Genomic DNA, 56440 nt, shown 5'->3' with positions numbered 1-56440 from the left:
GTCCACTGGGCGATGAGGCCCGTCATCAGGGTGTTGTAGAGCTGCCCGATGGAGTCCACGTCCTCCTCTGCGACGTCCTCCTCCCGGCCCCCCGAGAACAGCGGGATGATCCCTCGGGCGGCTTCGCGCTGTGCCCGTGCCAAGTGGTCGCGCACATCTGGCAATTGATCACCCATGGCGATGATCTCGACGCTGAGATGCCAGATGGAGCCGGGCTCCCGCATGGTGCGGATGATGCTCGACCAGACCTCATGGAAACGATCGAGCGAACCCGGCGCGGTACCGAAGGCGTCGGACAGTTCCCAGTCGTCGGACACCTCGCCCACCAGGGCGATATAGGCCTCCGCGAGGAGCTTGTCCTTCGAGCCGTAGTGGTAGCCGATCGACGCCAGGTTGGTCCCGGACTCCTTGACGATGTCACGCGCGGTCGTGCGCACGAACCCCTTCGCCAGCAGGCAGCGCTTGGCGCCTTCGAGCAGATCCTCACGGTGTCCCATGACGTCCACCCTACCCCGGATCCATACGGCCGTCCTATACAGCCGTACTAGACAAGCGTTTAATACGTGCGTACATTCACCGCCATGACAACGAACCCGACGAGCAGCACTTCCGGGCCGGCCCGAGCCGGCCGCCGCGAATGGATCGCCCTCGGCGTGCTGATGCTGCCGCTGCTGCTGGTCTCCATGGACGTCTCGGTCCTCTACTTCGCGATCCCGGCGATCAGCGCGGACCTGGAGCCGAGCGGCACGCAGCAGCTGTGGATCTTCGACATCTACGCCTTCGTCCTGGCCGGCCTGCTGATGACGATGGGTTCGCTGGGCGACCGCATCGGCCACCGCAGGCTGCTCCTGATCGGCGCCGCGGCCTTCGGTACGGCGTCACTGGCGGCGGCGTACGCGAACAGCGCCGAGATGCTGATCGCGGCCCGCGCGGTCCTCGGCATCGGCGGCGCGACGCTGATGCCGTCGACGATGGCGATGCTGCGCACGATGTTCACCGACCCGGCCCAGCGCGCGAAGGCGATCGGCATGTGGTCCGGCGTGATGACGGCGGGGATCGCGCTCGGCTCCGTGATGAGCGGGCTGCTGGTCGAGTACTTCTGGTGGGGCTCGGTCTTCCTGGTCAACCTGCCGGCGATGGCACTCCTGCTGGCCCTGGGCCCGGTCATGCTCCCCGAGTCGAAGAACCCCGCGCCCGACCGCTTCGACTGGCTGAGCGTCCCATTGTCGATGGCGGCCGTGCTCCCCGTGATCTACGGCCTGAAGGAGATCCCGTCGAAGGGATGGCACAGCCTCTACATCGTCTCGATCACCGTCGGCCTGCTGTTCGCGGCCCTCTTCGTGCACCGCCAGCGCACGGCGGCGTCACCGATGATCTCCCCGGCCCTCTTCCGGGGCCGCGGCTTCGCCCCCTCGGTCGTCCTGAACCTCGTCTCCGCGTTCGGCATCATGGGCTCGGCCTACTTCACCACGCAGTACCTCCAGTCGGTGCTCGGCAAGAGCGCCCTGGAAGCGGCCCTGTGGGCGCTGCTGCCCTCGGTTCCGATCGGCGCGGCGGCCCCCGTCGCGACGCAGCTGGTGCAGAAGGGCGTCAACCGCGCCTACGTCGTCACCGCTGGCTTCCTGATCGCCGCGTGCGGGTTCGGCGTGCTGTCCCTCGCGGGCACGGACTCGATGGCCCTGGTGCTGGTCGCGGCCGCGCTGCTCGCGGTCGGCGGTGTGGTCGTCATGTCCACGATCATGGACCTGGCGATGGGCACGGCCCCGCTGGAGCGGGCGGGCTCCGCGTCCTCCCTGATGGAGACCGGCGCGGAGTTCGGCGGCGCGCTCGGCATGGCGGTCCTCGGCTCGATCGGCACCGCCATCTACCGCCACGAAATCCCGGCCTCGGCACCCGCCCCGGCCCGCGAGACCCTGGGCGGAGCACTGGCGCTCGCCGACCGGGTGCCGGGCCTGACCACGGTCGCACGGGAGGCGTTCACCAGCGGGATGCAGGGTGCGGCGATCGCGGGGGCCGCGATCCTGGTGGGGGCGGCGGTGCTGGCGGGGGTCATGCTGCGGCGGGTCGAGATGCGGGAGCAGACATGCGAAACGCCGGACGAGCCGAGCAAACTCAGCCCGTCCGGCGTTTGAGGACGAGGCCCGTTCAGGGCCGAAGCGGGGGTCTGGGGGCCGCAGGCCCCCAGGTCACCGGCGACTCAGACCAGGTTCACCGCGCGAGCGGACGTCGCGCCGATCTCCGCCGCGACCTCGGCCAGCACGCCCGCCTGCACCGCGTCATCCACGGTCAGCACGGCCAACGCCTCGCCGCCCGCCGCCGCGCGAGCGACCTGCATGCCGGCGATGTTGATCCCGGCCTCGCCGAGGATGCGGCCGACGGTGCCGACGACACCCGGACGGTCCTCGTACCGCAGCACCACCATGTGGTCGGCCAGCGCCAGGTCCACGTCGTACTCGCCGACCGCGACGATCTTCTGCAGGTGCTTGGGCCCGGCCAGCGTGCCGGAGACCGACACCTCCTCGCCGCCCGAGAGCGTGCCGCGCACGGTGACGACGTTACGGTGGTCGGTCGCCTCCGAGCTGGTCGTCAGCCGCACCTCGACCCCGCGCTCCTGGGCGAACAGCGGGGCGTTGACGTACGACACCGTCTCGTCGACGACGTCCTCGAAGACACCCTTGAGGGCGCTGAGCTCCAGCACCTTCACATCGTGCTGGGTGATCTCGCCGTACACCTCGACGTCCAGCCGTACGGCCACCTCACCGGCGAGCGCCGTGAAGATACGGCCCAGGCGCTCGGCGAGCGGCAGACCCGGCTTGACGTCCTCGGCGATGACACCGCCCTGGACGTTGACCGCGTCGGGCACGAGCTCACCGGCGAGGGCGAGGCGCACCGAGCGGGCGACGGCGATACCGGCCTTCTCCTGCGCCTCGTCGGTGGAGGCACCGAGGTGCGGGGTGGCGACGACCTGGTCGAACTCGAAGAGCGGGGAGTCCGTGCAGGGCTCCTTCGCGTACACGTCGAGACCGGCGCCCGCGACGCGCCCCTCCTTCAGCGCCGAGTACAGCGCCTCCTCGTCGACGATCCCGCCGCGCGCGGCGTTGACGATGCGCACGCTCGGCTTGACCTTGCGCAGCGCCTCGTCGCCGATGAGGCCGACGGTCTCGGGGGTCTTGGGCAGGTGGACGGTGATGAAGTCGGAGACCTCGAGCAGCTCGTCCAGCGACAGGACCTTGACGCCCATCTGCGCGGCGCGCGCGGGCTGGATGTAGGGGTCGTAGGCGACGACCTTCATGCCGAAGCCGGACATGCGCTGCGCGACCAGCGCACCGATACGGCCGAGACCGACGACACCGAGGGTCTTCTCGGCGAGCTCCACACCCGTGTACTTGCTGCGCTTCCACTCGCCGTTCTTCAGCGCGGCGTTGGCCTGCGGGATGTGACGGGCGGTGGCGACCAGCAGACCGCAGGCCAGCTCGGCGGCGGTCACGATGTTCGAGGTGGGGGCGTTGACGACCATCACGCCGGCCTTGGTGGCGGCGGAGACGTCGACATTGTCCAGGCCGACGCCGGCTCGCGCGACGACCTTGAGCTTCTTCGCGGCGGCGATGGCCTCGGCGTCGACCTTGGTGGCGGAGCGGATCAGGATCGCGTCCACGTCGGCGATGGCCGGGAGCAGCTCGCCCCGGTCGGCGCCGTTGCACTGCCGGATCTCGAAGTCCGGGCCAAGCGCGTCCACGGTCGCGGGCGACAGCTCTTCAGCGATGAGTACGACGGGTTTCGAGCTCACGTGAGTCCTCACAAGTCCCATGCATGCGGACGGCCGTCCCGACGGCCGCAGGCGGTGGAGGGGGGCGGCGCCGGGGAGGGTCGGGTGCGTTCCCGCGTCGTTCGGTGCGTGCTCTCGGTGTGCCGGGCGAAGGTCCTCGTAGCGGAGCTACTAGGGCCTTTGACCGGTGCGGCGAGAGTGCGTGCCGGACGGCGTGGGGACGTGCCTGCCCCTCCTCGGTGTCGCTGTGCTAGCCGCGTGGAAGACGCACGACGCTGTGGGCCTGACGCGTATGTAGTACGGCAGTCTAGTGCCGCGACAGAAGCCGTCCTGCGCCTCTGTGGAAGGATCACCCGTCCGTGACGGGACGGGATGGACAACGGGACCGGAGCGACATGCTCCGGTCCCGTCGGCCGAGGCTTACGCCTCTTCGTTCACCCAGCTCATGAGCTTGCGCAGCTCCTTGCCGGTGGTCTCCAGCAGGTGCTCGGAGTCCTGCTTCTTGTATTCGTTGTACTTCTTCAGACCGCCGTGGTACTCGTCCATCCAGGCCTGGGCGAAGGTGCCGTCCTGGATCTCGGCGAGGACCTGCTTCATCTCGGCCTTGGTGGCGTCGGTGATGATCCGGGGGCCGGTGACGTAGTCGCCCCACTCGGCGGTCTCGGAGATCGACCAGCGCATCTTCTCCAGGCCGCCCTCGTACATGAGGTCCACGATCAGCTTCAGCTCGTGCAGGCACTCGAAGTACGCGATCTCCGGCTGGTAGCCGGCCTCGGTCAGCGTCTCGAAACCGGCCTTGACCAGGGCGGCCGTACCACCGCAGAGAACGGCCTGCTCACCGAACAGGTCGGTCTCGGTCTCCTCGGTGAAGGTCGTCTTGATGACGCCGGCGCGGGTGCCACCGATGCCCTTGGCGTACGACAGGGCCAGCGCGAAGGCGTTGCCCGTGGCGTCCTGCTCGACGGCGGCGATACACGGAACGCCGCGGCCCTCCTCGTACTGGCGGCGGACCAGGTGGCCCGGGCCCTTCGGGGCGACCATGCAGACGTCGACGCCGGCCGGGGGCTTGATGAAGCCGTAGCGGATGTTCAGGCCGTGGCCGAAGAACAGGGCGTCGCCGTCGTTCAGGTTCGGGGCGATGTGCTCCTCGTAGACCTGGGCCTGGATCGGGTCCGGCACCAGGATCATGATGACGTCGGCCTCGGCGGCGGCCTCCGACGGCGTCACCACGCGCAGGCCCTGCTCCTCGGCCTTCGCCTTGGACTTGGAGCCCTCGTGCAGACCGACACGCACGTCGACACCCGAGTCACGGAGCGACAGCGCGTGGGCGTGGCCCTGGCTGCCGTAACCGATGACCGCGACCTTGCGGCCCTGGATGATGGACAGGTCGGCGTCGGCGTCGTAGAACAGCTCGGCCACTTTGGGTTCTCTCCTTGTGTGCAGGTGTTGCGTCCCACCGTATGACGGGGGGCGGAAGGGAAGTCTCGGGGTCTCGATATTCGGGCGGCCGGTGTCACCCGGCCGCCCGAATCCGCGCTATGCGGAGCGGTCGAGGGCCCGCAGCGAGCGGTCCGTGATCGAGCGCGCGCCGCGGCCGATCGCGATCGTGCCGGACTGGACGAGTTCCTTGATGCCGAACGGCTCCAGCATCTTCAGCATGGCCTCCAGCTTGTCGCTGGAGCCGGTGGCCTCGATGGTGACGGCCTCCGGGGAGACGTCGACGGTCTTGGCGCGGAACAGCTGGACGATCTCGATGATCTGGGAGCGGGTCTCGTTGTCGGCGCGCACCTTCACCAGAACGAGTTCGCGCTGAACGGCCGAACCGGGCTCCAGCTCGACGATCTTCAGCACGTTGACCAGCTTGTTGAGCTGCTTCGTCACCTGCTCCAGCGGCAGGTCGGCGACGCTCACCACGATGGTGATGCGGGAGATGTCGGGGTGCTCGGTGACACCGACGGCGAGCGAGTCGATGTTGAAGCCCCGGCGCGAGAAGAGGGCGGTGATCCGGGCGAGGACGCCGGGCTTGTTCTCCACCAGGACGGAGAGCGTGTGCTTGGACATGATCTTTACGTCTCTCTCGCTCAGTCGTCTTCGTTGTCGCCGAAGTCGGGGCGGACGTCCCGGGCGGCCATGATCTCGTCGTTGGAGGTGCCGGCGGCGACCATCGGCCACACCATGGCGTCCTCGTGGACGATGAAGTCGACGACGACGGGGCGGTCGTTGATGGAGTTCGCCTCTTCGATGACCTTGTCGAGGTCCTCCGGCCGCTCGCAGCGGATCGCGTAACAGCCCATGGCCTCCGACAGCTTCACGAAGTCGGGGACGCGGGTGCCCCTGGCCTCCGGATTGACGTCGTCGGGCCCGGAGTGCAGCACGGTATTGGAGTAGCGCTGGTTGTAGAAGAGGGTCTGCCACTGGCGGACCATCCCGAGGGCGCCGTTGTTGATGATGGCGACCTTGATCGGGATGTTGTTCAGGGCGCAGGTGGTGAGTTCCTGGTTCGTCATCTGGAAGCAGCCGTCACCGTCGATCGCCCAGACGGTCCGGTCCGGTGCCCCGGCCTTGGCGCCCATGGCCGCGGGGACCGCGTAGCCCATGGTTCCGGCGCCGCCGGAGTTCAGCCACGTGGCCGGCTTCTCGTACTGGATGTAGTGCGCGGCCCACATCTGGTGCTGCCCGACACCCGCCGCGAAGACCGTGTCCTGCGGGGCGAGTTGGCCGATGCGCTCGATGACCTGCTGCGGGGACAGCGAGCCGTCGTCGGGCTGGTCGTAGCCGAGCGGGTAGGTGTCCCGCCACCGGGACAGGTCCTTCCACCAAGCGGTGTAGTCGCCCTGGTGGCCCTCGGCGTGCTCCTTCTGCACGGCCTGGACCAGATCGGCGATGACCTCGCGGGCGTCACCGACGATCGGCACGTCCGCCGCGCGGTTCTTGCCGATCTCGGCCGGGTCGATGTCGGCGTGGACGATCTTGGCGTACGGGGCGAAGCTGTCCAGGTTGCCGGTGACGCGGTCGTCGAAGCGGGCGCCGAGGGCGACGATCAGGTCGGCCTTCTGCAGCGCGGTGACGGCGGTGACCGCACCGTGCATGCCCGGCATTCCCACGTGCAGCGGGTGGCTGTCGGGGAATGCGCCGAGCGCCATCAGGGTGGTGGTGACGGGCGCTCCGGTGAGTTCCGCGAGGACCTTCAGCTCGGCGGTGGCGCCGGCCTTGATGACGCCGCCGCCGACGTAGAGGACGGGTCGCTTGGCGGCGGTGATCAGCTTGGCGGCCTCGCGGATCTGCTTGGCGTGCGGCTTGGTGACGGGCCGGTAGCCGGGCAGGTCCATTGCGGGCGGCCAGGAGAAGGTGGTCTTCGCCTGGAGGATGTCCTTGGGGATGTCGACCAGGACCGGGCCCGGGCGGCCGGTGGAGGCGATGTGGAACGCCTGCGCGATCGCCCGGGGGATGTCCTCCGCCTTGGTGACCAGGAAGCTGTGCTTGGTGATCGGCATGGTGATGCCGACGATGTCCGCCTCCTGGAAGGCGTCCGTGCCGATCGACTTGGAGACGACCTGACCGGTGATCGCCACGAGCGGCACCGAGTCCATCATCGCGTCGGCGATCGGCGTCACCAGGTTGGTGGCACCGGGGCCGCTGGTCGCCATGCAGACACCGACCTTGCCGGTGGCCTGCGCGTAACCGGTGGCCGCGTGGCCGGCACCCTGCTCATGGCGGACCAGCACGTGGCGCACTCGCGTGGAGTCCATCATCGGGTCGTACGCCGGCAGGATGGTGCCGCCCGGAATGCCGAATACCGTGTCGGCGCCGACCTCCTCGAGCGAACGGATGAGGGACTGCGCACCCGTGACGTGCTCGGGGGCGGACTGTCCTCCGGATCGGGGCCGCGGCTGCGGATGATGGGCCCCGGTGGCCTGCTCGGTCATCGGCATTCTCTTCTCGATGCTGAGGGTTTTTGCGAAGTTTGAGCGGAGTTTCGATGCTGCACGACAGGTGCCTGTGCAACAAAAAACCCCTCGTGCCATAAGGCAAGCGAGGGGAGCGCGCCGGTGGTGGTCGCTGGGAGTTCCGGGTCTGTCCGGACGTCACCAGCCTCAGCCGACGCGCTTTCCAAGTACGAGAATTCGGGTGCGCATGGCACTGACCCTCCCCCCGGCGCACACCCGGTGTCAAGTGGGTGGGACGGGAGTCTCATTATGTGAGCGAAGGGCATGGCCGCCTCCGAGAACAGCGGGGACACCACCGGTGTACACCCGCTGTGTCTGTTTTGGCTCGTTCACATCCGGGGCGCCCCGGTCGGTGTCGAGACCACGACCGTGCCCAGCCCTTCGGGCCTCCGCGCGCTCGTGCCCTCGACGCCGACGCACCCCTGCGGTTCTCTCGTGCCCCCACCGGCGAACGCGGGCTCCGCGGGCCCGTGCGGCACCGGATAGTGGCCGGAACTGAGCGCCCGGCGCAGCCGGTACTCGTCCAGTGGTCCGGAGAACGCCATGCCCTGCCCGTGCGTGCACCCCATCGCCCGCAGCGCGACGACCTGCTCGGGCAGGTCCACGCCGTCGGCCACGGACTGGAGCCCGAGGTCGCCGGCGATCCGCAGCAGCCCGCTGGTGATCTTGTGCAGCCGCGCGGACTCGACGACACCCTCGACCAGACCGCGGTCGAGCCTGAGCATGTCGACGGGGAGCCTGCGCAGCGCGGTGATCGCCGCGTAACCGCTGCCGAAGCCGTCCAGGGCGACCCGGACGCCGAGTCTGCGCAGGCCGCTCAGGCGGCGCTCCAGATCGTCCAGCGAGATCCGGGGGTCGAGGTCGGACAGCTCGATGATCAGCGACCCGGACGGCAGCCCGTGCCGGGTCAGCAGCGCCTCGATCGAGCCGAGCGGCATCGACCGGTCGAGCAGCCGGCGTGCACCCATCCGGACCACGACGGGTACGGCGAGCCCGGTCGCGGTGCGCTCGGCGGCCTGCTCGACGGCCTCCTCGAGCATCCAGCGGCCCAGCTCGGCGGTCTTGTCGCTGTCCTCGGCCACCCGCAGGAACTCGGCGGGCGTGAACAGCACCCCTTGCGAGGACCGCCAGCGCGCCTGGGTGGCGACCGATGTGATCCGGCCGTTCTCCAGGCACACCACCGGCTGGTGCAGCAGCGCGAACTCGCCGTCGTGCAGCGCGGCACGCAGGCGCGTGGCCAGCTCCGCCTTGCGTACGACGTCCTGCTGCATCTGCGGCTTGTACAGCTCGACGCGGCCCTTGCCGCCCGCCTTCGCGCGGTACATGGCCAGGTCGGCGTTGCGCAGCAGCTCCCCCGCGCCGAGGCCGGGCTCGGCGAAGGCGACGCCGATGGAGGCGTTGACGCGGACATCGTTGCCGTCGATGAGGTAGGGCTGCGACAGGGTCCCTCTGAGCCGGTCGGCGAGTTCCAGTATGTGCCGCTCGCGGGCGGTGCGGTCGCGGGTGTTGTCCCCGACGATCAGGGCCGCGAACTCGTCGCCGCCCAGCCGGGACGCGGTGTCGCCGCGACGGACCGTGTCCTGGAGTCTGCGGGCGGCCTGGACGAGCAGTTCGTCCCCGGCCTGGTGTCCGATCGTGTCGTTGACGCCCTTGAAGCCGTCGAGGTCGATGAACAGGACGGCGGTGTTGCGCAGGGCGAGGCCTCGGTCGGAGGCACGGCGGCCGGACAGGGCCTGCTGGACCCGCTTGGTGAACAGGGCGCGGTTGGGCAGGTCGGTGAGCGGGTCGTGCTCGGCGTTGTGCTGGAGCTGCGCCTGGAGGCGCACTCTTTCGGTCACGTCCCGGCTGTTGAAGATGAGGCCGCCGTGGTGCCGGTTGACCGTCGACTCGACGTTGAGCCAGTTGTCCTCGCCGGACCGGAAGCGGCACTCGATGCGCGTAGTGGGTTCCTCGAGTGGGCTGGCGGCGAGGAAGCGGCGCACTTCGTGCACCACGCAGCCCAGGTCCTCCGGGTGGATGAGATTGGCCAGTTCCGTGCCCACCAGATCCTCGGCGGAACGGCCGTAGACCCCGGCGGCGGCCGGGGAGACGTACCGGAGGATGCCGTTGGGGGCGGCGATCATGATGACGTCGCTGGAGCCCTGCACCAGGGAGCGGAAGTGGTTCTCCTTCTGCGCCAGTTCCTGGGTGAGGGTGATGTTGTCGAGCAGCATGATGCCCTGGCGCACCACGAGGGCGAGCACCACGGTGCCGCCGGTGATGAGCACCACGCGGTCGACGCTGCGGCCGTTGAGGACGTTGTAGAGGATCCCCAGGGTGCAGACGGCGGCGGCGAGGTACGGCGTGAGCGCGGCCAGGGAGCCGGCGATCGGGCGGTTGGCCAGATACCGGGTGTGATCACCCCCCTGTGCCGGGGTGTGGTGATGGCTCGCGCCCCGCTGTCCGGGCAGGTGCTCGTGCACCACGCGTGTGTGCCCGGCTCTGTCGTGCCGGTCGGCGTCCTCCTGGCCTTGCCGGGGCGCGGCCCAGGGGGCGTACGCCAGCAGCAGTGAGCCGGCGAACCAGCCCGCGTCGAGCAACTGGCCGGAGCGGTAGCTGTTGTGCAGCAGCGGCGAGGTGAACAGGGCGTCGCACATCACGGTCAGGGCGAGCGCGCCGATCGCGGTGTTGACCGCGGTGCGGTTCGCCGAGGAGCGCCTGAAGTGCAGCGCGAGCACCATGCTGACCAGGGCGATGTCGAGCAGCGGGTAGGCCAGCGAGAGCGCGGTGTGCGACACGCTCGCCCCGTCGCCGGACTCGATCTTGGCCGCCTGGGCCAGGGCGAGGCTCCAGGCGAGCGTCAGCAGCGAGCCGCCGATCAGCCAGGCGTCGAGCCCGAGGCAGACCCAACCGGCCTTGGTCACCGGGCGCTTGGCGAGCACCAGGAGTCCCACGATGGCGGGCGGCGCGAAGCACAGGAAGAACCCGTCGGCGTAGGACGGGGTGGGCACGGGGCGTTCCAGGACGACCTCGTACCACCCCCAGACCAGGTTGCCGAGGGCCGCCATGGCCGAGGAGAGCGCGAACAGCAGCCATGCGGGTCGAAAGCGGATACGGCGGCTACGGGCGTAGCGGAAGCAGGACACCGCGGCCGCGCCGGCGGCGGCGGCCAACCCGAAGTCGCCCATGATCAGCGCGAGTTGCGCCGACCCCCAGCCGAGCGCGGAACCGACGGCGTATCCCGCGCACACCAGGGCCAGAGTCACTTGCGGAAACAGTCCCGAGCCGTTTCCGCCCGACGAGGGACGAGGCAGCGTCACAGCCGACGGCCGCTGTGCCCGCAGTGCTCCGTCCAGCGTGGTCGTGGGGGGCGGCGGGGAGCTCACCGGACCCTCCCGGTCCGCGCCGCTCGGGGGTCCCGGTGCGCTGTGTGCGCATGCCGCCTGCGGCTGCTGTTCCTGCGGTGGTGATGGTTGTGACGGCAGCCGTGGATGCCGTGGTGGCCGCGTCTGCGCGCGGCCGTTCGCCAGGGTCGCCGCCGGCGGCCCCGTCGCGTCGGATCGCTCGTCCATAGGCCGTGCATCGCCCGTCGCCCCCCTCACAAATCTGAAATGTCCATCCCCGGCGCCGACCGTGCACGGCGCTGCCCCTCGTCCGGACGATACACCAGTCTCGTCACTCAGGGACATAGCACCTCTACGCTCCGTGACGACCAGCGCATATGCGAGTACGGACCGCTTCCGTGAGGTTGCGGACGGTACTCGAACCGGATTATGGGCCTGTTACGCGCGACACGCGCGGCAACCGCGAGAAGCTCAACCCGTGAGCGTCACACCTGTGTCGCGCCCGTCGTAAGGATCACGTTGCGCAGGGGCTCCCGGTTCACGTAACGACTCAACTGGTCCACCAGGAGCCGCTTGGCGCGCGGCAGGAACGCGGACGTCGGACCGCCCACATGCGGGCTGATGAGCACGCCCGGCGCACGCCACAGGGGATGCTCCCGGGGCAGCGGTTCGGGGTCGGTGACGTCCAGGGCGGCGGTGATCCGCCCGGTCTCCAGCTCGGCCAGCAGCGCCTTGGTGTCCACGACGGGGCCGCGGGCCACGTTGACCAGCAGCGCGCCGTCCTTCATACGGGCCAGGAAGTCCGCGTCGGCCAGGTGCCGGGTGGCGTCCGTCAAGGGCGTGGACAGGATGACGACGTCCGCTTCCGGAAGCAGAGCGGGCAGTTCGGTGAGCGGAAGCACTTCTCCGCGCGCCGTGGTGCGCTCAGAGCGCGCGACGCGCGCCACCCGCGCGAGTTCAAAAGGCGCGAGCCGGTCCTCGATGGCGGCCCCGATCGAGCCGTATCCCACGATGAGGACGTTCTTGTCCGCCAGCGCGGGCCGGAACCCGCCGAGCCACTCCCCCCGGTCCTGCGCCCGCACGAAGTCGGGGACGCCGCGCAGCGAGGCGAGGATCAGCGTGAGGGTGAGCTCACCGGTGCTCGCCTCGTGCACCCCGCGCGCGTTGCACAGCCGTACGCCGGGCCGCAGATGCTTGAGGCCCGGCTCCACGTGGTCGGTGCCGGCGGACAGCGTCTGCACGACCTCCAGGTGGGTCATCCGCGGAAGGGGACGCTGCCCGAGCCCGGCCGGCTTCATGTACGGGACGACGTAGAAGGCGCAGTCGGCCGGGTCCGCGGGGAAGTCCTCGGCGCCGTTCCAGTAGCGGTAGGCGGGGCCCTCCGGGAGGCCCTCGATCTCGTCCGGCGGGATGGGGAGCCACACGTCAGCAGTCATGCACTGGAGGCTATGTCAGGCGAACTGGAGTGCAGAGGTTAGGTTGGGATGCCGGAAGAGGGAGGGTTACGGCCAGGTGGAGCGCAGGACGATCGGCGCGGCGGCACTCGCGGTGGGGGCCATCGGGCTCGGGTGCATGCCGATGAGCTGGGCGTACAGCTCGTCGCGGCAGCGGGGCGAGGAGTCGGTCAGGGCGGTGCACCGGGCGCTCGATCTGGGCTCGACGCTGCTGGACACGGCCGACATGTACGGCCCGTTCACCAACGAGCTGCTGGTGGGGCGGGTGTTGAAGGAGCGCCGCCAGGACGCGTTCGTGTCGACCAAGGTCGGACTGCTGGTCGGTGAGCAGCACATCGTGGCCAACGGCCGCCCCGGCTATGTGAAGCGGGCCTGCGACGCCTCGCTGCGCCGCCTCCAGACGGACGTCATCGACCTCTACCAGCTGCACCGCGCCGATCCCGAGGTCCCCGTCGAGGAGACGTGGGGCGCGATGGCGGAGCTCGTCCAGGCGGGAAAGGTACGGGCGTTGGGGCTGTGCGCGATGGGCGCGCGAGGTGGGCGGCGCCTCGGGACGCGGCTGCACGACGCGACGATCCGCCAGCTGCAGCGGGTGCAGCAGGTCTTTCCGGTGAGCGCGGTGCAGGCCGAGCTGTCGGTGTGGTCGCCCGAGGCGCTGGAGGCGCTGCTGCCGTGGTGCGAGGCGCGTGGCGTCGGCTTCCTCGCGGCGATGCCGCTGGGCAACGGTTTCCTCACCGGCACGCTGACCCCGGGCGAGGGCTTCGAACCGGACGACGTGCGCGCCCGGCATCCACGGTTCACCGCGGAGATGATGGCGTCGAACCAGCCGATCGTCGTCGGCCTGCGCCGCATAGCGGCCCGGCACGGGGATTCGGTCACCCCGGCGCAGGTGGCGCTGGCGTGGGTGCTGGCGCAGGGAAGGCACGTGGTCGCGGTGCCGGGGGCCAAGCGGGAACGCTGGGTGGCGGAGAACGCGGGGGCGGATGCCGTACGGCTCACCGCGGCGGATCTGGCCGAGGTGGCGGAGTTGCCGGGGGCGCGGGGATCCTGGGACTGAGGCCGTGAGGGTTCTGGGCCGGCGCTGATTCAAGATTCATGGATCGGGAACCTGAGAGGCGCGAGCGGTGTAAGAACAGTAGAACCCGCCGCATCGAAGGGACCGTGATCGTGCAACGTCGAGCTGTATCGGCCGTGTTGGCCGCGGCCACACTCCTGCTGACGGCCGGCTGTTCCTCCGACGACGGGGACTCGCCGGCCAAGGGCGGAGACAAGGCACCGGGCAGCACCGCGGCCTCACCCACCGGGCAGGCGGCCGAGAGCCCACCGGCCCAGGGCACCGTCAAGGTGGTGCGCACGGTCGCCGAGGGCCTGAGCAGCCCTTGGGGCCTGGCCCCGCTGCCCGACGGGGACCTGCTGGTCTCCTCCCGCGATGACGCCACGATCACCCGGGTCGACGGCGAGAGTGGCAAGAAGACCGAGCTGGGCGAGGTGCCCGGGGTGGATCCGGCGGGCGAGGGCGGTCTCATGGGCCTGGCGCTGTCGCCGGAGTACGCCTCGGACCACATGGTCTACGCCTACTTCACCTCGGCCACGGACAACCGCATCGTCCGCATGCTGTACGACGAGCAGCAGCCGGCCGGCAGGCAGCTGGGCGCCCCCGACACCCTCTTCAAGGGCATCCCCAAGGGCTTTATCCACAATGGCGGCAGGATCGCCTTCGGCCCGGACAAGATGCTGTACGCGGGCACGGGTGAGAGCGGGAACACCGGTCTGTCCCAGGACAAGAAGTCCCTGGGCGGCAAGATCCTGCGCATGACACCGGAGGGCGAACCGGCTCCGGGGAACCCCTTCCCCGACTCCCCCGTGTACTCCTACGGCCATCGCAATGTGCAGGGCCTGGCCTGGGACTCCGAACAGCGTCTGTTCGCCTCGGAGTTCGGCCAGGACACCTGGGACGAGCTGAACGCGATCAAGCCGGGCGACAACTACGGCTGGCCGGAGGCCGAGGGCAAGTCCGACGACGACCGGTACCACAACCCGCTGGCCCAGTGGGGCACCGATGACGCCTCCCCCAGCGGTGTCGCCCATGCCGAGGGCTCCCTCTGGATGGCGGGCCTGAAGGGCCAGCGACTGTGGCGCATCCCGCTGAACGGCACCGAGGCCTCGGCGGATCCGCAGGCCTTCCTGGAGGGTGAGTACGGCAGACTGCGGACGGTCGTCGCGGCGGGCGGCGACAAGCTGTGGCTGGTGACCAGCAACACGGACGGGCGGGGCGAGCCGAAGGAGGGGGACGACCGGATTCTGGAGCTTCAGGTGACGTGACCTGGGCTCTGCGGGCCCTAGTCCTCGTCGCCGTCCTCCGCCGGCGGCTCGGGGGGCCGTACGACCACTTTCCCGGACGACAGATCTATCGGCCCGCGCCCTGGGTCGCCGTCCCCGACGTCCTCACGGGTCAGTTCCAGACGGTTCTGTTCGTCGCGGGTGTGCTTGCGGCCGGGGGCGAAGAGTTCCTCGAACGCGTTGAACACTGGGCCTCCCTGGGCCGACGTCCCTTACAGCGTAAACCTCAGGTTCCCGCCCGGGGCGTGAGGGTTTCGGCCGGATACAACCCCAGCCGATGCGCCACGGCCGCCGCCTCGCCCCGTCCCGAGACGCCGAGCTTGCCCAGGATGTTCGAGACATGGACGCTGGCGGTCTTCGGGGAGATGAAGAGCTGCTCGGCGATCTGGCGGTTGGTCTGGCCTGCGGAGACCAGGCGCAGGACGTCGCGTTCGCGGGTGGTGAGGCCGAGGGCGTCGGCGGGGTCGGCCATGGCCCGGGGCGGGGCCGTCGTGAGGGTGAGGCGGGCTCGCTGGGCCAGGCGGGTCGTGGCGTCGGCGAGCGGGCGGGCGCCCAGGTGGGCGGCGGTGGCACGGGTCAGGCGGAGCAGCTCGGTGGCGCGGGCGCGCTCGTCGTCGCCGCCGAGCGCGAGAAGGGCCTCGGCGAGACGGTGGCGGACCTGGGCGAGGTCATAGGGGCGCTCCAGGGCTTCGAAGGCGGTGACCACGTCCGACCAGGTGTCGGGGGTGGTGCGGCCGTGGGCGCGGTCGAGTTCGGCTCGGGTCCACTTCTCGTACGCGAGCCACAGGGGTGCGCCGGTGGTGAGGGTGCGGACGACTTCGAAGAGCCGCTCCAGGAAGGCGGCGCGGCCCTCCTGGGCGGCGGGCAGCGCATGGGCGCGGGCGTCGGATTCGGCGACGGCGGCGGCCAGCAGGAGGGGCCAGGCGTAGCGCTGGGTGCCGGGTGGGAAGCCGTCACCCAGGGCCCGGTCGGTCTCCGCGCGGGCGTCCAGGAGTCGGCCCTCGGCGGCGGCTATGCCGAGGGCGAGGAAGGACATCGGGAGGTTGTTCTGGGGCATGGGGTCATGGGTGCCGTAGGAGGTGCGGGCGGCTTCGAGGTGGCGGGTGGCCTCGGCGACCTCGCCGCGTGCGAGCGCGAGGTGGGCGAGGCGGTTGGAGGCTCCGCCGCCCGGCTTGGCGGACTGCCCGTTGCGCTGGGCGTGCAGCGCGGCCTCGGCGGCCTCGTCCCAGCGGCCCAGGGAGATCAGCGACTCGGAGAGGTTCGTCCAGATCCATGCCTCGGAGTCGCGCAGTCCCCACTCCTGGGTCAGGCGCAGCCCCTCACGCAGGATGCCGACGGCTTCCTGCGAGCGGCCGACGCCTTCGAGCACGGACGGGAGGTTCACATGGCTGCGGCCCACGACCGCGGTGAGGCCACGGGTCAGTACCTCGTCCTTGACCTCGTACATCTGGGTCAGTCCGGCGTCGATGTCACCGGCCTCGACCATGAGGCCGCCGAGGGTGAGGCGGGCGTTGAGTTCGATGTCCTCGGCGCCCACCATGCGGGCGTACTCGACGGCCCGTTCGGCGGCCGACATGGCGTCGGGGCCGGGGGCGCGCAGCATCGACCAGTTGGCGGCGGCGGAGAGTACCTCGGCGTGCACCTCGGACGGGGGCAGGCCGCGCACGAGTTCCTGTGCGATGCCCAGTTCCTTCCAGCCGTCGCCGCGGGCCAGGGCCTGCACCAGCCGGGAGCGCTGGACCCAGAACCATGCGGCGCGCAGGGGTTCGCCGTCTTCCTCCAGCAGGTCCAGGGCCCGCTTGGTGATCTTCAGGGCGCGTTCGCGTTCCGCGCAGCGCCGGCCGGCGACGGCGGCCTCGGCCATCAGATCGAGATAGCGCAGGGGTGTGGTGGCGGGGTCGCAGCCGCAGGGAGGATAGACCTCGGTGTAGTCGACGGGGCGCAGGGTGGCGCGGATCTCCTCGGGGGCGGTGTCCCAGAGCTCCATCGCGCGTTCCAGGAGCCGCAGTTGCTCGGAGTGGGCGTGCCGGCGGCGGGCGGTGACGGAGGCGTCCAGGACGGCGGGCAGGGCCTTGGCCGGGTCGTGGGCGTGGTACCAGTAGCTGGCCAGCCGCATGACGCGCTCGGCGGCCGGGACGAGCGTCGGGTCGGCCTCCAGGGCCTCGGCGTAGCGGCGGTTGAGGCGGGAGCGCTCGCCGGGCAGCAGGTCGTCGCCGACGGCCTCGCGGACCAGGGAGTGCCGGAAGCGGTAGCCGTCGCCACCGGGCGCGGCGATCAGGATGTTGGCGCCCACGGCGGCCCGCAGCGCCTCGATGAGGTCGTCCTCGGCGAGCCGGGCGACGGCGGCGAGCAGCCGGTACTCGACGGTGGAGCCGCCCTCGGCGACGATCCGGGCCACGCGCTGGGCGCTCTCCGGCAGGCGCTCCACCCGGACCAGCAGCAGATCGCGCAGGGAGTCGGTGAGGCCGGTGCAGCTGCCCTCGTGGGCGGCGACGGCGAGTTCCTCGACGAAGAAGGCGTTGCCGTCGGAGCGTTCGAAGATGGCGTCGACCTGGGCCGGGTCGGGTTCGCAGGCGAGGATCCCGGCGATCTGGCGGCCGACCTCGGCGCGGTTGAAGCGGCCGAGTTCGAGGCGGCGGACGGTGCGCAGCCGGTCGAGTTCGGCGAGGAGCGGACGCAGCGGGTGGCGGCGGTGGATGTCGTCGGAGCGGTAGGTGGCGAGGACGGCGAGGCGGCCGGTGCGCAGGGTGCGGAAGAGATAGGCGAGGAGGTGGCGGGTGGAGGCGTCGGACCAGTGCAGGTCCTCCAGGGCGACGACGACCGTGCGGCCGGCGGCGACGCGTTCCAGGAGGCGGGCGGTGAGCTCGAAGAGACGGGCCATGCCCTCCTCGTCGGAGCGGTCGGCTCCACGGGGTTGTGCCGTCTCGCCCAACTCGGGCAGCAGCCGGGCCAGTTCCTCCTCCTGGCCGGCGGCGGCCGCCGTCAGCTCCTCGGGCAGTTCCCGGCGCAGGGCGCGCAGCGCGGTGGAGAACGGTGCGAAGGGAAGTCCGTCCGCGCCGATCTCGACACAGCCCCCGAGCACGACGACGGCGCCCTCGCGGGCGGCGGCGGTGGCGAACTCCTCGACGAGGCGGGTCTTGCCCACCCCCGCCTCACCGCCGATCAGCAAGGCCTGCGGTTCGCCTGCGGCGGCTCGGGCGAGGGCGTCGTTGAGCGTCTCCAATTCGGCTGCGCGACCTACGAACACGGGGCTTACAGACCGGCTCTCCACGAGGGCGAGCATGCCACGCCCCTCGAAGGACCCGGCACCGCTTTTTCCGGGGGCGGGCGTCAGGGGCCCGCCCCCGGAACCCCCCGTCACGCCGTCCGTGGACGCCGATGCCGGCGGAGGCGGGGCGTATGCGCCTCCTTCTCCTCGCTGCTCCGCTTGGCGCGTTCCTCACGGCGGCCCCGGAGTGCCTCGCGGACCAGGCGCTGGTGCTCGGCCTGGCGGATCAGTTCGGCGGAACGGAGGTTGTGAAGCTCGAACTCATACATGGTCGGACCCTCGTTTTCCCTGGTGAGAGGTGGTTTTCCGCGTCGCTTTCGGCGATGTCTCAACCTTCCTCCCCCAGGCGGGTCCGCCACATCGGGAGAGTTCCGCATCTTCGGCCTCATGCGGGGCCTTAGACGCGCGTGAGGGGCCTTAGGAACTCCTAAGACCCCTCAGGAACTGCGGTGATTCGACCGGCTCAACCCACTGAGGGCAGGCCGAGCAGTACGTCGGTGTACTTGAGGACCGCGAGGAGCAGGCCGATGACGCCGAGCGAGACACCCGCCCAGGAGACCGACTTGATCCAGACCGGCTGCGGCTTGCCCGGGACGCCGAACGCCGGCCGGGCAAGCACCGCGACGCCGACGAGCAGCGCGACCAGCGCGAAGACCCCGCCCCACAGCGCGGTGGCCTGCCAGGCGTCGCCGTAGACCGCCTGGAGCTGGGTGGCGACGCCCGCGTTCTGCGAGGCCTGCATCTCCAGCTGGCCGGTGATCTCCTCGCGCGCCGAGGCCACCGTGCCGACCCAGCTGCCGGTCAGCGAGACCAGGCCGAGCACGGCGGAGACCACGGCGGCCGCGCCCTGGCCCACTCCGGTCGGCTCCTTCACCTGGGCCTCGGGCAGCTCGTCCGCGTCGTCGGCGGAGTCGTCCTCAGCGGACGCGGTCTCGGTCGGCTCGCCCTCGGTCGTCTCCTCCTCGACCTGGGTCACACCTGCCTTTTCCTCGTCGTTCTTGGTCTCGGCGCCCGTCTCGGCGCCGGTTTCCTCAGCTGTCTTGGTTCCCATGTCGCGCACCGTACGGATCCTGTCTGAGAAGTCTCTTAATGGTCGCTGTGTGCGGCACGCGCGCGTGCTTCACGCCACTCCGGGGCGAGGATCGACCACACCTCGAGGTCGTGCCGCACCCCACCATAGGGGTGGGCCTGGCGTCGTACGCCGTCGCGGGTCATGCCGAGTCGCCGGGCGACGTTCAGGCTGGGCGTGTTGCCGGACGCCGCGACCCATTCGACGCGGTGGATGCCGCGTTCCTCGACCGCCCAGTCGATGAGCACCCGCATCGCCCGGGTGATGAGCCCGCGTCCGGTCGCGGCGGGCTCCAGCCAGCAGCCGACCTCGCAGTTGCCGGTCGCCGCGTCGAAGTTCAGGGTGAGGACGCCGCCGACGAGTTTTCCGTCCAGCCAGATGCCGTGGTACGACGCCGTGTCCGCGGCGCGCAGGTCGGCGTATCGCTGGAGCGTCTCGCGTGCCGACGCCGGGTCTATGGCCTTCGAGCCGAACGGGATGTACTGCCCGATGAACTCCCGGCCGCGGTCCAGGTGCGCGAGGAACTCCTCGGCGTGCCACGGCTCCAGGGGCCTCAGCTCGGCTCCGTCGTCACCCAGCGATATCGCGTACATCGCCCCGCTGCTCCTTCTCCAGTTCCGCCACGACATCGGTGAGCCTCTCATGGGCGGCGCGGGACTCGGGCGGTTCGATGCTGATGCGGGGCATGCGCTTGTCGAGCCAGCGGGGCAGCCACCAGTTGGCGCCGCCGAGCATGTGCATCAGGGCGGGGACGAGGAGGGTGCGCAGCACGAAGGCGTCCAGGGCGACGGCGGCGGCCAGCGCGATGCCGAACATGGCGATGACGCGGTCGCCGCTGAGGACGAAGGCGAGGAAGACGGAGATCATGATGACCGCGGCGGAGTTGATCACCCGGCTGGTCTCGGCGAGGCCGATGCGGACGGCCCGCCGGTTGTCGCCGGTCTCCAGCCACTCCTCGTACATCCGGCTGACCAGGAAGACCTGGTAGTCCATGGAGAGCCCGAAGAGCACCGACACCATGATCACGGGGAGGAAGGGCTCGATGGGCCCGGCCCTGCCCAGGCCCAGCAGCTCGCTCCCCCAGCCCCACTGGAAGATCGCGACGACGACCCCGAAGGCGGCGGCGACGGCGGCGACGTTCATCGCGGCGGCCTTCAGGGGGATCCCGACGGACCGGAATGCGAGCAGGAGCAGCAGACAGCCGAGGCCGATGACGACGCCGACGAACAGCGGCAGCTTGCCGACGATCACCTCGGCGAAGTCGTCGTACCCGGCGGTCATGCCGCCGACCTGCAGATCGAGGGAGGTGCCGGTCTCGGCGCGGTGCAGGACCTCGTCGCGCAGCCGGTCGACGAGTTCGCTGGTCTGCCGGGACTGCGGGGAGGACTCCGGTACGACGGTGAGGTACGCGGTGTCACCGCCCGCGTTGTACGTCACCGGTGTCACCGACGCGACGCCCTCGGTGCCGCGCAGGGTGGCGTCGAGGTTGTCGAGGGCGAGTTTGTCGTCGCCGCCGTCGACCTCGGTGACGAGGGTGAGCGGGCCGTTCACGCCGGGTCCGAAGCCGTCGGCCATGAGGTCGTAGGCCTGGCGGGTGGTGGACGTCTCGGGGTCGTTGCCCTGGTCGGAGGTGCCCAGGCGCAGGCCGAGGGTGGGCAGGGCGAGGATGGTGATGACGGCCAGGGCGATGGCGCCGAGCGCCTTGGGGTGGCGTTCGACGAACGCCGACCAGCGGGCGGCGAACCCGGTGGGCAGCTCGGGTTCGGGGCCGTGCTCGGCGAGCCGGCGTCGCTCGCGGCGGCTGAGGGCGCGCATGCCGATGAAGGACAGCAGGGCGGGGAGGAGGGTGATGGACGCGGCGACCGTGAGGATCACGGTCAGCGAGGCGGCGATCGCGACGCCGTTGAGGAAGCTGAGCTGGAGGATCAGCATGCCGAGCAGGGCGATGCACACGGTCGCGCCCGCGAAGACGACGGCGCGTCCCGTGGTGGCCACGGCGTTGGTGATCGACTCGGCGACGGGCAGTCCGCGTTTCAGGCCACGCCGGTGTCTGGTGACGATGAACAGGGCGTAGTCGATCCCGACGCCGAGCCCGATGAGCATCCCGAGCATCGGCGCGAAGTCGGCCACGGTCATGGCGTGCCCGAGGAGCGCGATCCCGGCGTACGCGGTGCCGACGCCGACGAGGGCGGTCGCGATGGGCAGCAGGGAGGCGGCGAGCGAGCCGAAGGCGAGGAACAGCACGACGGCGGCTACGGCCACCCCGACGATCTCGGCGAGATGCCCGCCCGTCGACTCGGTGAGCGCGACGGCACTGCCGCCCAGCTCCACCTGGAGCCCCTCGGCCTCGGCGTCCTTGGCAGCGCTCACGACGGCCTGCGCCTCGCCGGTGTCGAGGTTCTCGGCGCTGTCGTCGAAGGTGACGGTGGCGTACGCCGTGTGCCCGTCCTCGCTGATCTGGCCCGCGCCCTGCTTGTCGTAGGGGCTGCCGACGGCGGCGACGCCGGGCAGTTCGGCGATCTCGTCCAGGGTGCGCGTCATCGTCTGTTCGACGTCGGAGGCGCGGACGGTGCCGGTGGCGGTGTGCCAGACAACGGTGTCACTGTCGCCGCCGAGGCCGGGGAAGCCGTCCTGGAGGAGTTCGGTGGCGCGGCCCGATTCGGTGCCGGGGACGTGGTAGTCGTTCGAGTACGCGGTGCCCGTGGCGACGGCGGCCGCGCTCACCCCGCCGAAGGCGAGCAGCCAGAGCAGTACGGCGACGAGGCGGCGTTGGACACACCAGCGTGCAAGAGCTGCCACGAACGTGCTCCCGGGGGGCGATTTATGGATCTTTGACCGGGTCAGTCGTTCAGAAAAGTGAACAGCCCGCAAAGAACGCATGAGCGATGTGAAGCAAACTCTCGCAGGCGGGGGAGATCGTTTGCCGCGTTCGTGGGTTTATTCACAGGAGTGGGAGGCAGATCACAGGACAGTAACGGTCACTCTGTCATTGCCGAGTGGAGTCGGTCACATCAATCGAACTGGTCCCCGAAAGCCATCACCATCACACCGACCACCAGGAGCCACAACGCCCGCCGGGTGCGCCCCCGCGACCCGAGGAACGCGGCGAGCAGACAGACACCCGCGCCGAAGGCGTAGGCGGCCGGGACGAGCGCCGGGGCGGACCGCGCACCGCGCAGCGCCGCGGCCGCCAGCCCCGCGAGCGCCAGCAGCGCTCCGGTCGCCGCCGCGGTCCAGCGGGCCCGCCGGGCCACGTACGCCGGGTCGTCGACCTCCTCGAAGTCGTCGACGTCCTCGGGCGTCCCGGTCCGGTCCTCCCCCGTCTCGGATATCTCGGAATCACCGCGTCCACTCATGGCGGGCGAGCGTAGCGCGTCGCCCTGAGGGTTTGAGCGTCCCACCGCGCTCCTCCGTATCCCTTTCCGCCTTCCCGGACTCAAGGAGCCGTCCCACCGATGCCGGACATCACCCCGGGGGCCTCTCAGGAGGACCTCGCCCAGCGGCTGACCCATGCCCGCTATCCCCGCAGCAACGGCTACGACCCCCGCTGGGTCGTCGAGAACCAGATGGGCCCGAACGCACTCTGGCTGCTGGAGTGGCTGGCCCCCGCCCTCGGCCTGAACACGCTTCGCCCCTGCGCCCGCGTCCTAGACCTGGGCTGCGGCCGGGCGATGACCTCCGTCTTCCTGGCCAGGGAGTACGACGCCCAGGTCACCGCCGCCGACCTGTGGATCGGACCCGACGACAACGCCCGGCGCGTCGCCGAGGCCGGTTTCGCCGACCGGGTGCTGCCGGTGCGGGTCGAGGCGCACGACCTGGCGTTCGCCGAGGGCAGCTTCGACGCGATCGTGAGCATCGACGCGTACCAGTACTTCGGCACGAACGATCTCTATCTGCCCACGCTCACCCGGCTGTTGAAGCCGGGCGGGCGCATCGGTGTGGTCGTCCCGGCGCTGCGTGAGGAGCCGGACGGCGTCGAGCCGCCGGAGCATCTCAAGCCCCACTGGGAGCCCGACTACTGGTGTTTCCACTCCGCCAACTGGTGGCGGCGCCACTGGACCCGGGGCGGGGCCGTGGAGGTCGAGGCCGCCGACTGGCTGGACGACGGCTGGCGGGACTGGCTGCGGTGGTGCGAGGTGGTCGCCGAGGAGAGCCCGGAGGAGTTCCATCGCACGATGGCCCGCCAGGTCGCAGAGATGCTGCGGGTGGACGAGGGGCGCGCGCTGGGTTTCGTACGGCTGGTGGGCCGCCGTATCTGACGAACGGCCGCCGTATCCGATGACACACCGAGGGGGACGCACCACGGTCGATGCGTCCCCCTCGGCGGGTTGCTCAGCCCTCGCTGACGCCCAGCTTCTCCAGGATCAGCTCCTTGACGCGCGCGGCGTCGGCCTGACCCCGGGTGGCCTTCATGACCGCGCCGACCAGGGCGCCGGCCGCGGCGACCTTGCCGGAGCGGATCTTGTCGGCGATGCCCGGGTTGCCGGCGATGGCCTCGTCGACGGCGGTGCCCAGGGCACCCTCGTCGGAGACGACCTTCAGACCGCGCTTGTCGACGACCTCGTCCGGGGTGCCCTCGCCCGCGAGGACGCCCTCGATGACCTGGCGGGCCAGCTTGTCGTTCAGGTCGCCCTTCGAGACCAGCTCGGTGACGCGCGCGACCTGCGCCGGCGTGATGGCCAGCTCGTCCAGCGACTTGCCCGACTCGTTGGCGCTGCGGGCCAGTTCGCCCATCCACCACTTGCGGGCGGAGGCCGCGTCGGCACCGGCGTCGATCGTGGCGACGATCGGCTCCAGCGCGCCGGCGTTGAGGATCGCCTGCATGTCGAGGGCCGTGATACCCCACTCGTCGAGGAGCCGGGTACGACGGGCCAGCGGCAGCTCGGGCAGGGCCGCCCGGATCTCCTCGACCCATTCACGGGACGGGGCGACCGGGACGAGGTCCGGCTCGGGGAAGTACCGGTAGTCCTCGGCCTCTTCCTTCACCCGTCCCGAGGTCGTGGACCCCGTGTCCTCGTGGAAGTGCCGGGTCTCCTGGATGATCGTCCCGCCGGACGACAGTACGGCGGCGTGCCGCTGGATCTCGAAGCGGGCCGCGCGCTCCACGGAACGCAGCGAGTTGACGTTCTTCGTCTCGGAACGCGTACCGAACTTCTCGGTGCCGTTCGGGCGCAGCGACAGGTTCACGTCGCAGCGCATCTGGCCCATCTCCATGCGGGCTTCCGACACACCGAGCGCCTTGATGAGCTCGCGCAGCTCACGGACGTACGCCTTCGCCACCTCGGGAGCACGCTCGCCCGCGCCCTCGATCGGCTTGGTGACGATCTCGATGAGGGGGATGCCGGCGCGGTTGTAGTCGAGCAGCGAGTGCGAGGCGCCATGGATACGGCCCGTCGCGCCGCCGACGTGCGTCGACTTGCCGGTGTCCTCCTCCATGTGGGCGCGCTCGATCTCCACACGGAAGGTCTCGCCGTCCTCCAGCTGTACGTCGAGGTAGCCGTTGAAGGCGATCGGCTCGTCGTACTGGGAGGTCTGGAAGTTCTTCGGCATGTCCGGATAGAAGTAGTTCTTCCGGGCGAAACGGCACCACTCGGCGATCTCGCAGTTCAGCGCGAGACCGATCTTGATCGCCGACTCGACGCCGGTCGCGTTGACGACCGGGAGCGCGCCGGGCAGGCCGAGGCAGGTGGGGCAGGTCTGCGTGTTGGCGTCCTGACCGAGCTCGGTCGAACAGCCGCAGAACATCTTGGTCTTGGTGCCGAGTTCGACATGGACCTCAAGGCCCATGACGGGGTCGTACGACGCGAGAGCGTCCTCGTACGACACCAGGTCGGTCGTGGTGGTCACGGTGAAACTTCCCTCTCAGCCCAGCAGGACGTCGTCGTCGCCCAGCCGCTTCAGCTCGCGGTAGAGGATGGCGAGGCCGGTGACGATGGCGGCGGCGGACACGGCGGCGTCGACGAGCCGCAGCGTGTCGCTCTCCAGGCGGGCCTTCTTGGCCTGCTTGGCGACACTGACCGCACCGAACGCGGTGGTGGCCATGGACAGGTACAGACCGGACTTGGACTTCTTGAAGTCCTTGGCCTTCGACAGCTTGCTCACAGCGACGGTGCCTCCTCCAGAAGCGGGTGCCCCCACTTTTCCACGAAGGCCGCCTCGACGGCCGCCCCGACCTTGTAAAGACGGTCGTCCTTCAGCGCCGGGGCGATGATCTGCAGGCCGACCGGGAGGTTGTCCTCCGGGGCCAGACCGCAGGGCAGCGACATGGCCGCGTTGCCCGCGAGGTTGGTCGGGATGGTGCACAGGTCGGCGAGGTACATCGCCATCGGGTCGTCGGCACGCTCGCCGATCGGGAAGGCGGTGGTCGGCGTGGTCGGCGAGACGATGACGTCGACCTGCTCGAAGGCCTTCTCGAAGTCGCGCGTGATGAGCGTGCGGACCTTCTGGGCGCTGCCGTAGTAGGCGTCGTAGTAGCCGCTGCTCAGCGCGTATGTGCCGAGCATGATGCGGCGCTTCACCTCGGGGCCGAAGCCCGCCTCGCGGGTGAGGGAGGTGACCTCCTCGGCGGAGTGGCTGCCGTCGTCGCCGGTACGGCGGCCGTAGCGCAGGCCGTCGAAGCGGGCGAGGTTGGAGGAGCACTCGGAGGGCGCGATCAGGTAGTACGCGGAGAGCGCGAGGTCGAAGGACGGGCAGTCCAGCTCGACGATCTCGGCCCCGAGGTCCTTCAGCAGGGCCACGGACTCGTCGAAGCGCTGGATGACGCCGGCCTGGTAGCCCTCGCCGCGGAACTGCTTGACGACGCCGACGCGCATCCCGGCGACGCTGCCGTTGCGGGCGGCCTCGACGACCGGCGGGACGGGCGCGTCGATCGACGTGGAGTCCAGCGGGTCGTGCCCGGCGATGACCTCGTGCAGCAACGCCGCGTCCAGGACCGTACGGGCGCAGGGCCCGCCCTGGTCGAGGGAGGAGGAGAAGGCGACCATGCCGTAGCGGGAGACGGCCCCGTACGTCGGCTTCACGCCCACCGTGCCGGTGACGGCGGCCGGCTGGCGGATGGAGCCGCCGGTGTCGGTGCCGATGGCGAGGGGCGCCTGGAAGGAGGCGAGGGCCGCGGACGACCCACCACCGGAACCACCGGGGATCTTGGTGAGGTCCCACGGGTTGCCGGTCGGCCCGTAGGCGCTGTTCTCGGTGCTGGACCCCATGGCGAACTCGTCCATGTTGGTCTTGCCGAGGATGACGACGTCAGCGGCCTTGAGGCGCTTGGTGAGGGTGGCGTCGTACGGCGGAATCCACCCCTCCAGGATCTTCGAACCGACGGTCGTCGGAACGCCCTCGGTGGTGAAGATGTCCTTCAGCGCGAGCGGGACGCCGGCGAGGGGACCGAGCTTCTCGCCCTTGGCCCGCTTCTCGTCGACGGCACGCGCCTGCGCCAGGGCGCCCTCGCGGTCGACGTGCAGGAAGGCGTGCACCTTCTCGTCGACGGCCTCGATGCGGGCGAGGTGGGCCTCGGTGACCTGCACGGCCGTGAGCTCGCCGGAGGCGATCTTCTCGGCGGTCTCGGCGGCGGTGAGCTTGATGATGTCCGTCATGACTTCTTAGTCCTCCCCCAGGATCTGCGGCACCTTGAAACGCTGCTGCTCCTGGGCCGGGGCGCCGGAGAGCGCCTGCTCGGGGGTGAGCGACGGACGGACCTCGTCCGCCCGCATGACGTTCGTCAGCGGGAGCGGGTGCGAGGTCGGCGGTACGTCTTGGTCGGCGACCTCGCTGACGCGTGCGACCGCGCCGATGATGTCGTCCAGCTGTCCCGCGAAGTGCTCGAGCTCTTCGGGCTTCAGCTCCAGACGCGCCAGCCGTGCGAGGTGGGCGACCTCCTCGCGCGTGATGCCAGGCATGCAGCGATCCTCTGGGGTGAGTGTGTGTGGTTTGGGGCCAATCCTATGGGGCGGGGAGCAGTGGCCGTGAAACGGTTTCCCCCGCCCCGGTCGGGGTCACCCGCGGCGCCCCTCCCAGACCTCGCTCCTCATGAAGTGGTTGTCGTACAGCTCCTGCACCTCCAGCAGGCTCTCGGCGGTGGCCTCGCCGAGGGCGATGCGCTGGAGGTGGCGGAAGTACTCGAAGCGTTCGACGCCCGGGGTGATGACGATGAGCAGGTCGGCGTCGGCGCCCGGGACGGCGGAGAAGGCGTGGGGTTTGCCGGGCGGGACGACGACCAGGTCGCCGGGTCCGGCCGTGACGACGTCGTCGCCGGAGAGGATCTCGGCGGCGCCGTCGAGCAGGAAGAACATCTCGGCGGAGTTGTCGTGCCAGTGCGGTTTGGCGCCGTCGGCGCCCGAGGTGAGGGTGACGCGCTGGGTGGACAGCGCGCCGCCGGTCCGGCTGCTGTCGGCGAGCAGACGGACGGTGGTGGGCGCCCGGCCGACGACTTCGGCCTCCGCCTCGCGGACGATCACGGACTCGTCGAACTTCGGAACGAACAGCGACATGTCTCGAACCCCCGGTGCGAGATCGGTGTGGGCGTGCTCAGACGAGGAACAGCAGGACGGCGCTGATGAGGACGACGACCGCCGTGGCGAAGTGGATCCCGAAGGCCGTCGCCTTCGTACCGCCGTTGCGCAGCACTATCAGTGTGTCGAAGAGCGGCACGAGTGCCACGGCGAGCATGAACCAGGCCTCGGCGCGGGCGCCGACGAAGAACAGCAGCGCCAGGCCCACCACGCCGAAGGTGCCGTCCCGCAGGCCCTTCACGGAGAGATAGGCGCCGGCGTCGCCCTCCGGCCGGGCCGGGACGCCGTAGCCGGTGGCGGCGGAGGCGGGCTGGAGCAGGAACTGGTAGCCGAGGAACAGGCAGAACAGGTTGAGGACGACGGCCAGGGTGTACGCGGTCACGGTCATGACTTGACTCCTCGCTAGCACTGCTAGGGACAAGAGCGAAGCTAGCAGAGCATCGACAGCTGCGCTAGCACTGCTAGAATTTCTGGCATGTCGATCCAGACGCGCAAGGAGCGCGAACGAGCGGAACGCGAGCGGCTGATCATCACGGCGGCCCGGGAACTCGCGGAGTCGGAGGGCTGGGACGCGGTCACGACCCGCCGCCTGGCGGCGGAGATCGAGTACAGCCAGCCGGTCCTCTACAGCCACTTCAAGGGCAAGGACGCGATCATGGCCGCGGTGGCGGTGCAGGGGTGCGCGGAGATGGCGGCCGAACTGCGCACGGCCCGTACGGCGGCGAAGGGCGCGCGTGCGGCGCTGGCGGCGGTGGGCGAGGCGTACACGTCGTTCGGCCGACGGCGACCGGCGCTGTACGACGCGATGTTCACGCACGCCGTGGATCTGCCGTTCGCCACGGAGGAGGCACCGGCACCGCTGAAGGAGGCGTTCGGGGAACTCCTGGCGGCGGTCGCGCCCATCGCGGCCGAGGGCGACGACACAGGGCTGCTGACGGAGACGTACTGGGCCGGGCTACACGGCCTGGTCACGCTGATGCGCAGCGGCCGACTCCCGGAGGGCGCTCATGAACAGCGGTTGGCCCTGCTGATCGGCCACTTCACCGCGACGTCCTGACGAACTACTCGGCGGCCGGCAGCGCGGCCCGTGGTCGCTGCCACCCCCGCGACCCCCGCGCCCGCAACCACGCCGTCGTCTCCTCCGGCGGCATCGCGGCGGCCACCAGCCACCCCTGTACGGCGTCACAGCCGAGGTCACGCAGCCGTTCCCAGGTCTCGTCGTCCTCGACGCCCTCGGCGACCACGAGCAGGCCCAGCGAATGCGCCAGATCCACGGTGCAGCGGACGATCTCGGCGTCCTCGGTGTCCACCGCGAGCCGTGCCACGAAGGACCGGTCGATCTTCAGCTCGCTCACCGGGAGGCGTCTGAGGTGCACGAGGGACGAGTAGCCCGTGCCGAAGTCGTCCAGGGACATCTTCACGCCGTGCCCGGTCAGCCCGGCCAGAGTGTCCGCGGCCCGCTGGGGGTCCTCCAGGAGGACGTGTTCCGTTATCTCCAGTTGGAGCGCTCCCGCCGGGACTCCGTGCCGGGCCAGGCGCGCGGCGACGGAGCCGGCGAACCCGGGGGTGTGGACATCGCGCGGGGAGACATTGACCGCGACCGGCACGAACAGCCCCTGCGACCGCCACCGGGCCACCTGCCCGAGCGCCGTCTCCAGCACATACTCCGTCAGATGCGGCATCAGCCCCGACGACTCGGCGATCGCTATGAACTCGTCCGGCGGCACCTTCCCGCGCTCCGGGTGCACCCAGCGGACCAGGGCCTCAAGACCCGCGACCTGTCCGTCGAAGCGGACCTTCGGCTGGTAGTGCAGCTCGACCTCGTGCGCGTCGAGGGCGCGGCGCAGGTCGCCCAGCAGGCCCAACCGGTCAGGGGTGTTCGAGTCACGCTTGGACTCGTAGACCTCCACGCCCGTGCGGTCCCGCTTGGCCTGGTACATCGCCACGTCCGCGCGCCGCAGCAGTCCCTCGGCGTCGAGGGCGTGGTCCGGGAAGACCGCGACACCCGCGCTGGCCTCCAGGACCAGGGTGAGTCCGTCAAGGTCGAGGGGGGAGCTGAGGGCGGTGACAAGACTGCGGGCGACCCGGGTCGCGGACGTCGTGGAGTCGGCGACCGGCAGTAAGACGGCGAACTCGTCACCGCCGAGCCGCGCGGCCTCCGCTCCGCGCGGCAGGGCGAGGCGCAGCCGGTCCGCTATCTGCAACAGCAGGCGGTCACCGGCCAGATGACCGAGCGTGTCATTGACCGAACGGAACCGGTCGAGGTCGATCAGCATCAGGGCGGACCGGGCGCCGATGCGCTCGGCGTCGTCGAGCGCGGTCCAGATGCGCTCCAGCAGCCACTGCCGGTTGGGCAGTCCGGTCAGCGGATCGCGCAGCTGCTCCTCGGCACGGGCCCGGGCGATCCACAGGGTGGAGTCGAGGGCGATGAGGGGGATGGCGAACAGCGGCAGCAGCAGGGGCTTGGCTATGGCGACGACGCACACCAGCGGCGCGATACCGAGCAGGGCGACGGCGACCAGGCCGTGTCTGACCAGGGCGGTGCGCTCGACGGTGGGCAGGCCGCCGCGCGGGGTGTGCAGGTACCACAGCAGGACCCGGGTGACCGCGAGATAGGCGGCGGCGACCAGGACCACGCCGGGCGCGGTGTAGAGCGTCCAGGAGTCCGGATCCCACGGGTTCTCGACGGTGGGCACCCGGCCGAAGGCGGCCAGCACGAGGGCCCCCGAGGCGATGCCGAGGATGTCCACCGCGCCGTGCAGGACGCCCTGACGCCAGCGGTTGCGGCGGGCGACGCCGACCAGGACGACGACGGTGAGGCTGACCATGCCGGCCGGCACCCAGCCGTACAGCATCAGCACGGCGAGGGTGAGGGCGGCGCCGGAGCCGGTGCCGCCCCACCAGCGGGCGCGGCCGAGCGCGACCAGGTGGCCGACGATGATGCCGGTCAGCACGGCCAGCGACCAGCCGACGGTGCCGGCCGGGAAGAGGGCGTGGTTGTCGGTGAACGCCCGGTAGAACCCGGCGCCGAGGACGAACCCGGCCGCCGCGACGACCGCCGCGGGCAGCGCGGGCCAGGACAGATGCCGTTCATGGTCGGGGTGGTCGGAGGCGAGCGGCATGGTGGGGTGGCCGTCCATCACGGTGCGCGGTGCGGCGGCTCGCCCGGCGGCGCCGTCCGTGTCCGGACGCACCGCTGTCCGCGCCGTCCACGTCCGCCATGCGCCGGCCAACCGGCGCAGCCGTGAGTGCGGGGCGGCGCTCTCGGTCGGTTCCATTCCCGTCCCTCTCACAGCCGGCGGTGCCCACGCCACGCGGCCCGATGCCCGACAACCAACTTCAACGGCGCCGCGTTGGAAAGCCCTTCCCCCCGCCCTTCGCAGCTCTGCAAGAGCAAGGGGATGCCCCGACCGCAGCTGGGCACGGCAGGCGCACATCTCAACAGTAGGCCGCAGAAGGCTTCCACGGGCAGCGGTCGTCGACGGTTGCCCGAATGCGCCCCACCCACCCGTATGCATCTGGTATGCGCCGATCGGGCCGCCTTCAACCGCTACTCCTCCACAGGGAGCGCAACTTCGGCCGCCGCGTCGGGCCCCTGCTCCAATAGGACATTGAAGCCATCCTCGTTCAGAACAGACACCTTCAGCTGCATGGCCTTGTCATATTTGGACCCGGGGCTGTCACCTACGACAACAAAAGATGTCTTCTTCGAAACGGAACCGGTGACCTTCGCGCCGCGGCTCTGGAGCGCGTCCTTCGCGCCGTCGCGCGTGAAGTGCTCCAACGTGCCGGTGACCACCACCGTGAGCCCCTCCAGCGGACGCGGCCCCTCGTCCTCGCCGGAGCCCTCCTCCTCCATGCGGACGCCGGCCGCCTTCCACTTGCGGAGGATCTCCTGGTGCCACTCCTCGGCGAACCACTCCTTGAGCGAGGCGGCGATGATCGAGCCGACGCCCTCGGTGTTCGCCAGCTCCTCCTCGCTCGCCTGCTCGATCCGGTCGATGGAGCGGAACGAGCGGGCCAGCGCCTCGGCGGCGACCGGGCCGACATGCCGGATCGAAAGGCCGGTGAGGACACGGGCCAGCGGGCGCTCCTTTGCGGCGGCGATGAACTCCAGCATCGAGACCGCGTTCTTCTTGAGCTCGCCCTGCTGGTTGGCGAAGACCGTGGCGATCTTCTCCTCGCCGGTCTTCGGGTCGCGCTTGGGCAGTCCGCTGTCCTGGTCGAGGACGTACGCCTTGATGGGCAGCAGCTGCTCGGGCGTCAGGTCGAACAGGTCGCCCTCGTCGACGAGCGGCGGGTCGGCCGGCTCCAGCGGCTTGGTGAGCGCGGCGGCGGCGACATAGCCGAAGTGCTCGATGTCCAGCGCCTTGCGGCCCGCGAGGTAGAACAGGCGCTCACGCAACTGGGCCGGGCAGGTGCGGGCGTTCGGGCAGCGCAGATCGACGTCGCCCTCCTTCATGGGCCGCAGCGCCGTACCGCACTCCGGGCACTCGGACGGCATCACGAACTCGCGCTCGCTGCCGTCACGCAGGTCGACGACAGGACCGAGGATCTCCGGGATGACATCGCCGGCCTTGCGCAGCACCACGGTGTCGCCGATGAGGACGCCCTTCAGCTTGACGACGTCCTGGTTGTGCAGGGTGGCGAACTCGACCTCCGAGCCTGCGACCGTGACCGGCTCGACCTGGGCGTACGGCGTGACCCGGCCGGTGCGACCGACGCCCACACGGATGTTGATCAGCTTGGTGTTGACCTCCTCCGGCGCGTACTTGTACGCGATGGCCCAGCGAGGGGCGCGCGAGGTGGAGCCGAGGCGACCCTGGAGCGGGATCTCGTCGAGCTTGACGACGACGCCGTCGATCTCGTGCGCCACGGAGTGCCGGTTCTCGCCGTAGTAGGCGATGAACGCCCGCACCGAGTCGAGGTCGTTGACCACCTTGTTGTGGGGGGAGGTGGGCAGCCCCCAGGTCTTGAGCAGGCCGTACGCCTCGGACAGCCGGGTGAGGCCCTCGAAGCCCTCCAGGGCGCCGATGCCATGGACGACCATGTGCAGAGGGCGGGTGGCGGTGACGCGCGGGTCTTTCTGGCGGAGCGAACCGGCGGCGGCGTTGCGCGGGTTGGCGAAGGGCTTGTCGCCGGCCTCGACCAGGCGGGCGTTGAGCTCCTCGAACTTCTCCATCGGGAAGTAGACCTCGCCGCGGATCTCCACCAGATCCGGGACGCGGTCACCCTTCAGTCGGTCCGGAATGTCCGCGATCGTACGGACATTGGGGGTGATGTCCTCGCCGGTTCGACCGTCGCCGCGCGTGGCGGCGCGAGTGAGGCGCCCGTGTTCGTACGTGAGGTTGACGGCGAGGCCGTCGACTTTGAGCTCGCACAAGAAGTGATGCACGGAGGAACCGACGTCCTTGTGGACGCGCTCGGCCCAGGCAGCCAGCTCCAGATCATCGAAGGCATTGTCGAGCGAGAGCATGCGCTCCCGGTGCTGGACGGCCGTGAACTCCGTCTCGTACGCACCCGCCACCTTCTGGGTCGGCGAGTCCGGGGTGCGCAGCTCCGGATACTTCTCCTCCAGCGCCTCCAGCGAGCGCAGGAGCTTGTCGAAGTCCGCGTCGCTGATGACCGGAGCGTCGTTCACGTAGTACCGGAAGCGGTGCTCCTCGATCTGCTCAGCGAGCTTCGCGTGCTGCTCCCGTGCCTCGGCGGGCACCGTCGTCTCCGCTTGCTTGTCGCCGGCCACCGTATTGTCCTCCCGTTACTCTGGGTTGTCCGCGAGGGATCTCGCCGCCCGGACGCAGTGGGCGAGAGCCCCCCGTGCGTACTGCGGGGAGGCCCCCGCGAGTCCGCACGACGGCGTGACCGTGACCGCCTCCGCGAGAAGCCCCGGTGACAGCCCCAGCCTGCGCCACAACGTCCTGACACCCATGACGCTACCGGCAGGGTCTGACAATGGGCCGTCCGTGCCCGGCACGACACCGGCGAAGAGCCGGGTGCCGCCTTCCACCGCCTCGCCGATCGCGTCGTCGTCACGCTCGGTGAGAAGGGAGAAGTCGAAGGAGATCGCCGCCGCGCCCGCCCGGCGCAGCAGGGCGAACGGGACGTCCGGTGCGCATGAGTGGACCACGACGGGGCCGTCGCCGTGAACCCCGACGACATCGCGGAGGGTGGCCTCGACGAGCTGCCGGTCGAAGGCGCGGTGGGTCCGGTATCCGCTCGCCGTCTTCACCTGGCCGCGGAGTACGGCGACGAGGGAGGGCTCGTCGAGCTGGAGGACGAGGCGGGCGCCGGGGATGCGGCGCCGCACCTCCGCGAGGTGCTGGCGCAGGCCTTCGGCGAGGGAGGCGGCGAGGTCGCGGCAGGCGCCGGGGTCGGAGAGGGCGGCTTCGCCGTTCTTCAGCTCGAGCGCGGCGGCGAGGGTCCACGGGCCGACGGCCTGTACCTTCACCAGCCCCTCGTAGTCCTGGGTGAACTCCTCCAGCGCGTCGAGGTCCTCCCCCAGCCATGACCTCGCCCGCTTGGTGTCCCTCCCCGGGCGGTCGCCGATTCGCCAGCCGCTGGGTTCCACGCGGGCGTACAGCTCGACGAGCATCCCTGCGGTTCGCCCGATCATGTCCGCGCCGGGGCCTCGGGCGGGGAGTTCTGCGAGGTGGGGGAAGTCCTCGAAGGAGCCCGTGACGGTTTTGGCCGTCTCGCGGGCGTCGCCGCCGGGCATGGAGCCGATGCCGGTGGCGGGGGCGAAGGTTGGGTTTGCGTTCACGCCCAGAAGCCTATGTTTCTTCGCCCCCGCCGCCCCTACCCGTCCCATCCCCGGGGCTGCCGCCCCCGGACCCCCGCTGTCGGCCCTGAACGGGCCTCGTCCTCAAACGCCGGACGGGCTGAAAAACCCAGCGGGGTCGAAAAGACCTAACGACCCGGCCGCACCGTCAGGTCGTTCACCTCCGCGTCCCTCGGCAGATCCAAGGCCATCACCAACGCCGTCGCCACCGACTCCGGGTCGATCCACCTCGCCGCGTCGTACTCCTTGCCCTCCTGCTGGTGGACCTTCGCCTGCATGGGGCTGGCCGTGCGGCCGGGGTAGATGGTGGTGACCCGGACGCCGTTGCCGTGTTCCTCGTGGCGGAGGGAGTCCGCCAGGGCCTTGAGGCCGTGCTTGGACGCGGCGTACGCGGACCAGTCGGCGTGGGCACTGAGCCCGGCGCCCGAGTTGACGAAGATCACGTGGCCGCGGGCGGCGCGCAGCTGCGGCAGGAAGTGGCGGGTCAGTTCGGCCGGTGAGATCAGGTTGACGTTGAGCTGGTGACGCCAGGTCTTCGGGGTCAGGTCGCCCACCGGGCCGAGGTCCACGACGCCGGCGATGTGCAGCAGGGAGTCCACCCGGTCGGGGAGCGACTGGTGGGAGAACGCCCAGGACAGCTTGTCCGGGTCGGCCAGGTCGCCGACCAGCGTCCGCGCGCCGGGAAACTCCGCCGCCAGCTCCTTCGCACGGCCCGCGTCACGCGCGTGGAGCACGAGTTCGTCCCCGCGCGCGTGCAGGCGGCGGGCGACGGCCGCGCCGATGCCGGAACCGGCTCCGGTGATCACATGTGTAGCCATGCCCGCCATGCTCGCATCAGTGGGACGTCACTCCACTCCCCGGCTCTCCTCCAGGTAGGCGAGCGCCCCCACCGGCTCCTCCGCGAAGAACACCAGGTCGGTCAGCGGACGGGGCAGGAAGCCCTCCACCTCCATACGGCGGAACTGCTCCTTCAGGCCGTCGTAGAAGCCCGCGGTGTTGAGCAGCACCACCGGCTTGTCGGTGTGGCCGTGCTTCTTCAGCTCCAGGATCTCGGTGGCCTCGTCCAGCGTGCCCGTGCCGCCGACCATGACGACCACGGCGTCCGCCTTCTCGAGCAGCAGCTTCTTGCGCTCCGCCAGGTCCTTCGCGATGACCATCTCGTCGACGCCGGGGCGGGCCTTGGCGGCCAGGAACTCCACGGACACCCCGACCAGCCGCCCGCCCGCCTCCTGCACCCCGTCGGCGACCACCTTCATCAGACCCACGTCGGACCCACCCCACACGAGCGTGTGCCCGCCCTTGCCCATCAGTTTCGCGAACTCGCGCGCGGGGCGCGTGTAACGGTCGTCGAGGTCGGCGGCGGAGAGAAAGACGCAGATTCGCATGCGGCCACCGTACGCGGGAAGAACCCGGCGCCCGCGAGCGCTTTCCGGATATGGCTGATGGACACACGATCACGATCGAGCAGGGCACGCGACGCGTACGGGCCGTTCACGGCGGTCAGGTCCTGGCGGAGAGCGACCGGCCCCTGGTGCTGCGCGAGACCGGCTGTCCCGTGCGGTACTACCTCCCCGCCGAGGACGTACGGCTGGACCTGCTGACGCCCTCCGAGACCCACACCTACTGCCCCTTCAAGGGAACGGCCTCCTACTGGTCGTTGCCGGACGCCGCCGACCTCGTCTGGGCGTACCCGGACCCGAAGCCGGACGTGGCCGAGATCAAGGACCACCTCTGCTTCTACGAAGTCGAAGTGTCGTAAGCGATTAGTTCGGGTGCCGTACGGCAGTCTCCACAGGCATGGACAAGAAGACCATTTCCGCGGACGGCACCTCCATCGCCTACGAGATCTCCGGGGACGGTCCCGCGGTGATCCTCGTCAGTGGGGCGATGTCCACCGGGGGCACCGTGGCGCCGCTCGCCGTGCCCCTGTCGGAGCGTTTCAGGGTCGTCGCGTACGACAGGCGCGGGCGGGGTGAGAGCGGCGACACCCGGCCGTACTCGGTGGAGCGGGAGGTCGAGGATCTCGCCGCGCTGATCGACTCGGTGGGCGGCGAGGCGCTGCTGTACGGGATCTCGTCGGGCGCCGCGCTGGTGCTGGAGGCGGCGGCGAGCGGGCTGCCGGTGCGGCGGGTCGCGGTGTACGAGGTGCCGTTCGCCGTCTACGAGGGGGGCGCCGAGGAGCGTGCGGAGTACACCGCGCGGCTCACGGAAGCACTCGGTCAGGGGCGCCGTGGGGACGCCGTCGAGCTGTTCCTGCGGCTGGCCGGGATGGCCGAGCAGATGATCCAGGGCGCCCGGCAGTCCCCCATGTGGGCCGGTATGGAGACCATCGCGCCGAGCCTGGCCTACGACAACGCCGTGATGGGCGACGGGCTGGTGCCGCGGGACCGGTTGGCGGCGATCACCGTGCCGGTGCTGGCCATTGCGGGCAGCGCGAGTCCCGCGTGGATGCACGAGGCCGCGCGGGCCGTCGCGGAGAGCGTGCCGGGTGGGTCGTATCGGAGCCTGGAGGGGCAGACCCACATGGTGGAGCCGGATGTGCTCGCACCAGTCCTGGCGGAGTTCTTCGCGAGTTAATGCGGGCTCTCACACTGTCGACGGCGTCGCCCGCACCGTGGACGCGATCGTCGCCGAGCCCACCACGCGCGTGTCGTCGTACAGGACGATCGCCTGGCCGGGGGCGACGCCGCGGACCGGCTCGGTGAAGGTGACCTCCAGGGAGCCGTCGATCAGTTCGGCGGTCACCTCGGTCTCGCCGCCGTGGGCGCGCAGCTGGGCGGTGTAGGTGCCGGGGCCGGTCGGGGCGGTGCCGCACCAGCGGGGCTTGATCGCGGTCAGGGCGGTCACGTCCAGGGCGTCGGCCGGGCCGACCGTCACCGTGTTGTTCACCGGCGAGATGTCGAGGACGTAGCGCGGCTTGCCGTCGGCGGCCGGGGTGCCGATGCGCAGGCCCTTGCGCTGGCCGATGGTGAAGCCAAACGCGCCCTCATGGGTGCCGAGCTTGGCTCCCGACTCGTCGACGATGTCGCCCTCCGCCTTGCCGAGGCGGTCGGCGAGGAAGCCCTGGGTGTCGCCGTCGGCGATGAAGCAGATGTCGTGCGAGTCGGGCTTCTTGGCGACGGCGAGGCCACGGCGCTCGGCCTCCGCGCGGATCTCGTCCTTGGTCGTCAGGGTGTCGCCGAGCGGGAACATCGCGTGCGCGAGCTGCTTCTCGTCCAGGACGCCGAGGACGTAGGACTGGTCCTTGGCCATGTCGGAGGCTCGGTGCAGTTCGCGGGTGCCGTCGTCGTTGAGGACGACCGTGGCGTAGTGGCCGGTGCAGACCGCGTCGAAGCCGAGGGCCAGGGCCTTGTCGAGCAGGGCCGCGAACTTGATCTTCTCGTTGCAGCGCAGGCACGGGTTGGGGGTGCGGCCGGCCTCGTACTCGGCGATGAAGTCCTCGACGACGTCCTCACGGAATCGGTCGGCGAGGTCCCAGACGTAGAACGGGATGCCGATGACGTCGGCGGCGCGGCGGGCGTCGCGGGAGTCCTCGATGGTGCAACAGCCACGCGCGCCCGTGCGGAAGGATTGCGGGTTCGCCGAGAGGGCCAGGTGGACGCCGGTGACGTCGTGGCCCGCTTCAGCCGCGCGGGCGGCGGCGACGGCGGAGTCGACCCCGCCGGACATGGCGGCGAGGACGCGGAGGGGGCGGGAGGGCTGCGCGGTGTCAGTCATAACCCTTCCAGGGTAAGGGGGCGCGGGAACCAGGGCCCGCGAGTATCCGTTGACGATCACATGGGAGAGCGGAAGGCTTCGAAGGACGGCGACCGGAAGGTCGGGCGTCGTGCGTTGCTCATCGGCGGGACGGCGGCCGCGGTGGGCTCGGCCGTGCTGGCCCGGGACGAGCTGGCGCGGCTGTGGTGGCGGGTGCCGGGCGTGGAGAAGCCGCGCGAGGAGGGCGAGGTCGACTTCACGGGCGCGCGCTGGGTGGCGGCGTCGGACGCGAACTGGCGGCGCGCGGACCGGCCCGACGACTACGGCATCGACATGGTGATCATCCATGTCACCCAGGGCAGTTTCGACAGCGCGGTGAAGGTGTTCCAGGACCCTGAGCACGGGGCGGCGGCGCACTACATCGTCCGCAAGGACGGCCACATCACCCAGATGATCCGCGAGCTGGACGTGGCGTATCACGCGGGCAACCGCGACTACAACGAGCGCAGTGTCGGCATCGAGCACGAGGGTTTCGTGGACCGGCCGCAGGACCTCACGGACGACATGTACGAGGCGTCCGCGCGGCTCACGGCCCGGATATGCGCGCGCTACGACATACCCGTCGACCGCGAGCACATCATCGGGCATGTGGAGGTGCCGGGGACCGACCACACGGATCCCGGGGAGCACTGGGACTGGGACCGATACATGAAGCTCGTGCGGGCGGCGCGCACGGCGCCCGCCTGACGGCTCAGGTGAGCCCGGCCGCCCGTGCGCGTTCCACCGCCGGGCCGATCGCCTTGGCGACCGCCTCGACGTCGGCCTCGGTCGAGGTGTGGCCGAGGGAGAAGCGCAGGGTGCCGCGGGCCAGGTCGGGGTCGGTGCCGGTGGCCAGCAGGACGTGGCTGGGCTGGGCGACGCCCGCGGTGCAGGCGGAGCCCGTGGAGCACTCGATGCCCTGGGCGTCCAGGAGGAGCAGCAGGGAGTCGCCCTCGCAGCCGGGGAAGGTGAAGTGGGCGTTGGCGGGGAGGCGGCCTTCGGGTGCCGGGTCGCCGCCGAGGATCGCGTCCGGGACGGCCGTACGGACGGCGTCGACGAGCGAGTCGCGCAGGGCGCCGATCTCGTTCGCGAACCATTCCCTCTGCTCGGCGGCGAGGCGGCCGGCGACGGCGAAGGAGGCGATGGCGGGGACGTCGAGGGTGCCGGAGCGGACGTGGCGTTCCTGGCCGCCGCCGTGCAGGACGGGGACGGGGGTCTGGTCGCGGCCGAGGAGCAGGGCGCCGATGCCGTAGGGGCCGCCGATCTTGTGGCCGGAGACGGTCATCGCGGCGAGGCCGGAGGAGGCGAAGTCGACGGGGACCTGACCGAAGGCCTGGACGGCGTCGGCGTGCAGGGGGACGTCGAACTCCCTTGCCACGTCGGCCAGTTCACGGACCGGCATCAGGGTGCCGATCTCGTTGTTGGCCCACATCACGGTGGCCAGGGCGATGTCGTCGGGGTCGCGGGCGATGGCTTCGCGCAGGGCGTCGGGGTGGACGCGTCCGTGGGGGTCGACGGGGAGGTACTCGACGTTCGCGCCCTCGTGCTCGGCGAGCCAGTGGACGGCGTCGAGGACGGCGTGGTGTTCGACGGGGCTGGCGAGGACGCGGGTCCGCGCCGGGTCCGCGTCGCGGCGGGACCAGTACAGGCCCTTGACCGCGAGGTTGTCGGCCTCGGTGCCGCCGGAGGTGAAGACGACCTCGCTGGGGCGGGCGCCGAGCGCTTCCGCGAGGGTCTCGCGGGCCTCCTCGACGGTGCGCCTCGCTCGGCGGCCGGATGCGTGGAGAGAGGACGCGTTGCCCGTGACGCTCAGCTGGGCGGTCAGCGCCTCTGCCGCCTCCGGGAGCATGGGGGTGGTCGCGGCGTGGTCGAGGTAAGCCATGGTGGCGACGATTCTACGGGGCCACCGCGTTGGGCTTGAGCCGGTGGCGCCTTGCCGGGGTTGCCCTCGACGTCGGTGGCGAGGTGCCCGCGGTGGCGGCCAGGCCCGGAGCTTCTAGAAGCTCCAGGACACCGAGCTGTCCATCTGTACGAACGCCAGCAGGACCAGCAGGTCGGCCACGCCCAGCCCCATGCCCAGGTATGCCCGCCCCTTGCGCTTGGTGCCGCGCCAGAGGGACACCGTCGCCAGGACGATGGCGGTCGGGCCGAGGAAGAGGTTGAAGACGAGGAGGCCGAGGAGGCCGAGGATGAAGGACGCCACCGCCATGCCGTCGGCGTCGCGGGTGCGCGGGCGGGTGCCGGGGCGGGTGGTTGCCGGTGCGGTGAGTTGCATGGGTGTCAGCTCCTGATGAGTCGGTTCGGTCCGGGTGACGGAGTCAGTTGCGGCGGGCGTGACGCTCGCGGGCGGCGAAGACGGCCAGCCATACGGCGATCACGGCGGCGGTGACGGCGGTGAAGGCGAGCGGCGCGTGGGCCACGGCGCCCAGCAGCACGCCCAGCAGCAGGAGCGCGGCGACGAGGAACAGCATGGGTCGGATCCCCCTCCGAGATCTCTTGTGGCGATCTCTCTCGTTACGTTTCGGTGAACAGTTGTAGTAACAGTTGTTCACTGACTCCTAAGTCTAGCGCGCCGTACGGCTTTTCAATTCCAGAGAACAGTTGTTAACTGCATGGCATGAGTCACACCCTCGGCCTTCGGCAGGCCCAGAAACAGAAGACCCGACAGGCGCTCCTGGACGCCGCGTTGGGACTGCTGGAGGACCAGAGCCTGAGCAGTCTCGGCCTGCGTGAGGTCACCCGCGCCGTCGGCGTCGCCCCGACCGCCTTCTACCGGCACTTCCGCTCCACCGCCGACCTCGGCGTCGCCCTCGTCGAGGAGGCCCTGGGCAGCCTGCACCCGATGATCCGCACGATCGTCTCCTCGGCCGGCGACAGCGACCAACGCATAGAGCGGGCCGTCGAGTTGATCGACCGGCACGTCCAGACGCACCCGGCCCACGTCCGCTTCATCGCCCGCGAGCGGCACGGCGGTGTGCAGTCCGTCCGGGAGGCGATCCAGGGCCAACTGGCCCGTTTCGCCGAGGAGGTGACGGACGCGCTCGCCAAGGACCCGGTCTCCGAAGGCTGGGACGACGAGGACCTCCTCATGCTCGCCAACCTCTACGTCGACCAGATGCTGATCACGGCCTCCCTGTTCCTGGACGTCCTGGAGGCGCCCGAGGAGCAGCGGCACCGCGTCGCCCAGGCCGCGACCCGGCGTATGCGGCTGATCAGCATCGGCCGTGAGCACTGGCTGGAGGGCTGAACACCGGCCGAGCCCAGGCACGCCAAGGGGCGGCACCCCCGTTCACCGGTGCCGCCCCTGTCGTACGACGTCCCGCGTCAGCTCTTGGTCGCCGAGGCCGCCACGCTCGGCGCACCGCTCGGCGCACCACTGGGAGCCGCCCCACCACCCTGGCCACCCCCACCGGGACCGCCACAGCCACCGCCCTGCCCGCCACCGGGACCACCCTGGCCGCCGCCCTGCGCCCCACCGGGAGCACCACTCGGCGCGCCACTGGGAGCACCGCTCGGAGCCCCCGACGGCACCCCGGACGCCCCGGACGCCCCGGCCGACGGCGCCCCGCCAGGCATCCCCGAAGGCGCCCCACTCGGCGCCCCCGACGGCTGCTGACACGACGACTGCTGCTGACCGGAGTTGCCGCCGTTCGAGTCCGACGAGGAGTCGCCGGAGCCGCAGGCCGCCAGGGCAAAGGGCGAGAGCGCCAGCAGGGCCACGGCGGGAAGAAGACGCGCACGCTTCATGAGAGACAGCTCCAAGGGAGATGAGAAGGTCCTGGGAACTGGAACTCAACCAACGCCCGCTGGGCCTACCTTGAGGCCCTGCTGTTGATCACCTGTGTACCGGGCAAAGCACGCCCAAAGGTCCCCTCCGATGACCGGGCGTCAGCCCAGCCGCACCCGCGCCAACTGCCGCGACTGCGCCACCAGTCGGTCCGCGCTGTCCCAGACCTCCGCGTCCTCCTCCAGGAACCCGCCCGCGAGGTTGCGCGTGGTGATCGACACCCGCAGCGGGCCCGGGGCCGGGCGGCACCGGATGTGGACGGTGAGTTCGACCGTGGGGACCCAGCCGGAGATGCCGATCTCGAAGGCGGTCGGCGGCAGCGCGTCGACCGCGAGGAGCAGCGAGAGCGGGTCGGCGTCGCGGCCGTCGGCCAGTCCGAACCAGGCCCTCATCTCGCCCTTGCCCGAGGGCTGGCCGAGTGCCCAGCCCAGCGTCGAGGGGTCGAGCTTGAGCATCAGGCGGTCGGCGATCGCCGAGCTGCCGGACACGGGTGCTGGTCCGTCCTCGGGGCCGAAGCAGTGCTCCATGGGCGGGATCGCGGGCGGCTCGGCCGTCGTACGGACGTCGTCGGGGAGGGAGTCGAGGTCGCCGTAGGAGGCGAGGACGCGGATGCGCTCGACCTCGCGGCCCTCGTCGTCGTACTGGAGGAGGGATGCCTGGCCGGTCGACAGGGTCCGTCCCGTGCGCACCACGTCCGTGCGGACGACCGCCGGGCCCGGCTGGGACGCGGTCAGGTAGTGCGCGGAGATCGTGAACGGGTCGTCGTGCGACAGGGCGTCCGCGAGGGCGCGGCCGAGGACGGCCAGCAGATAGCCGCCGTTGACGGCGCTGATGATGGTCCAGCCGGCGGAGAGGTCGATGTCGTAGACGCCGGGCTCGCGGAGGGTGAGCGCGGTGTCGCGGTCGAACTCGCTGTCGCCGATCGTGGCCCGCAGGGCCGTCGGGGCCATCGGGGCAGTGGCTGCTTCTGGCATGGGTGAACGGTACAACAACAAACTACTAAGCGGTAGCTTTTCTCCTGTCGCCGAAAGCAACGAATCCGATGAGACTCGGGCAACTTTTCGGTAAGTGTCCGGCTCGCCCGAAACCCGGGGCCCGATCTGTCCCTCTATCAGGACATGAGTCTCACCGGGACCCCGTTCCTCTACACGCTCGTCGTGCTGTGCGTCGTCGCCGTGGTGCTGCCGCTCGTCCTCTGGTCACGGGTGCGCGGGCCCAAGGTCGTGCGGGGCGCCGTCCGGATGCTGATGCTGGCGTTCGCCCAGGGCACCGCCGTCGCCCTGGTCTTCACGCTGGTCAACAACTCCAACCAGCTGTACGACAACTGGGGCGACCTGCTCGGCACCAGTGACCATGTGCAGCAGGCGGCCGACCTCGGGGCGAGCGGTACCGGCGGGATCGCCCTGGAGAAGCTGCCCAAGGTCAAGCAGGTCTTCAAGCCGGGCCGGGGTCCCGGTATGCGCGCCGAGGGCGGCGTGCTCACCACCCAGCTCAAGGGCCGGGTGTCCGGGGTGCACGCCGAGGTCAACGTCTGGCTGCCGCCGCAGTACCACGAGCCCGCCTACCGCAACCACCGCTTCCCCGTCGTCGAGGTGCTGCCGGGCTATCCGGGCTCGTCGAAGGCCTGGTACGGCACGATGGACGCGCCCGAGCAGCTCGCGCCGCTGATGCGCAGCGGGCAGATCGAGCCGTTCATCATCGTCTCGGCGCGCACCACACTGCTGCCCGGCAAGGACACCGGCTGCGCGAACATACCGGGCAAGGTGAACGCCGACAGCTGGCTCAGCATCGATGTGCCGAAGATGGTCATGGACAACTTCCGCGCCCAGGCAGCGCCGGACGGCTGGGCCGTCGCCGGATACTCGGCGGGTGCGCACTGCGCGGCGAAGCTGGCGGTGGCCCACCCCGACCGCTATCGGGCCGCGGTCAGCATGTCGGGCTACAACGACCCCATCGCCGTACCCCAGTCGCTGGCCGGGAAGACCCCGGCGCTGCGGGACGCGAACAACCCGTATGTGCTCCTGAGGGACTCCCGGGTCCCGCCGCGCGTCGCGCTGTACCTGTCCGGTCAGCCGAAGGACGGGTACGAGGCGGCGATGGCGCTGAAGCGGATCGCGAAGGCGCCGACGACCGTGAACGTCGTGTTCGTCCCGGCCGACGCCGGCGGCCACACCATGGCGCTGTGGAAGCCCCAGGTCGTGCCCGCGTTCCGCTGGCTGACCGAGGTGATGGGCGGCGGCGAGCACCGGGCCTGTACGGGGCCGGGGGCTACTCCTCTCGCACCGTCGACCGGCGGTTCCAGGCACGCGGAGCTCGCCAGTGGAAGCGCATCGCCAGCAACCGGAGCACGAAGGCCGTGACGGCCGCGAGGGTGCTCGTGAGCGGGGTCAGGGCGTCGTAGTGGATGCACAGGACCGTCATCGTGGCGCCGACGATCGCCGGGACCGCGTACAGGTCGCGGTCCCAGCGCAGCAGTGACGGCACCTCGTTGGCGAGGACGTCGCGCAGCACACCGCCGCCCACGGCGGTCGCGAGGCCGAGGGTGGCCGAGGCGGTGAGGTTGAGGCCGTAGTCGTACGCCTTCGCCGTCCCGGCGACGCAGAACAGGCCGAGGCCCGCCGCGTCGAAGACGTTCACGCCGGTCTGGATGCGCTCCACGTGCGGGTGCAGGAAGACGACGAGGACCGCGGCGAGCAGGGGCGTGAAGAAGTACCCCAGGTCCGTGAAGGCGGCCGGGGGCACGGCGCCGATGATCACGTCCCGGAACAGCCCGCCGCCCAGGGCGGTGACCTCGGCGAGCACGGCGATGCCGAAGACGTCGAAGTTCTTGCGGACGGCCAGCAGGGCGCCGGAGATCGCGAAGACGAAGATGCCGATCAGGTCGAGCGTGTGCTGGACGGACGGGCTGAACAATTGCTGGAGCACCCGTACATTCTGACCCAGTACAAGGCCCCCGCCTTACAAAGGAAGGCGGGGGCCGTGGCTTGCTTACTTGTTGTCGCCGTCCGTGACGTCTTCGGAAGCCGGAGCCTCGGCGTCGTCCTCGGCGGCCGCGGCCTCGGAGGCGTCCTCGGCGACCGGAGCCTCGGCGGCTTCGGAGACCTCCGCCGCCACCGCCGCCACTGCCGCCGACGTCTCCGCCGACTCGGCGAGCACCTCGTCGGCCACCAGCTCCGCGGCCTCCTTGGCCACCGACAGCAGCACGGTGTCCTGCGGCTGCTGGTCCTGGAAGTTCTCCGGGTGGTGGCACGCCACCCGCTGGCCGGGCTTCAGCTCCAGCAGCGGCGGCTCCGTCGTACGGCAGACCTCCGTCGCCTTCCAGCACCGGGTGTGGAAGCGGCAGCCGCTCGGCGGGGCGATCGGCGAGGGCACATCGCCGCGGAGCAGGATGCGCTCGCTCTTGACGCCCCGCCGCTTCGGGTCCGGGATCGGCACCGCCGACATCAGGGCCTTGGTGTACGGGTGCATCGGCGCCGTGTACAGCGACTCGCGGTCGGCGAGCTCGACGATCTTGCCGAGGTACATCACCGCGATACGGTCCGAGACATGCCGTACGACGGACAGGTCGTGGGCGATGATCACGTACGTGAGGCCGAGCTCCTCCTGGAGGTCGTCCAGCAGGTTCACGACCTGGGCCTGGATCGACACGTCGAGGGCGGAGACGGGCTCGTCGGCCACGACCAGCTTGGGGTTGAGCGCGAGGGCGCGGGCGATGCCGATGCGCTGGCGCTGGCCGCCGGAGAACTCGTGCGGATAGCGGTTGTAGTGCTCGGGGTTGAGACCGACCACCGAGAGCAGCCGCTGGACCTCCTTCTTGACACCGCCCTCGGGCTGGACGCCCTGGAGCTTGAAGGGGGCGCCGACGATGGTGCCGATGGTGTGCCGGGGGTTCAGCGAGGAGTACGGGTCCTGGAAGATCATCTGCACATCGCGGCGCATCGGGCGCATCTGCCCGACCCCGAGGTGTGTGATGTCCCGGCCCTCGAACTCCACGGTGCCGCCGGTCGGTTCGAGCAGCCGGGTGATCAGCCGCCCCATCGTCGACTTGCCGCAGCCGGACTCACCGACGACGCCCAGCGTCTCGCCCTTGCGCACCTCGAAGTCGATGCCGTCGACCGCGCGTACCGCACCGGTCTGCCGCTGGAGCAGGCCCTTGCGGATCGGGAAGTGCTTCTTCAGGCCGGAGACCCTCAGCAGGACCTCGCCGTCGCCGGCGCTGTCCTCGGTGAGGGTGGAGCCTGCCTGTTTCGGGATGCTCACCGCTTTTTCGTCGCTCACAGCTTCGGCGCAATCTCTTCGGTCCAGATCCGCTCCCGCTGCTCCTGGTCCATGTGGCAGGCGGCCCAGTGCTCGCTGCCGACCTCGGTCAGCTCGGGGCGGACCGTGCGGGTGACGTTGTCCTTCGGGATGTCGGCGTACGGGCAGCGCGGGTTGAAGGCGCAGCCGGACGGGACGTTGATCAGGGAGGGCGGGGCCCCCTTGATCGGGATGAGGCGGTCGGTCTCCTCGCGATCCAGGCGCGGCATCGAGCCGAGCAGGCCCCAGGTGTAGGGGTGGCGGGGCTCGGAGAAGACGGACTCGGCGGGGCCGCGCTCCACGGGCCGGCCCGCGTACATCACCAGCAGGTCGTCGGCCATCTCGGCGACCACGCCCAGATCGTGCGTGATCATGATGACCGCGGAGCCGAACTCCTTCTGCAGATCCCGGATCAGGTCGAGGATCTGCGCCTGCACGGTGACGTCCAGGGCGGTGGTCGGCTCGTCCGCGATGAGCAGCTCGGGGTTGTTCACCAGCGCCATGGCGATCATGGCGCGCTGGCGCATACCGCCGGAGAACTCGTGCGGATAGCCGTCGACGCGCTTGTCCGGCTCGGGGATGCCCACCCGGTCCAGCATCTCGACGGCCCGCTTGCGGGCCTCCTTCTTGCTGACCTTGTGGTGGACCCGGTACGCCTCGATGATCTGCTGGCCCACCGTGTAGTACGGGTGCATCGCGGACAGCGGATCCTGGAAGATCATCGCCATCTTGCGGCCGCGCAGCCGGCGTACGTCGTCGGGGTCGGCGCCGACCAGCTCCTGGCCGTCCAGCCAGACCTCGCCGGAGACCTTGGCGTTGGCCGAGCGGTGCAGGCCCATCACGCCGAGCGAGGTGACTGACTTGCCGGAGCCGGACTCGCCGACGATGCCGAGAGTCCGGCCGCGCTTCACATCGAAGCTGACGCCGTCCACCGACTTGACCAGGCCGTCGTCGGTGTTGAAGTGGATGCGCAGATCCCGTACGGAAAGGAACGCGTCGTCCGAGTCGGACGGGGCGGCGACGGCGGGTTCGCCGAGCGCCGCTTTCTCGATCTTGCTCACGAGTACCTCACCCTGGGGTCGATGGCTGCGTACACCAGGTCGACGACGAGATTGCAGAAGACGATGAAGAACGCGGCGACCAGGGTAACGCCCATCACGATGGGCAGGTCGTTGTCCTTGATGGACTGGACCGCGTAGGCACCGATGCCCTGCAGGGAGAAGACGGTCTCGGTGAGCACCGCAGTGCCGACGAGGGTGCCGAAGTCCATACCGAAGATGGTGACGATGGGCGTCAGCGCGGCACGCAGGCCGTGCTTGGTGACCACCGTCGTCTCCTTGAGGCCCTTGGCTCTGGCCGTGCGGATGTAGTCCTCGCCCATCGTCTCCAGCATGCCCGCCCGGGTGAGTCGGGCGTAGAGCGCCGAGAAGAGGAACGCGAGGCTGACCCACGGCAGGATCAGATGCCAGGCCCAGTCGGCCGGGTTCTGGGTGAACGGGACGTACTCGATGCTGTCCCAGATGGGGACTTCGTAGACGAACAGCGCGTTCAGCAGCTGGCCGGTGAAGAAGATCGGCAGGGAGACGCCGGCGAGCGCGATGAACATCGCGATGCGGTCGACCGGACGGCCCTTGCGCAGCGCGGAGACGACACCGATGGTGACACCGGAGATCACCCAGATCACGGCGGCACCGATGGCCAGCGAGAAGGAGACCGGGATCCGCTCCGTCAGCTGGGGCCACACCTCGACATGGCTCTTGAAGGAGTAGCCGAAGCAGGGGGCTCCGCAGTGGGTGGCCTCGGGACCGAACTTGTAGTCGGCGCCCACCACGAGACCCTTGATGTAGTCCCAGTACTGGACGGCGATGGGCTGGTCGAGACCCAGGTTCTGCTTGACGGCGGCAATGGAGTCGGGATTGGCGTCCTTGCCGACGTACTGCGTGGCCAGCTGGTCGGCGGTCTGGCCACCGAGCCGTGGCACGAGGAAGAAGATCGCGAAGGTGACTGCGCTGACCACCAGCAGCAACAGCACCGCGCCGAAGACGCGTCGGATGATGTACGCAGCCACAGCTGTACGGCTCCGGGTGACCGCGGCGGTTTGTGACCGCCGCGGCCACCCGGTGCCTTCACCTGCCTTTCAGGGGATCCGGCCTGCGGGTTACTACTTTGCGGAGCTCATCAGCACGTAGTCGTACATGCCGAGGTAGGCCTGCGTGACCGTGACGTTGGCCGCGGACTTGGGCCGCAGCAGCAGGTTCTTGCGGTAGACGACCGGGACGACCGAGGCGTTGTCGAGGACCATCTTGTCGATGTCGCCCCAGGCCTTGGTGCGGGCCGCGTCGTCGGTGTTGGCGATCGCGTCCGTCAGGGCCTTGTTGATCTTCGGGTCGTTCAGCTCCATCAGGTTCGTGCCGCCCGAGGGCTTGATGGCGGAACCGTTGACGACCTGGTCCAGGAAGCCGTAGCCGGTCGGCCAGTCGGCACCCCACGCCATGGAGAGCATGCCGAGCTTGTGCTCGTGGACGTAGGTCGGGACACCGGCGAAGTTCGTGAAGTACTTGCCGGAGGGGAACTGCTTGATCTCGATGTTGACGCCGATCTTCTTCAGCGACTCCTGGACGGCCGTCGCCTGCGCCACCTCGGCCGGGCGGTCGGAGCGAGCGGTCAGGATCGTGTTGAAGCCGTTCGGCTTGCCGCACTGCTTCAGCTCGTCCTTGGCCTTGGCCACGTTGCCCTTGTGGCCCTCGGTCGCGTAGGTGTCGAACTTGGAGTAGCCGTTGACCGACGGCGGCAGCAGCGTGGTCGCCACGTCACCCTTCGGCGAGCCGCCCATCGCGTCGAGCACCGACTGCTTGTCGAGACCCCACTGGATCGCCTTGCGGCAGTGGACGTTGTCGAACGGAGCCACGTTCACGTTCAGCGCGATGTACTGCGTCGCACCGGCGTAGGAGATGTCGGTCTGGCCGGCGTTCTTGCCCTGCAGGACCTTCGGCTGCGTCTGCGGCTGGACACCGGTGCCCGCCGCGTCGGCCGTGATCTTGTCGGAGAGCAGGTCGTTGTCGACCGTCACCGGGTTGACCTTGAACTTGATCGTGACCTTGTCCGGCAGCGCCTTGCGGATCGGGTCCGTCTTGGCGTCCCAGTTCTTGTTGCGCACGAGGGTGGCGCCACGGCCCTCCTCGTAGGACTCGAACTGGTACGGGCCCGAGGACACGATGTTCTGCACGTACTTCGCGCCGGTGTCCTTGGCCTGCGGCACCGGAGCGGTCTGCGAGAACGTCGCCAGGTAGTCGAAGTCCGCGAACGGCTGCTTCAACTTGAAGACGATCGTCGTGTCGTCCGGCGTCTCGATGGACTTGATGCCGTCCGCGGACTTGTCCTTGTAGGGACCCTTGTACTTGTCGCCGCCCTCAAGGTACGCCTTGAAGTAGGTCGGGCCGTTGGACAGTGCCTCGGGCGCGAAGTTGGAGCGCTCGATGGCGTACTTGACGTCCTTGGACGTGATCGGCGTGCCGTCCTGGTACTTCAGGCCCTTGCGCAGCGTGTACGTCCAGGTCTTGGCGTCGGCGCTGGGCTTGCCCAGGGACTCGGCCAGGTCGGGGACGACCTCCAGGCCCTCCTTGCCGGCAGCCGGCTTGAAGCTGGTGAGCGCACGCGCGTAGAGGCGGGAGAAGTTCTGCACCCAGCCGTAGTACGTGTTGCCCGGGTCCAGGGAGTCCGGCACGTCCGAGTGCTCGTACGAGACCGTGCCCCCCTTCTTCGTCGACGCGTTGACGATGGAGGACAGCGCGGCGTCCTTCTTGCCGTTGCCTCCGCCGTTGCCGTCATCATCCCCGCCGCCGCATGCGGCAGCACCCAGCGAGAGCGCCAGGACCGACGCGATGGCGGCGGTCACCCTTCTCGTCTTCACGTGAGGAAAGCCCCCTCTATCGATGGATCACTTGCTGCGAGGGTCGAGGGCGTCACGCAGCCCGTCACCCAGCAGGTTGAAGGCCAGGACGGTGATGAAGATCGCCAATCCGGGCACGAACATGTACTGCGGATCCGCGGTGTACAGATCGACAGCGTTGCTGAGCATCCCGCCCCAGGAGGCCTGCGGCGGTGCGATACCGACTCCGAGGAAGCTCAGCGCGGCCTCGAAGAGGATGTTCGTCGGGATGATCAGCGTCGAGTAGACGAGGATCGGCGCGACGAGATTGGGGAGCAGTTCGCGGAACAGGATGTACGGGCCGCGGGCGCCCAGGCTCGTGGAGGCCTCGATGAACTCCCGCCTGCGCAGGGTCATCGTCTGCGCGCGCACGATGCGGCCGATGTACGGCCAGCTGAAGAAGCCGATCACGAAGATCAGCACGCAGATGCGCAGCGGAAGGCCTTCGAGCCCGAAGAAACCGTCCTGCACGGACGCCGAGATCGAGATCGCGAACAACAGCAGCGGGAACGCCAGGAAGGTGTCCATCAGCCTGCTGATCACGCTGTCGATCCAGCCGCCGTAGTACCCGGCGATCACACCGAGCACGGTGCCGATGCACACGGACAGGAGCGTGGCGCCGCCCGCGACCAGCAGCGACACCCAGGACCCGTCGATGATGCGGGCCAGCATGTCACGGCCGTACTGCGGGTCGATGCCCAGCGGGTGGTCCCAACTCATTCCGCCCCAGCCGCCCTTGGGGGCGAGCAGGGCCGGGTCGATCAGGTCCTGGTTGAACTTGTTGGGGTCGAGGTCGAACGCCCAGAGGATCGGCTTGGACAGCACCGCCATCAGCACGAGACAGACGACAACGATGCCTCCGGCCATCGCCACCTTGTCCCGCTTGAAGCGCATCCAGGCGATCTGGGTGAGCGAACGCCCCTCGATCTGGCTCTTCTTGACGCCGGAGAGCACGGCCTCGGGCTGTGCTTCGGCCGCCGCTCCCGTTGTCTCGATCGGTGCGGTCACAGTGAGATTGACCCCTCTCGGCCGGCGGTTGCCGACCCCCCTGGTTGCCGCTGTAGCGGTTGAGTGAACTCGTACACAGGACCGACCGGCCCGTGTCTTGCGGGGAGTCTTCAACGCCATGGCGATCTGTTGCCAGAGTTGGCGGGGAAAGTATGCGCAACCGTGATGCTGTCTGGGGAGTTCCGTTATCCGAACAGCAGGTAACGACCGGCGGACGCGAGTCACTTGGGGCGTATGAGGGCGGACCGGGACCTTCCGATCGCATCTACGCGCGGAGATACGCCTATGAAAGCGATGTCAGCGACCGTGTGCACCTACGAAGCCAGGTCGCCGACTGAACGGTAGGTTAGCCGACCGGTGATCAGTAACGGCCCTGTGCCGGTGGGTAACCGTAACCACCGGCGGGGGCCTGCGCGGGGGCGGCGTGCGCCTCGCGGTCGTAGAAGGGGCGGGCGCCGGCCCGCATCCACATGGCGACCGGATCGTCGTCGTCGGACATCGCCACCGTCGACACCGGCAGCCCGTCCGGGACCGCGCCGATCGACTGGGACATCATCGAGCGCACCGAGTCCACCGCGGGCGGGCTGGTGTCGTACACATCGAGCCCGATGGCGAGATACGGCGCCCCGAGCGCCGGCTGCACCCAGGCGCGGCGCAGGGAGCGGACGGCGGGGGTGCGGTGGGCGTTCTGCGCGAGCAGGGCGTAGAACTGCGGGATCTCGATGCCGGGCTCCGAGAGCCGCAGCGGTCCCGCGGGCTGGCGGTCCAGCCCGGTGGCGATACGGCGCAGATCGAGCCAGGGGATGCCGACGCCGCCGCCGGGGGCGTGCGGGTTGAGCCACAGGCCGTAATGATCCGGGTAGAGCGTGCGGGCGACGTCGACCCCGTCCACGACCTCATAGCTGCGGTTCCAGCCGCTGGCCGACAGCTCCTGGGCGGAGGTCACGCACGGGGCGTAGCCGTAGCCCTCGACCTCCATGTTCCCGTACTGGGCGTCCGGGGAGCCGGCCTGGCCGTGCCAGAGCAGCATCCAGACCTGGCCGGTGTTCGGGGTGGCGAGCGCGCGCAGGAGGGCCTCGTAGGCGTCGTAGCGCCCGGGGGTCACCTGGCGCAGCATGTGCTCGACCTGCGCGGTCGAGGTGGTGCCGCTCGCGCTCACGATTTACCGCCCCTTCGGGATGTACGGGTTTCGCACCCAGCTTAGGCGCTCTGCTGGTCGAGCTGGTGAGAGCTCGGGACTTGCGGATTGTCTTGTGTCCGCGGGGCGGTGGGGCTGGTCGCGCCCGCGCGGCGGAGCCGCAGATCGAAACAGCCCCGCGCCCCTTGAGGACGTCGCCGCTGACCGGCGTTCAGGAATCCCGCTGGTAGAACGGGCGGACCCGCTGCCGCATCCACTCGATCACCGGATCCTGCGCCACGTCCATCAGGACCAGGTTGACCGGCCACGGGACCGGTGCGCGGCCCAGGGCTCGGGCCAGGGCGTCCATGGGGGCCGCGCGTAGGTCGCCGTCGCCCCAGTGGGAGAGTTCCACGCCGATGAACATCATCGGGGTGCCCGTCTCGATCGCCGCGAGGCAGCGGCGGGCCGTCGCCACGACGCCGGTCTCGGCGAACTCGGCGGTCGCCGCCGTCAGGAAGTCGACCGGGTCGTCCTGCCAGTCGGGCTCGTAGAGCTTGACGCGGCCGCCGGAGGCGAGGCCGTCGAGGGGGGTGCGGCCGGCCCGGCAGAGCTCGGCGACCGCCGCCGGGGGCAGCGGGACGCCGACCACGCCGTCCGGGTTCAGGGCGATGCCCACCTGCGGCGGAAGGCCGCGGGCGAATTCCACGGCCGGGGCGATGGTGTACGACATATGGACGCCGACGACCTGGCGGAACTGCTCCTCGGAGCTGAAGACCGGCACATACCCCTGGCCGTCGATCTCCACCGTCGGCAGGTCCAGCGGGCCGCTGTGCGGGCCACCGCCGTTGGGCAGCGGCACCCACACGAAGCTGCGGCCCAGCACCTCGATGAGCCGGCCGCCCGCCGAGGGCATGCCGAGGGAGGCGGAGAGCACCTCCTCCAGCTCGTTGCCGGGCCAGCCGCCGTGCGGATGGGGGTGTGCCTGTGCCGGGAAGTCCGCGGGAAGATCCGCTGGGAAGTCCATCTGTCTGACCGCCTGCTGTGAACCACGTCTGTGGCTCAGAAGGCTATCCGGTGTCCGGGCCGTCGTGGACTGCGGCCGCTCACCCCGCGAAGCCGATCCTGCGCAGGGTGTCCGCCGCCTCCCTGTCGATCAGTACCGCCGAGTCGCAGCCGTGGGGCAGGCGCCCCTTCTCGACCGAGTGCAGCAGGCGGGCGGCGGCCCTGCGGTGGCGCAGGAAGGCGTAGCGCGAGACACCGCGGCCGCGCTCGCGCTGGCCCTCCAGGGCGGTGCCGGGTGTCACGTCGAGCAGCAGCAGATGGAGGGTGCCGCCGCGGCGGCGGGCCTCGCGGGCCAGCCAGTCGCGCACCCAGGCCTGTGTGCCGCAGTCGTGCACGACGACGCCCTCGCCGCCGCGCAGCGCTCGGCGCAGCCCGGCGTAGTGCGCGAGGCGGACCAGGGGACGGTAGACGGCGTAGGGGAGGAAGCGGGGCATGCGGGCGTCCCAGCGGTCCCGGGTGTCCTGGGAGTCGATGCGGACGCCCTTCACCGTCCGCCTCATCAGCGTGGACTTGCCGCTGCCGGGCAGGCCGGTGATCACTACGAGGTCGTTGGGGGCGAAGAGCAGGGCGTGCGGGCTGTGGCCGGAGCGCTCGCGCAGATCGCGGACCACGGGCGCGGGGCACAGGGCGTGGGCTTCGACAGCGGGGGCCGTGGGCTGCTTGGGCAGCGCCAGGCCCGAGGTCGTGGCGTACGCCGTGGTGCGGTTCACCGTCATCGTCCTCCTCCGGGGTCAGGAGTCCCCATCCCCACTGAGCGTAAAGAGAAGGTAATAGAGGATCATTCGTTTTTTCGTTCGCTTCCTGCCACAAGCCGGTTACAGACATGGCCCTGCCGTCGACGGGCCCGGCATGCAATGATGGCGGCGCCAACTGCATACCGGCCGTTTGAATCCGCGCGGGAGAGTCCCCAGCAGCAGTGCATCGCTGGGGCGCCGAAGGAGCAAGTCCCTCCCTTGAATCTCTCAGGCCCCGTTACCGCGCGGGCGAGGCACATCTGAAAAGCGGGTCACCCCTGTGCGGTGGCTCCACCCAAGGTGCAAGTCCTGATCGTCCCCGTGGCGGTCGTGGCGAACCTCTCAGGTTCCGATGACAGATGGGGAGGATCGACCTCGCCCGTCATGCCTTGGGAGACAAACGTCCGATGAGCAGCACCGCACCCCGTCATACCGCGCTCGATGCCCTGCATCGCTCGCTCGGCGCGACGATGACCGACTTCGCCGGCTGGGACATGCCCCTGCGCTACGCCTCCGAGCGCGACGAGCACAACGCCGTACGCACGAAGGCCGGGCTCTTCGATCTCTCCCACATGGGTGAGATCACCGTGACCGGTACCCAGGCCGCCGCCCTCCTCAACCACGCCCTCGTCGGCAACATCGCCTCCGTCGGGGTCGGCCGTGCCCGCTACACCATGATCTGCCAGGCCGACGGCGGCATCCTGGACGACCTGATCGTCTACCGGCTCGCCGAGACCGAGTACATGGTCGTGGCCAACGCCTCCAACGCCGAGGTGGTCCTTGACGCCCTGGTGGAACGATCCGCCGGATTCGACGCCGAGGTCCGTGACGACCGGGACGCCTACGCGCTGATCGCCGTCCAGGGCCCCGAGTCCCCGGGGATCCTGAAGTCCCTCACCGACGCCGACCTCGACGGGCTCAAGTACTACGCCGGTCTGCCCGGTACCGTCGCCGGCGTCCCCGCGCTCATCGCCCGCACGGGCTACACCGGCGAGGACGGCTTCGAGCTGTTCGTGAAGCCGGAGCACGCCGTGGAGCTGTGGCAGGCGCTGACCAAGGCCGGCGAGGGCGTCGGCCTGGTCCCGTGCGGGCTGTCCTGCCGGGACACGCTGCGCCTGGAGGCGGGCATGCCGCTGTACGGCCATGAGCTGACGACCTCCCTGACGCCCTTCGACGCCGGGCTCGGCCGGGTGGTGAAGTTCGAGAAGGAGGGCGATTTCGTGGGCCGCGAGGCGCTCGCCGAGGCCGCCGAGCGCGCCGCCGAGAACCCGCCGCGCGTCCTGGTCGGCCTGATCGCCGAGGGGCGTCGTGTGCCGCGGGCCGGGTACCCGGTCGTGGCCGGCGGCGAGGTCATCGGCGAGGTCACCTCCGGTGCGCCCTCCCCCACCCTGGGCAGGCCGATCGCCATGGCGTACGTCGACGCGGCGCACTCGGCGCCGGGCACGGCGGGCGTCGGTGTGGACATCCGCGGCAGCCATGAGCCGTACGAGGTCGTGGCGCTGCCCTTCTACAAGCGGCAGAAGTAGCGCCGCGAGAAGAGACTGACAGCGGTGCCCGCGTGAGCCCGCGCACATCTCCGCTGATCACACACGTATCCAGCAGTCCCCCCTTCATCACCACTCCCGCGCGTACAGGAGAATTCAGGCCATGAGCAACCCCCAGCAGCTGCGCTACAGCAAGGAGCACGAGTGGCTGTCGACCGCCGAGGACGGCGTCTCGACGGTCGGCATCACGGAGTTCGCGGCCAACGCGCTCGGCGATGTCGTCTACGCCCAGCTCCCCGAGGTCGGCTCGACCGTGACCGCGGGTGAGACCTGCGGTGAGCTGGAGTCGACCAAGTCGGTGTCCGATCTGTACTCCCCGGTCAACGGCGAGGTCACCGAGATCAACGAGGACGTGGTGAACGACCCGGCGCTGGTGAACTCCGCCCCCTTCGAGGGTGGCTGGCTGTTCAAGGTACGTGTCACGGACGAGCCGGCCGACCTGCTCTCCGCCGACGAGTACACCGCCTTTTCCGCCGGCTGAGGAGTCGTATCCACTTATGTCCAAGTCGCTTCTGAACACGCCCCTGCATGAGCTCGACCCGGCCATCGCGGCCGCGCTCGATGCCGAGCTGGAGCGTCAGCAGTCCACCCTGGAGATGATCGCCTCCGAGAACTTCGCGCCCATCGCGGTGATGGAGGCGCAGGGCTCGGTCGCCACCAACAAGTACGCCGAGGGCTACCCCGGTAGGCGCTACTACGGCGGCTGCGAGCACGTCGATGTCGCCGAGCAGATCGCGATCGACCGGGTCAAGGAGCTGTTCGGCGCCGAGTACG

51 protein-coding genes, 1 pseudogene and 2 riboswitches (1 of these 54 cut by a window edge) are annotated in these 56440 nt (G+C 70.1%); of the genes and pseudogenes, 13 read left to right on the top strand and 39 right to left on the bottom strand.

Annotation, left to right across the window (positions count from 1 at the left end; translation table 11 throughout):
* Nucleotides 1–497 carry the 5' portion of a TetR/AcrR family transcriptional regulator gene (locus IE325_RS28295; protein ID WP_190072925.1) on the bottom strand. It extends 82 nt beyond the left edge of the window, so only the first 497 of its 579 coding nucleotides appear in the window; the start codon lies at nt 495–497; its stop codon lies off the left edge, out of view.
* A gap of 84 nt (nt 498–581) precedes the next feature.
* On the opposite strand from IE325_RS28295, the gene IE325_RS28290 reads away from it, so the two are divergent.
* Nucleotides 582–2132, top strand: a complete 1551-nt coding sequence (locus IE325_RS28290) for an MFS transporter (RefSeq protein WP_190072924.1) — start codon at nt 582–584, stop codon at nt 2130–2132.
* A gap of 65 nt (nt 2133–2197) precedes the next feature.
* On the opposite strand, the gene serA is transcribed toward IE325_RS28290, so the two are convergent.
* The 6 genes from serA to IE325_RS28260 all read right to left on the bottom strand — a co-directional run bounded on the left by serA (nt 2198) and on the right by IE325_RS28260 (nt 12472).
* Nucleotides 2198–3787: a phosphoglycerate dehydrogenase gene (gene serA, locus IE325_RS28285; protein ID WP_190072923.1), complete on the bottom strand. Its 1590-nt coding sequence runs from the start codon at nt 3785–3787 to the stop codon at nt 2198–2200.
* Nucleotides 3788–4186: 399 nt separating this feature from the next.
* Nucleotides 4187–5185 (bottom strand): ketol-acid reductoisomerase, encoded by a 999-nt coding sequence (gene ilvC / locus IE325_RS28280; RefSeq protein ID WP_190072922.1) that lies wholly within the window; start codon nt 5183–5185, stop codon nt 4187–4189.
* A gap of 117 nt (nt 5186–5302) precedes the next feature.
* Nucleotides 5303–5827, bottom strand: coding sequence for an acetolactate synthase small subunit (gene ilvN, locus IE325_RS28275; RefSeq protein WP_190072921.1), 525 nt, complete (start codon nt 5825–5827; stop codon nt 5303–5305).
* Between the two features lie 20 nt (nt 5828–5847).
* Nucleotides 5848–7692 carry an acetolactate synthase large subunit gene (locus IE325_RS28270; protein ID WP_190072920.1) on the bottom strand — a complete coding sequence of 615 codons (1845 nt, stop codon included), beginning with the start codon at nt 7690–7692 and terminating at the stop codon, nt 5848–5850.
* A 350-nt stretch (nt 7693–8042) separates the two neighbouring features.
* The gene (locus IE325_RS28265; protein WP_373315233.1) at nt 8043–11264 is read right to left on the bottom strand and encodes a putative bifunctional diguanylate cyclase/phosphodiesterase; all 3222 of its coding nucleotides are present in this window, start codon (nt 11262–11264) and stop codon (nt 8043–8045) included.
* Nucleotides 11265–11521: 257 nt separating this feature from the next.
* The gene (locus IE325_RS28260) at nt 11522–12472 is read right to left on the bottom strand and encodes a 2-hydroxyacid dehydrogenase (protein ID WP_190072919.1); all 951 of its coding nucleotides are present in this window, start codon (nt 12470–12472) and stop codon (nt 11522–11524) included.
* Nucleotides 12473–12548: 76 nt separating this feature from the next.
* Between IE325_RS28260 and IE325_RS28255 the strand changes: the two genes are divergently transcribed.
* The gene (locus tag IE325_RS28255; RefSeq protein ID WP_190072918.1) at nt 12549–13547 is read left to right on the top strand and encodes an aldo/keto reductase; all 999 of its coding nucleotides are present in this window, start codon (nt 12549–12551) and stop codon (nt 13545–13547) included.
* A gap of 104 nt (nt 13548–13651) precedes the next feature.
* Nucleotides 13652–14812: a PQQ-dependent sugar dehydrogenase gene (locus IE325_RS28250; RefSeq protein WP_229912089.1), complete on the top strand. Its 1161-nt coding sequence runs from the start codon at nt 13652–13654 to the stop codon at nt 14810–14812.
* Nucleotides 14813–14829: 17 nt separating this feature from the next.
* Here IE325_RS28250 and IE325_RS28245 read toward each other — a convergent pair whose 3' ends face one another.
* From IE325_RS28245 to IE325_RS28215, 7 genes are all read right to left on the bottom strand, one after another.
* Entirely contained in the window at nt 14830–15018 is a 189-nt protein-coding gene (locus IE325_RS28245) for a DUF6191 domain-containing protein (RefSeq protein WP_190072916.1), read from the bottom strand.
* A 38-nt stretch (nt 15019–15056) separates the two neighbouring features.
* Complete coding sequence (locus IE325_RS28240) at nt 15057–18113, bottom strand: helix-turn-helix transcriptional regulator (protein WP_190072915.1); 3057 nt, start codon at nt 18111–18113, stop codon at nt 15057–15059.
* Between the two features lie 74 nt (nt 18114–18187).
* Complete coding sequence (locus tag IE325_RS28235) at nt 18188–18367, bottom strand: hypothetical protein (RefSeq protein WP_190072914.1); 180 nt, start codon at nt 18365–18367, stop codon at nt 18188–18190.
* A gap of 194 nt (nt 18368–18561) precedes the next feature.
* Nucleotides 18562–19149 (bottom strand): hypothetical protein, encoded by a 588-nt coding sequence (locus tag IE325_RS28230; RefSeq protein ID WP_190072913.1) that lies wholly within the window; start codon nt 19147–19149, stop codon nt 18562–18564.
* Between the two features lie 35 nt (nt 19150–19184).
* Nucleotides 19185–19760, bottom strand: a complete 576-nt coding sequence (locus tag IE325_RS28225) for a GNAT family N-acetyltransferase (RefSeq protein ID WP_190072912.1) — start codon at nt 19758–19760, stop codon at nt 19185–19187.
* Nucleotides 19738–21966 (bottom strand): MMPL family transporter, encoded by a 2229-nt coding sequence (locus IE325_RS28220; protein WP_190072911.1) that lies wholly within the window; start codon nt 21964–21966, stop codon nt 19738–19740. Before IE325_RS28220 ends, IE325_RS28225 begins: the two co-directional genes overlap by 23 nt.
* 212 nt (nt 21967–22178) lie before the next feature.
* The gene (locus IE325_RS28215) at nt 22179–22523 is read right to left on the bottom strand and encodes a hypothetical protein (protein WP_190072910.1); all 345 of its coding nucleotides are present in this window, start codon (nt 22521–22523) and stop codon (nt 22179–22181) included.
* Between the two features lie 99 nt (nt 22524–22622).
* On the opposite strand from IE325_RS28215, the gene IE325_RS28210 reads away from it, so the two are divergent.
* The gene (locus IE325_RS28210) at nt 22623–23426 is read left to right on the top strand and encodes an SAM-dependent methyltransferase (protein ID WP_190072909.1); all 804 of its coding nucleotides are present in this window, start codon (nt 22623–22625) and stop codon (nt 23424–23426) included.
* 73 nt (nt 23427–23499) lie between these two features.
* On the opposite strand, the gene gatB is transcribed toward IE325_RS28210, so the two are convergent.
* The 6 genes from gatB to IE325_RS28180 form a co-directional block, all read right to left on the bottom strand.
* On the bottom strand, nt 23500–25014 hold the full coding sequence (gene gatB / locus IE325_RS28205; protein WP_190072908.1) for an Asp-tRNA(Asn)/Glu-tRNA(Gln) amidotransferase subunit GatB: 1515 nt from the start codon (nt 25012–25014) through the stop codon (nt 23500–23502).
* Between the two features lie 15 nt (nt 25015–25029).
* Entirely contained in the window at nt 25030–25269 is a 240-nt protein-coding gene (locus tag IE325_RS28200) for a hypothetical protein (protein WP_190072907.1), read from the bottom strand.
* Entirely contained in the window at nt 25266–26759 is a 1494-nt protein-coding gene (gene gatA, locus IE325_RS28195) for an Asp-tRNA(Asn)/Glu-tRNA(Gln) amidotransferase subunit GatA (protein ID WP_190072906.1), read from the bottom strand. Before gatA ends, IE325_RS28200 begins: the two co-directional genes overlap by 4 nt.
* Nucleotides 26760–26765: 6 nt before the next feature.
* On the bottom strand, nt 26766–27062 hold the full coding sequence (gene gatC / locus IE325_RS28190; RefSeq protein WP_007384860.1) for an Asp-tRNA(Asn)/Glu-tRNA(Gln) amidotransferase subunit GatC: 297 nt from the start codon (nt 27060–27062) through the stop codon (nt 26766–26768).
* 96 nt (nt 27063–27158) lie between these two features.
* The gene (locus tag IE325_RS28185) at nt 27159–27653 is read right to left on the bottom strand and encodes a cupin domain-containing protein (protein ID WP_190072905.1); all 495 of its coding nucleotides are present in this window, start codon (nt 27651–27653) and stop codon (nt 27159–27161) included.
* Nucleotides 27654–27690: 37 nt separating this feature from the next.
* Nucleotides 27691–28062, bottom strand: a complete 372-nt coding sequence (locus tag IE325_RS28180; protein ID WP_190072904.1) for a DUF4267 domain-containing protein — start codon at nt 28060–28062, stop codon at nt 27691–27693.
* Nucleotides 28063–28149: 87 nt separating this feature from the next.
* On the opposite strand from IE325_RS28180, the gene IE325_RS28175 reads away from it, so the two are divergent.
* Nucleotides 28150–28731: a TetR/AcrR family transcriptional regulator gene (locus tag IE325_RS28175; protein ID WP_190072903.1), complete on the top strand. Its 582-nt coding sequence runs from the start codon at nt 28150–28152 to the stop codon at nt 28729–28731.
* A 4-nt stretch (nt 28732–28735) separates the two neighbouring features.
* On the opposite strand, the gene IE325_RS28170 is transcribed toward IE325_RS28175, so the two are convergent.
* The 5 genes from IE325_RS28170 to IE325_RS28150 all read right to left on the bottom strand — a co-directional run bounded on the left by IE325_RS28170 (nt 28736) and on the right by IE325_RS28150 (nt 35837).
* Entirely contained in the window at nt 28736–30952 is a 2217-nt protein-coding gene (locus tag IE325_RS28170) for a putative bifunctional diguanylate cyclase/phosphodiesterase (protein ID WP_190072902.1), read from the bottom strand.
* A gap of 272 nt (nt 30953–31224) precedes the next feature.
* The gene (gene ligA / locus IE325_RS28165) at nt 31225–33417 is read right to left on the bottom strand and encodes an NAD-dependent DNA ligase LigA (protein WP_190072901.1); all 2193 of its coding nucleotides are present in this window, start codon (nt 33415–33417) and stop codon (nt 31225–31227) included.
* 15 nt (nt 33418–33432) lie between these two features.
* Nucleotides 33433–34482: a methionine synthase gene (locus IE325_RS28160; protein WP_373315232.1), complete on the bottom strand. Its 1050-nt coding sequence runs from the start codon at nt 34480–34482 to the stop codon at nt 33433–33435.
* Between the two features lie 98 nt (nt 34483–34580).
* On the bottom strand, nt 34581–35270 hold the full coding sequence (locus IE325_RS28155; protein ID WP_190072899.1) for an SDR family oxidoreductase: 690 nt from the start codon (nt 35268–35270) through the stop codon (nt 34581–34583).
* Nucleotides 35271–35297: 27 nt separating this feature from the next.
* Nucleotides 35298–35837 (bottom strand): LOG family protein, encoded by a 540-nt coding sequence (locus IE325_RS28150; protein WP_190072898.1) that lies wholly within the window; start codon nt 35835–35837, stop codon nt 35298–35300.
* 50 nt (nt 35838–35887) lie between these two features.
* On the opposite strand from IE325_RS28150, the gene IE325_RS28145 reads away from it, so the two are divergent.
* Together IE325_RS28145 and IE325_RS28140 are read left to right on the top strand one after the other, a co-directional pair.
* Complete coding sequence (locus IE325_RS28145; protein ID WP_190072897.1) at nt 35888–36211, top strand: DUF427 domain-containing protein; 324 nt, start codon at nt 35888–35890, stop codon at nt 36209–36211.
* A gap of 38 nt (nt 36212–36249) precedes the next feature.
* Nucleotides 36250–37029: an alpha/beta fold hydrolase gene (locus IE325_RS28140; protein WP_190072896.1), complete on the top strand. Its 780-nt coding sequence runs from the start codon at nt 36250–36252 to the stop codon at nt 37027–37029.
* Between the two features lie 9 nt (nt 37030–37038).
* Here the strand turns inward: IE325_RS28140 and mnmA are convergent, their stop codons facing one another.
* On the bottom strand, nt 37039–38169 hold the full coding sequence (gene mnmA / locus IE325_RS28135; RefSeq protein ID WP_190072895.1) for a tRNA 2-thiouridine(34) synthase MnmA: 1131 nt from the start codon (nt 38167–38169) through the stop codon (nt 37039–37041).
* Between the two features lie 60 nt (nt 38170–38229).
* Between mnmA and IE325_RS28130 the strand changes: the two genes are divergently transcribed.
* Complete coding sequence (locus tag IE325_RS28130; protein ID WP_190072894.1) at nt 38230–38895, top strand: N-acetylmuramoyl-L-alanine amidase; 666 nt, start codon at nt 38230–38232, stop codon at nt 38893–38895.
* A 4-nt stretch (nt 38896–38899) separates the two neighbouring features.
* Here IE325_RS28130 and IE325_RS28125 read toward each other — a convergent pair whose 3' ends face one another.
* From IE325_RS28125 to IE325_RS28115, 3 genes are all read right to left on the bottom strand, one after another.
* The gene (locus IE325_RS28125; protein ID WP_190072893.1) at nt 38900–40069 is read right to left on the bottom strand and encodes a cysteine desulfurase family protein; all 1170 of its coding nucleotides are present in this window, start codon (nt 40067–40069) and stop codon (nt 38900–38902) included.
* Between the two features lie 114 nt (nt 40070–40183).
* Nucleotides 40184–40462: a DUF4190 domain-containing protein gene (locus IE325_RS28120; protein WP_190072892.1), complete on the bottom strand. Its 279-nt coding sequence runs from the start codon at nt 40460–40462 to the stop codon at nt 40184–40186.
* A gap of 43 nt (nt 40463–40505) precedes the next feature.
* Nucleotides 40506–40658 carry a hypothetical protein gene (locus tag IE325_RS28115; RefSeq protein WP_190072891.1) on the bottom strand — a complete coding sequence of 51 codons (153 nt, stop codon included), beginning with the start codon at nt 40656–40658 and terminating at the stop codon, nt 40506–40508.
* Nucleotides 40659–40804: 146 nt separating this feature from the next.
* Here IE325_RS28115 and IE325_RS28110 point away from each other — a divergent pair, with 146 nt between their 5' ends.
* Entirely contained in the window at nt 40805–41434 is a 630-nt protein-coding gene (locus tag IE325_RS28110; RefSeq protein WP_190072890.1) for a TetR family transcriptional regulator, read from the top strand.
* Nucleotides 41435–42075: 641 nt separating this feature from the next.
* Here IE325_RS28110 and IE325_RS28105 read toward each other — a convergent pair.
* On the bottom strand, nt 42076–42948 hold the full coding sequence (locus IE325_RS28105; protein ID WP_190072889.1) for a thioesterase family protein: 873 nt from the start codon (nt 42946–42948) through the stop codon (nt 42076–42078).
* Between the two features lie 144 nt (nt 42949–43092).
* Between IE325_RS28105 and IE325_RS28100 the strand changes: the two genes are divergently transcribed.
* Complete coding sequence (locus IE325_RS28100) at nt 43093–44334, top strand: alpha/beta hydrolase (RefSeq protein WP_190072888.1); 1242 nt, start codon at nt 43093–43095, stop codon at nt 44332–44334.
* On the opposite strand, the gene IE325_RS28095 is transcribed toward IE325_RS28100, so the two are convergent.
* From IE325_RS28095 to IE325_RS28055, 9 genes are all read right to left on the bottom strand, one after another.
* Nucleotides 44243–44899, bottom strand: coding sequence for a trimeric intracellular cation channel family protein (locus IE325_RS28095; protein WP_190072887.1), 657 nt, complete (start codon nt 44897–44899; stop codon nt 44243–44245). The genes IE325_RS28100 and IE325_RS28095 overlap by 92 nt on opposite strands.
* Nucleotides 44900–44962: 63 nt before the next feature.
* Nucleotides 44963–46234, bottom strand: a complete 1272-nt coding sequence (locus IE325_RS28090) for an ABC transporter ATP-binding protein (protein WP_229912087.1) — start codon at nt 46232–46234, stop codon at nt 44963–44965.
* Nucleotides 46235–46248: 14 nt separating this feature from the next.
* On the bottom strand, nt 46249–47331 hold the full coding sequence (locus IE325_RS28085) for an ABC transporter ATP-binding protein (protein ID WP_190072885.1): 1083 nt from the start codon (nt 47329–47331) through the stop codon (nt 46249–46251).
* Nucleotides 47328–48338 (bottom strand): ABC transporter permease, encoded by a 1011-nt coding sequence (locus IE325_RS28080; protein WP_190072884.1) that lies wholly within the window; start codon nt 48336–48338, stop codon nt 47328–47330. Before IE325_RS28080 ends, IE325_RS28085 begins: the two co-directional genes overlap by 4 nt.
* A 93-nt stretch (nt 48339–48431) precedes the next feature.
* Nucleotides 48432–50180, bottom strand: coding sequence for an ABC transporter substrate-binding protein (locus tag IE325_RS28075; RefSeq protein ID WP_190072883.1), 1749 nt, complete (start codon nt 50178–50180; stop codon nt 48432–48434).
* Between the two features lie 27 nt (nt 50181–50207).
* Nucleotides 50208–51206: an ABC transporter permease gene (locus tag IE325_RS28070; RefSeq protein WP_190072882.1), complete on the bottom strand. Its 999-nt coding sequence runs from the start codon at nt 51204–51206 to the stop codon at nt 50208–50210.
* A gap of 361 nt (nt 51207–51567) precedes the next feature.
* A complete protein-coding gene (locus IE325_RS28065) occupies nt 51568–52365 on the bottom strand; it encodes an enhanced serine sensitivity protein SseB C-terminal domain-containing protein (protein ID WP_190072881.1) in 798 nt (265 codons plus the stop codon).
* A 190-nt stretch (nt 52366–52555) separates the two neighbouring features.
* Nucleotides 52556–53350 carry an enhanced serine sensitivity protein SseB gene (locus IE325_RS28060; RefSeq protein ID WP_190072880.1) on the bottom strand — a complete coding sequence of 265 codons (795 nt, stop codon included), beginning with the start codon at nt 53348–53350 and terminating at the stop codon, nt 52556–52558.
* A gap of 79 nt (nt 53351–53429) precedes the next feature.
* Complete coding sequence (locus IE325_RS28055; protein WP_190072879.1) at nt 53430–54104, bottom strand: AAA family ATPase; 675 nt, start codon at nt 54102–54104, stop codon at nt 53430–53432.
* Nucleotides 54105–54274: 170 nt separating this feature from the next.
* A riboswitch (glycine riboswitch) is annotated at nt 54275–54376 on the top strand.
* A riboswitch (glycine riboswitch) is annotated at nt 54377–54491 on the top strand.
* Nucleotides 54492–54529: 38 nt separating this feature from the next.
* On the opposite strand from IE325_RS28055, the gene gcvT reads away from it, so the two are divergent.
* The 3 genes and pseudogenes from gcvT to IE325_RS28040 form a co-directional block, all read left to right on the top strand.
* Nucleotides 54530–55648 carry a glycine cleavage system aminomethyltransferase GcvT gene (gene gcvT, locus IE325_RS28050; protein WP_190072878.1) on the top strand — a complete coding sequence of 373 codons (1119 nt, stop codon included), beginning with the start codon at nt 54530–54532 and terminating at the stop codon, nt 55646–55648.
* A 121-nt stretch (nt 55649–55769) separates the two neighbouring features.
* Nucleotides 55770–56147 (top strand): glycine cleavage system protein GcvH, encoded by a 378-nt coding sequence (gene gcvH, locus IE325_RS28045; protein ID WP_190072877.1) that lies wholly within the window; start codon nt 55770–55772, stop codon nt 56145–56147.
* A gap of 16 nt (nt 56148–56163) precedes the next feature.
* A pseudogene (locus tag IE325_RS28040) lies at nt 56164–56440 on the top strand (serine hydroxymethyltransferase); the annotation flags it as partial.

Source organism: Streptomyces lanatus (genome assembly GCF_014655715.1).
In the GTDB taxonomy this organism is placed as follows: domain Bacteria; phylum Actinomycetota; class Actinomycetes; order Streptomycetales; family Streptomycetaceae; genus Streptomyces; species Streptomyces lanatus.
Note: the sequence above shows the minus strand (reverse complement) of the source record. Positions and strands in the feature narration are given on the sequence as shown.

Bases quoted from the DNA above. Each gene is read 5' to 3' on its own strand.
- IE325_RS28290 (WP_190072924.1), top strand. From the start codon at position 582: ATGACAACGAACCCGACGAGCAGCACTTCCGGGCCGGCCCGAGCCGGC.
- ilvN (WP_190072921.1), bottom strand. From the start codon at position 5,827: ATGTCCAAGCACACGCTCTCCGTCCTGGTGGAGAACAAGCCCGGCGTC.
- IE325_RS28270 (WP_190072920.1), bottom strand. From the start codon at position 7,692: ATGACCGAGCAGGCCACCGGGGCCCATCATCCGCAGCCGCGGCCCCGA.
- IE325_RS28265 (WP_373315233.1), bottom strand. From the start codon at position 11,264: ATGGACGAGCGATCCGACGCGACGGGGCCGCCGGCGGCGACCCTGGCG.
- IE325_RS28260 (WP_190072919.1), bottom strand. From the start codon at position 12,472: ATGACTGCTGACGTGTGGCTCCCCATCCCGCCGGACGAGATCGAGGGC.
- IE325_RS28240 (WP_190072915.1), bottom strand. From the start codon at position 18,113: ATGCTCGCCCTCGTGGAGAGCCGGTCTGTAAGCCCCGTGTTCGTAGGT.
- IE325_RS28235 (WP_190072914.1), bottom strand. From the start codon at position 18,367: ATGTATGAGTTCGAGCTTCACAACCTCCGTTCCGCCGAACTGATCCGC.
- IE325_RS28230 (WP_190072913.1), bottom strand. From the start codon at position 19,149: ATGGGAACCAAGACAGCTGAGGAAACCGGCGCCGAGACGGGCGCCGAG.
- IE325_RS28225 (WP_190072912.1), bottom strand. From the start codon at position 19,760: ATGTACGCGATATCGCTGGGTGACGACGGAGCCGAGCTGAGGCCCCTG.
- IE325_RS28215 (WP_190072910.1), bottom strand. From the start codon at position 22,523: ATGAGTGGACGCGGTGATTCCGAGATATCCGAGACGGGGGAGGACCGG.
- IE325_RS28210 (WP_190072909.1), top strand. From the start codon at position 22,623: ATGCCGGACATCACCCCGGGGGCCTCTCAGGAGGACCTCGCCCAGCGG.
- gatA (WP_190072906.1), bottom strand. From the start codon at position 26,759: ATGACGGACATCATCAAGCTCACCGCCGCCGAGACCGCCGAGAAGATC.
- gatC (WP_007384860.1), bottom strand. From the start codon at position 27,062: ATGCCTGGCATCACGCGCGAGGAGGTCGCCCACCTCGCACGGCTGGCG.
- IE325_RS28185 (WP_190072905.1), bottom strand. From the start codon at position 27,653: ATGTCGCTGTTCGTTCCGAAGTTCGACGAGTCCGTGATCGTCCGCGAG.
- IE325_RS28180 (WP_190072904.1), bottom strand. From the start codon at position 28,062: ATGACCGTGACCGCGTACACCCTGGCCGTCGTCCTCAACCTGTTCTGC.
- IE325_RS28175 (WP_190072903.1), top strand. From the start codon at position 28,150: ATGTCGATCCAGACGCGCAAGGAGCGCGAACGAGCGGAACGCGAGCGG.
- IE325_RS28170 (WP_190072902.1), bottom strand. From the start codon at position 30,952: ATGGAACCGACCGAGAGCGCCGCCCCGCACTCACGGCTGCGCCGGTTG.
- IE325_RS28160 (WP_373315232.1), bottom strand. From the start codon at position 34,482: ATGGGACGGGTAGGGGCGGCGGGGGCGAAGAAACATAGGCTTCTGGGC.
- IE325_RS28155 (WP_190072899.1), bottom strand. From the start codon at position 35,270: ATGGCTACACATGTGATCACCGGAGCCGGTTCCGGCATCGGCGCGGCC.
- IE325_RS28150 (WP_190072898.1), bottom strand. From the start codon at position 35,837: ATGCGAATCTGCGTCTTTCTCTCCGCCGCCGACCTCGACGACCGTTAC.
- IE325_RS28145 (WP_190072897.1), top strand. From the start codon at position 35,888: ATGGCTGATGGACACACGATCACGATCGAGCAGGGCACGCGACGCGTA.
- IE325_RS28140 (WP_190072896.1), top strand. From the start codon at position 36,250: ATGGACAAGAAGACCATTTCCGCGGACGGCACCTCCATCGCCTACGAG.
- mnmA (WP_190072895.1), bottom strand. From the start codon at position 38,169: ATGACTGACACCGCGCAGCCCTCCCGCCCCCTCCGCGTCCTCGCCGCC.
- IE325_RS28130 (WP_190072894.1), top strand. From the start codon at position 38,230: ATGGGAGAGCGGAAGGCTTCGAAGGACGGCGACCGGAAGGTCGGGCGT.
- IE325_RS28125 (WP_190072893.1), bottom strand. From the start codon at position 40,069: ATGGCTTACCTCGACCACGCCGCGACCACCCCCATGCTCCCGGAGGCG.
- IE325_RS28120 (WP_190072892.1), bottom strand. From the start codon at position 40,462: ATGCAACTCACCGCACCGGCAACCACCCGCCCCGGCACCCGCCCGCGC.
- IE325_RS28115 (WP_190072891.1), bottom strand. From the start codon at position 40,658: ATGCTGTTCCTCGTCGCCGCGCTCCTGCTGCTGGGCGTGCTGCTGGGC.
- IE325_RS28110 (WP_190072890.1), top strand. From the start codon at position 40,805: ATGAGTCACACCCTCGGCCTTCGGCAGGCCCAGAAACAGAAGACCCGA.
- IE325_RS28105 (WP_190072889.1), bottom strand. From the start codon at position 42,948: ATGCCAGAAGCAGCCACTGCCCCGATGGCCCCGACGGCCCTGCGGGCC.
- IE325_RS28100 (WP_190072888.1), top strand. From the start codon at position 43,093: ATGAGTCTCACCGGGACCCCGTTCCTCTACACGCTCGTCGTGCTGTGC.
- IE325_RS28060 (WP_190072880.1), bottom strand. From the start codon at position 53,350: ATGGACTTCCCAGCGGATCTTCCCGCGGACTTCCCGGCACAGGCACAC.
- IE325_RS28055 (WP_190072879.1), bottom strand. From the start codon at position 54,104: ATGACGGTGAACCGCACCACGGCGTACGCCACGACCTCGGGCCTGGCG.
- gcvT (WP_190072878.1), top strand. From the start codon at position 54,530: ATGAGCAGCACCGCACCCCGTCATACCGCGCTCGATGCCCTGCATCGC.
- gcvH (WP_190072877.1), top strand. From the start codon at position 55,770: ATGAGCAACCCCCAGCAGCTGCGCTACAGCAAGGAGCACGAGTGGCTG.